Here is a 57,077-nt window from a genome sequence, read left to right on the forward strand (position 1 = left end):
CGGCGTGATCCCGTGTGTGCCGTGCTCCGGTCCGTGTGCTGGGTGGTGTCCGCCGGCCCGTACGGCGCTCCGACGCGAGCGGCGCACCACGCCGAGGGCACCGGACCGGCCCGCGATCGCCGCCCCGTTCCGAGAGCAGTGCTCCGCCCGTGCCGCCCGTACTGCCCGTGCGGTCCGTACTGCCCGCGCTGCCCGTGCGGCCCGTGCGGCCCGCGGGGCCACGGTGCGCGGAGCGGCGCCGCTACTCGGTCAGCGGCGCCGCTACTCGGTCAGCAGCCCCGCTACTCGGTCAGCAGCCCCGAGCAGGCCGCGCCCACCGGCTCCAGCAGCCAGCCGAAGGCGCCCAGACCTGCCGGATCGGTCAGCTCGGCGGCCGCCCCTGCCGAGCTGAGGGCCCGCACGTACGCGGCAGGATCCGCGGAGGCGAGCGCGAGCGGTGGACGGCGGCCGTCCACGCCGAGGGCGTGCAACGCCGCCCGCTGGCTCAGCCGCTCCGCCGAGGGCCCCGCACACGCGTCCAGCGCCACGTGCGCCGTGATGTCACAACTGCCGTCCGGCACGGGCCGCACCTCCCGCCCCTCCCGGAACCCGGTGAGCGTCCCGAAGAGCGGACGGTCCGTCCCCTGGTGCGCGTAGTCGGCGGCGACCGCGAGCCCGCCCCGCAGCGTTCGGACCGCCCGCGCCCAGGCGGCATCCCGCGGCCGCCCGATCTCCGCCCGCATCCCGGGGACCGCCTCCCCGCCCCGCGCCGGCGCCCACCACCGCGCCAGCCACTCCGCGTCCGCCCCGTCCACCGGCGCGCCCAGCCGCTCCACTCCGTCGCCCCCTACGAGCACCCGCCGCGACACCCCCTGCGCGTCCGTCTCGACGACATCGAGCGGCACGTTGTCGAGCCACTCGTTCGCGAACAGCAGTCCCGTGAGCGAGCCCTCGTCCGGCAGTGCGGCACACCACTCGACCCGCGGATCGAGCCCTTCGGGGCGCGCGGCGAGCTCGACCGCGTACGGCCGCACCCGCGCCCCCACCGCGTCCGGCAGCGCGCCCAGCACCCCCGTCAGCAGCTCACCACGGCCCGCCCCCACATCGACCAGCGCCAGCTCCTCCGGGTGCCCCAGCGCCGCGTCCACCCGGCGCAGCAGGATGGCGACGGCACCGGCGTACAGGGAGGAGACGTGCACGGAGGTGCGGAAGTGACCGGCCGGGCCGGGGCCACCGGGACGGGTGTAGAAGCCGTCCGGGCCGTACAGCGCCCGCTCCATCGCCACTCGCCAGCCCTGCCACTCATTCATCACCCACCCCACGTTACGGGCGGGCCGAGAACAGTCACCGGGCCCGGCGCCCACACCGACCGCAGGCGGATGCGATGGCGCATTCGGTCTCCACCTTGGGGAGTACGCCCCGCGCACAGGATCGCTCCAGCGGTTGACCCGTACACCTATTCCGGCTGCCTACGCTGGGTTACGTGCAGCGCCTCTACGACTTCCTCCGCAGACACCCGACGGGAGTGGACACCTTCTGGGCCGTCCTCCTGTTCGGGTTCACCTGTCTGTGGATCGTGTCCGAAACCGGAGACGCCCGGCAGATCATCGCCGCGATCTTCACGATCGGTCTCTGCGCCGTCGTCGCGCTGCGCCGCCGGGCCCCCGTGCAGATGCTGCTGCTGACCGCCGCCATCGGCGTCGGCCAGCTGGTCTTCAAAATCCCGACCAACCCCGGTGACTTCGCGCTGTTCGTGATCACCTACACCGTCGCGTCCGGCACCGTCCGCTGGGCCTCCCGCTGCGCCCTCGCCGGGGCCCTCATCAGCCCCGCACTGTCCGTATGGCGCTTCTCGGACTCCCCCGACTATCAGCCGGTGTGGCAAGGGCTCTTCTTCACGGTGCTGCTCACCGTTCCCTTCGTGCTCGCCTGGGTGCTCGGTGACTCCATGCGGACCCGTCGCGCCTACTGGGCGCAACTGGAGGAGAAGGCCGCCCGCCTCGAAAAGGAACGCGAGGCCCAGTCCCGGATCGCGGTCGCGGCCGAGCGCGCCCGGATCGCCCGCGAGCTGCACGACGTCGTCGCCCACAATGTCTCGGTCATGGTCGTCCAGGCCGACGGCGCCGCCTACGTCCTGGACGCCGCACCCGAGCAGACCCGGCAGGCCCTGGAGACGATCTCCGGCACGGGACGGCAGGCCCTGGCCGAGATGCGCCGCCTGCTGGGCGTCCTGCGCACCGGCGAACAGGCCGAGAGCGGCGAATACGTACCGCAGCCGGGCGTCGAAGAGCTCGCCGACCTCATCGACCAGGTGCGGGGCGCCGGACTGCCCGTCGACTTCCGGATCGAGGGCGAGGCACGCCGGCTGCCCAGCAGCGTCGAGCTGACCGCGTACCGCATCGTTCAGGAAGCACTCACCAACACCCGGAAGCACGGCGGCCCGGACGCCGGCGCCACCGTCCGCCTCGCCTACCGCGACAACGACGTCGACCTGCTGGTCGAGGACGACGGACGGGGCGCGCAGCACGAGCTGTACGAAGAAGGCGGCGCGGACGGCCTCGGCCACGGCCTGATCGGGATGCGCGAACGCGTGGGCATGGTCGGCGGCAGCCTGGACGCGGGGCCGCGACCGGGGGGCGGGTTCCGGATCAGCGCCGTACTGCCGCTGAAACCGGAGCGGTGAGCCCACCGGCTGCGCCCGCCAGGAGCTGCGCCCGCCAGGAGCCGCGCCCGCACTCGTCGTCACCCCGTCGTCACCCCGACCGCACCTCCCGTCGCTCCGATCGCCCGCCCGGCCCGCTCCGTACCCTGTAGCCCCACCGTTGAAGGGACCCCCTCGCCATGTCCATCCGCGTGATGCTCGTCGACGACCAGGCGCTGCTGCGCACCGGCTTCCGGATGGTGCTCGCCGCACAGCCCGACATGGAGGTCGTCGCGGAGGCGGGGGACGGGCTGCAGGCGCTGGAGGTGCTGCGCTCGACGCGGGTCGACGTGATCCTCATGGACGTCCGCATGCCGCATCTGGACGGTGTGGAGGCCACCCGGCGGATCTGCGAGGGCGGCCAGAAGGAGGACGCGCCGAAGGTCCTCATCCTGACCACCTTCGACCTCGACGAGTACGCCTTCTCCGCGCTGAAGGCCGGGGCCAGCGGCTTCATGCTCAAGGACGTGCCGCCGAACGAACTGCTCGCCGCGATCCGGGCGGTGCAGAGCGGCGACGCGGTCGTCGCCCCGTCCACCACCCGCCGTCTCCTCGACCGCTTCACACCGATGCTGCCCGCCACCTCCGCCGCACCCGTGCGCCCCGAGCTGGAACGGCTGACCGACCGCGAACGCGAGGTACTGCTGCTGGTCGCACAGGGTCTGTCGAACGGCGAGATCGCGGCCCAACTGGTGCTGTCGGAGGCCACGGTCAAGACGCATGTGGGCCGGATCCTGACCAAGCTGAGCCTGCGGGACCGGGTCCAGGCCGTGGTGCTGGCGTACGAGACGGGGCTGGTGCGGGCCGGGGGCGGGCCGGGCGCGTAATCCGAGGTCCCCGGGGGCGTGGTCCGGCGGCCCCGGGGCCGGCCCGGAGATCGTCCTGGGACGGGGGCCGAACTGCGGCGGTGCCGCCCTGGCGAAGAAGTTCCTCCAGGGCAACTGGGGCCCTTTGTCCGGATCAGGCAGGGCAACTGGGGACCTTCGTCGGGATCAGGCCGGGCGCGTCGGACGCCTCGGGGAACGTTCGCACGGCCCGGGCGCGCCCGCCGCCCCCGGGCTCACCGCAGTACGCCCTCGAGGAAGTCGCTGCCCAGCCGGGCCACCACCTGGAGGTCCAGCTGGTGCAGCACGTACCGCCCGCGCCGCCGCGTCTGGATCAGCCCCGCCTTCTTCAGCGTCGCGATGTGCCGCGACACCTCCGGCGAGGTGATCCCGAACTGCGTCGCCAACTCCCCCGTCGTGTGCGGCCCCCGGGACAGCGTCCGGCACAGCTGCATCCGCATCGGGTGGCCCAGGGCCTCCAGCCGCTGCTGGACCAGCTCCAGTGCGGCCGGCGCCGGCAACTCGGGCCCGGCGACCGGGTACTGGAGCACCGGACGCCAGCCGGGGGCATGGCTGAAGAGCAGATGCGGCCAGCCGAACGACGTGGGCAGGAAGGTGACGCCGGGGTCCGCGGGGTTCGCGTACGCCGTCGTACGGCCCCTGGCCAGCTTGTCGACCAGGATGCGGGTCCCGGTAGGGGTCTCCTCCAGCGCGAGGGCCGCCGAGGTCGCGGTCAGCGTCTCGGTCGGCCCCTTGCGGCGCAGCAGCTCGGTCTTGTGCCGGGCGTCGGCGGCCAGCTGGATCCCCACCCGACGCCAGATGTCCCCGAAGAACGCCTCCTCACAGTCCTCGAACAGGCGGCGCAGCCACACCCGCAGACCGTCCGGATCGGTGAGCATCCGGTCCGTGAAAGCAGCCTGCCGCGGGCCGCGCGCCGCGGCCATCTCCCTTACCCGGGCCCGCTCGTCGGCATCCACCAACGGCGACGGCGTCACCTGGGAATACGTGGCCGAGCAACTGATCTCGAACGCGGCTGCCACGAACCGCTCGTCGTCGATCCGGTCCAGCTCGTCCAGTTCCTCGGCCAGCGTCGCGCCGGGGCGGGCCGGCAGGAGGATGTCGGAACGCGCCGACCGCCACAGGAAATCCGCCTCGCACAACCGGTCGGCAAGGTCGGGCTTCAGCCCTGCATTGGTCGCGGTGACCCAGCCGTGCAGCCCGGGGTGGTGCCCCGGTTCGGACAGAGCGTGCAGCGCGGCGCCCAGCTCCGCCAAGGGGGAGGGGCAGAAGACGATGCGCTCCGGCGGCAGCCCGGTGATGTCGATGACGTTGGCCATGCGCCCATCATGCGCGAGGTGACGACCTGCACCGTCGTCGTTTGACGGCTCCCGTCAATCGACGCGCCAGGAGAGGCCCGGCCGCTGCACAGTGAGCGGCATGAACGCCAGCCAGCAGCACCTGCTCGATGCCTACCGCGCCGCTCAGCGGGGCGAAGCGGCCCCCGTCGCCCCGGGCGTCGAAACCGTCCGTACGGTCCGCGAGATCCGGCAGTGGCGACGATTTCAGGCCGTGGTGACCGACCCGGCGGACCGCCTTCGGGCTCGGGTGGGGCGGAGGGTGCGGGGGGTGGTGGCCCGGGTCGTGAAGCGCCGCGCGCTCTTGGGGGCCTCCCCCTCCCCCCGCCCCACCCACCCCGCCCCACCCACCACCACCGTTGTCTCCGCCTCCGCCTCCGCCTCCGCCTCCGCCTCCGCCTCTGCCCCCGCCCCCGCGCCCACTTCGCGCCGCATCGCCCCGGCCCCGGCCACGGCCCCGGGCCGCCCCACGGCGGGACGGCCTCCTATGCCCTCATAACCCGCGGCACGACAACCGCGACCGCCCCGCCGCAGCCGGCCCACCCTCACCGGCCGGACGCCCCACACCCCCACAACGCCTGTGCCCGCACCCCCCGCCCCCGCGGCACTCCCCCCGCAGCTGGCCCCGCGGTACCCCCGCACCCCCGCAGCCGGCCCCGCAGCACCCCCGCAGTCCGACGCGCCCCGCAGCCCGGCTCTTGGCCCCGTCCTTCACCCCGCCCTCACCCACCACGGCCTGTCACCCACCACGGCCTGTCACCCACCCACGGCCTGTCACCCACCACGGCCTGTCACCCACCACGGCCTGTCACCCACCACGGCCTGTCACCCACCCACGGCCTGTCACCCACCCACGGCCTGTCACCCACCCACGGCCTGTCACCCACCCACGGCCTGTCACCCACCACGGCCTCTCACCCACCACGGCCTCTCACCCACCCACGGCCTCTCACCCACCCACCACCCCCACCCGCCTGACGAACTCCCCGGCCGCCCTGCGCACGTCCTCGGCCGTCCAGCACATCGCCGACGCCCCCACCGTGACCTCCGTCATCGACACCCCGGGCGGGCCGTCGCCGGCCGGCTCGGACCACTGGCGGAACAGCGTCGTCCGGGTTTCCTCCGCCTGCCGGACGCCGGCGTCGTCCAGGAGTCCGGCCGGATGCGGAAGCCACACCTGGAACTGATGGGTGTGCGGCACCGCCGGATGGATCCGGAACCACGGCACACCCGCCTCGGCCAGGCCGTCGTCCAGCGCTTGCGCGACGACCTTCGCGTGGGCCACGTACTCCGGCAGCCGCGGCAGCTCGCGGTCCAGTCCGGCGAGCGCGGCGAGCGCGGCCGGCCACTGCTGGAAGAGCTGGCCGCCGTAGCGGTGCCGCCAGGCGCGGGTCTCCTCCACGAAGTCGTCCGTGCCCGCCAGGGCGGCACCCGATATGCCGCCCAGCGACTTGTAGTACGAGACATAGACGCTGTCCGCGAGGGCGGCTGTCGCCGGGAGCGAGCGGCCGAAGTGCGGGCCGCACTCCCAAAGTCGGGCGCCGTCGAAGTGGACCACCGCGTCACGGTCCCGCGCCGCCGCCACGGTGGCCGTCAGGTCGGCCCACTGCGGGAGGACGAATCCCGCGTCCCGCAGCGGCAGTTCGAGGGCGAGGGTGCCGAACGGCTCCTGCACATCGGTGATCTCCTCGGCGGTGGGCAGCCGCGGTGCCCGCGTCGGATGGACCATGCGCAGCCCGCTGACCACCGCGTACGCATCGCGTTCGTGTACCTCCAGGTGGGAGAGGGGGTGGCCGGCGACCGTGGTGTTGCCGGTGCGGCCCGCCCAGGTGCGCAGCGCGACCTGCTGCGCCATCGTGCCGGTGGGGAAGAAGGCAGCGGCCTCTGTGCCCAGGGCCTCGGCGGTGCGGCGCTCCAGCTCGCCCACGATGCCGTCGTCGTTGCCGTAGACGTCCGTCCAGTCGCCCAGGTCGTATGCGGCGGGGGCGTCGGCCAGCAGGCGGTCGAGCCGCTCGCGGACCGTCTCGCCCGATGCGCCGCCCGCCAGCACCCGCTCCGAGCCCCGCCGCGCCGCGAGTCGCCGCGCCCGCTCGGCGCAGCGGTCACCGTTCTTCCCGGTCCGCTCCCGCGCACTCTGCTCCACGGCCCCCACCTGCCTTTTCTCTGTGTTCGGTCGTGCTGTTGCAGGGAGCATCGCGCAGAGCGGCGCGCGTCCGCGACCCCTGTGGATAAGGTTGTGGACAAGTCGTGGGGCGGGGTACGGACGAGAGTCGCGTCTCACCTCTGTGCAGCCCTGAAAGGCGCCGGAAACACTCGCGTAGCATGGCGAGGAATCGTCCGGTACCCCCCGCGGACTGGAACGGAAGGCCACCGCCGCGTGAATGCAATCCCACCCTCCCCCGAGTTCTCGGCTCCGCTCGAGCAGGGGGGACCCCCCTCGGCCCAGGACCGCCCCGCCCGGCTCACCGTCGGAGTCGTCGGTGCAGGCCGTGTCGGGCCCGCCCTCGCCGCGTCCTTGCAGCTCGCAGGGCATCGTCCGGTCGCCGTCTCGGGGGTTTCCGACGCCTCCGTGCGACGTGCCGCCGAGTTGCTCCCGGATGTCCCGCTGGTCACCCCGGCCGAGGTGTTCGCCCGCGCCGACCTGGTGTTGCTGACCGTCCCCGACGACGCCCTCGCCGACCTGGTGCGCGGCCTCGCGGAGACCGGCGCCGTACGGCCGGGCCAGCTGTTGGTGCACACCTCGGGGCGTTATGGGACGGCCGTGCTCGACCCGGCCACCCGCGCCGGTGCGCTGCCGCTCGCGCTGCACCCCGCCATGACCTTCACCGGCACGCCCGTGGACGTGCAGCGGCTGGCCGGCTGCTCGTTCGGGGTGACCTCGCCCGTCGAGCTGCGGATGGCCGCCGAGGCGTTGGTCATCGAGATGGGCGGGGAGCCCGAGTGGATCGCGGAATCGGCGCGTCCGCTTTATCACGCCGCGCTCGCGATCGGCGCGAATCACCTGGTCACCCTGGTCGCGCAGTCCATGGAGCTGCTGCGAGCGGCGGGCGTCGAGGCCCCGGACCGGATGCTCGGCCCGCTGCTCGGTGCGGCACTGGACAACGCCCTGCGGTCCGGTGACGCGGCACTGACCGGGCCGGTCGCGCGAGGGGACGCGGGGACGGTCGCCGCGCATGTCGAGGAGCTGCGCCGGCACGCGCCGCAGAGCGTCGCCGGGTATCTCGCCATGGCCCGTACAACCGCGGACCGCGCGCTGGCCCATGGCCTGCTCAAGCCGGAGCTCGCCGAGGACCTGCTGGAGGTGCTCGCCGGGCCCGCCCCGGACCGGCACGGCGACAGCGCCGGTGGCGGCACCGGGCGAGCCGGCCACGGCGACAGCGCCGGTGGCGGCACCGGGCGGGCCGGGCACGACGACCGCTCCGAGAACCCGGACCCGGACCCGGACACCTCCCGCGACGACACTCCCCGCGACGAGACCTCCGACGACGACACTCCCCGTAACGGCGACGGCTCCACCGGAGGCCACGACGGCGACGGCTCCACCGGAGGCGAGCGATGACCGCCGCCTCGGCGCCGGCCGGGCGGACCGCCCGGCATGGCCGGTCCGCCCGCCTCGTCCACACCGCTGCCGCGCTGCGTGACCTGGCGAGCGGCGCGGGCGGTCCGCGCGGCGTCGTCATGACCATGGGGGCCCTGCACGAGGGCCATGCCACCTTGATCCGGGCGGCCCGCGCGCGGGCCGGTGCGCGGGGGCAGGTGGTGGTCACCGTCTTCGTCAATCCGCTGCAGTTCGGCGCGGGCGAGGATCTGGACCGCTATCCCCGCACCCTGGACGCGGATGTGGCGCTGGCCGCGGAGGCGGGCGCGGACGTGGTGTTCGCGCCGTCCGCCGACGAGGTCTACCCGGGCGGTGAGCCGCAGATCCGGATCGCCGCCGGCCCCATGGGCACGCTCCTGGAGGGGGCCAGCAGGCCGGGCCACTTCGACGGCGTGCTGACCGTCGTCGCCAAGCTGCTGCACCTGACCGTGCCCGACATCGCGTTCTTCGGGGAGAAGGACGCCCAGCAGCTCGCGGTGATCACGCGGATGGCGGCCGACCTGAACTTCCCCGTCGAGATCGTGGGTGTGCCGACGGTCCGGGAGGACGACGGCCTCGCCCGCTCCAGCCGCAACCGCTACCTGTCCCGCGCCGAGCGGGGCACCGCCCTCGCGCTGTCCGCCGCGTTGTTCGCGGCGCGTGACCGGCTGGCGGCGGAGGAGGCGCTGCGGGTGCGCGCCGCCTCCGCCGGCCACCTCGTGCAGGACCGTTCCGCGGCGCTGGCCGCCCTCGGTGAGGACCGGGCCGCGGCCGATGCGCGCGCCGTGGCCTGCGCCGCCGCCGGGCCGCCGCACGGCCCCGCCGTGGCCCGCGCCGCGGCCCGCGCGGTCCTGAGGGACGCAGCCGAGCTCGACCCGCCGCTGGAGGTCGACTATCTGGCGCTGGTCGATCCGACCGACTTCACCGAGGTGCCGGACGCGTACGAGGGCGAGGCGGTCCTCGCGGTCGCCGCCCGGGTCGGCACCACCCGCCTCATCGACAACATCCACCTCGTGTTCGGCCCGCCCGCCCCGGGAGCCGCCGGCTCCGGGCCGGAGTGCGCCGCGACGTCCCCCGTACACCCCGTCACCACTCCCCAAGGCCCCCTCGGAGCGCCCCGATGACCACGACCGGCCCCGGCCATGCGATAGCCCCCGGCACCACCGTCAGCCCCGGCATACGCCTGACCGCCCCCGCGCCCGGTTGGTCCATCGAGGCGGACGTCGTCGTGGTGGGCTCCGGGGTGGCCGGGCTGACCGCGGCACTGCGCTGCGCCGCCGCCGGCCGCCGTACGGTCGTCGTCACCAAGGCCCGCCTGGACGACGGCTCCACCCGCTGGGCCCAGGGCGGCATCGCCGCGGCGCTCGGCGACGGCGACACCCCCGAGCAGCATCTGGCCGACACGCTGGTCGCGGGCGCCGGGCTGTGCGACGAGGCGGCCGTACGGGCGCTGGTCACCGAAGGGCCGGCCGCCGTGCACCGGCTGATCGCGGCCGGCGCCCGCTTCGACACCGCGCCCGGCAGCGACGAGATCGCGCTCGGCCGCGAGGGCGGCCACCACCGCCGCCGGATCGCGCACGCCGGCGGCGACGCCACCGGCGCCGAGGTGTCCCGCGCGCTGGTCGAAGCGGTCCGCGCCGCCGGGCTGCGCACCATCGAGAACGCGCTCGTCCTCGACCTGCTCACCGACGCCGACGGCACGACGTCCGGCGTCACCCTGCACGTGATGGGGGAGGGGCAGCACGACGGCGTCGGCGCGGTGCACGCCCCGGCGGTGGTCCTCGCCACCGGGGGCATGGGGCAGGTGTTCTCCGCGACCACCAACCCGGCGGTCTCCACCGGTGACGGTGTGGCGCTGGCGCTGCGCGCCGGTGCCGAGGTCTCCGACCTCGAATTCGTCCAGTTCCACCCCACCTCCCTGTATCTGGGGCCGGACGCGGAGGGCCAGCAGCCGCTGATCTCCGAGGCGGTACGGGGCGAGGGCGCCCACCTCGTCGACGCCGACGGCATCCGCTTCATGGTGGGCCAGCACGAACTCGCCGAGCTGGCGCCGCGTGACATCGTCGCCAAGGCGATCGTGCGGCGGGCGCACGAACAGGGCACCGAGCACATGTACTTGGACGCCCGGCACTTCGGCGCCCGGATGTGGGAGGACCGCTTCCCGACCATCCTCGCCGCCTGCCGCGCCAACGGCATCGACCCGATCACCGAGCCGATCCCCATCGCGCCGGCTGCCCACCACGCCTCCGGCGGCGTGCGCACCGATCTGCGCGGGCGCACCACCGTCCGCGGCCTCTACGCCTGCGGCGAGGTCGCCTGCACCGGTGTGCACGGCGCCAACCGCCTCGCCTCCAACTCCCTCCTGGAGGGGCTGGTGTTCGCGGAGCGGATCGCCGAGGACATCGCCGAGGCCGCCGCCGCGAACACCGTGGCGGACGGCGCCGAGGGCCCGCTCCCCGGTGCCCCCGCCCCGGCGTCCACGGCGCTCCCGCTCCTCGCCCCCGAGGCCCGCTCGGCCGTTCAGCGGATCATGACGGCCGGCGCGGGCGTCCTGCGCAGCGCCGACAGCCTGGCCCGTGCCGCGGCCGGACTCGGCGCGCTCCAGCGCGAAGCGGCCGAGGCGCAGGCGGACGCCGCCGGCTCGACCGTCGCCAAGACGTCCGAGCCCGGTGTGGAGGCGTGGGAGGCGACCAACCTCCTGTGTGTCGCCCGGGTGCTGGTCGCCGCTGCGCAGCGCAGGGCGGAGACCCGCGGCTGCCATTGGCGCGAGGACCACCCCGAGCGCGACGATGCCTCCTGGCGCCGCCACTTCCGCATCACGCTCGACGCGGACCGCGCGTTGAGCGTGCGGACGACACAGACGGCCGGTTTCCCGCCGACCGCCGGCCGCACCCCGTGATCCACCGACCGTCCCCGCCCCTTTCCCGATACGGAGCCACCCCGTGAGCAGCACCCCCGACCTCCCCCTCCTCCAGATCGGCGGGCCCTCCACCGGCGCCCCCAGCGGCGGCGGCTGCGGCGATGCCTGCGGCTGCGGCAGCGACGACGGCTCGTACGAGCTGGACCCGCTGACCTGCGGTCTGGACCCCGATCTGGCGGCGCTCCTGGTGGCCGCCGACCTCGACCCCGTACAGGTCGAGGACATCGCTCACCTCGCCGTCGAGGAGGACCTGGACCAGGGCGTGGACGTCACGACCGTGGCGACCATCCCCGAGGACGCGGTCGCCACCGGGGACTTCACGGCCCGCGAGGCCGGTACGGTCGCCGGGCTGCGGGTCGCCGAGGCGGTGCTGTCGATCGTGTGCACCGACGAGTTCGCGGTCGAGCGGCATGTCGAGGACGGCGACCGGGTCGAGGCGGGCGCCAAGCTGCTGTCCGTCACCACCCGCACCCGCGATCTGCTCACCGCCGAGCGCAGCGCGTTGAACATCCTGTGCCGCCTGTCGGGTATCGCGACCGCCACCCGCGCGTGGGCCGACGCCCTGGAGGGGACGGGGACCAGGGTCCGCGACACCCGTAAGACGACGCCTGGGCTGCGCGCCCTGGAGAAGTTCGCGGTGCGCTGCGGCGGGGGCGTCAACCACCGGATGTCGCTGTCGGACGCGGCGCTGATCAAGGACAACCACGTGGTCGCGGCGGGCGGTGTGGCGGCGGCGTTCCGGGCCGTGCGGGAGGAGTTCCCGGGCCTGGCGATCGAGGTGGAGGTCGACCGGATCGACCAGATCCCGCCGGTCCTGGCCGAGGGCGCCGATCTGCTGCTGCTGGACAACTTCACGCCGGAGCAGACCAAGGAGGCCGTGGAGCTGGTCGCGGGCCGCGCGATGCTGGAGTCCTCGGGCCGTCTGACCCTCGCCAACGCCCGCACCTACGCGCAGACCGGCGTCGACTATCTGGCCGTCGGCGCCCTCACCCACTCCTCCCCGATCCTCGACATCGGCCTCGACCTGCGCGAGGACGAGGGCGCCGGCCGGGACGAGGGCCGCTGACCGCCATGCTGCCGACCATCGACGTAGGCCCACCCGCCGCCCCGCCCGCCACCGCAGGCGAGCCCTTCGTGCACCACGTGAACCCGAGGCGGTGCGGAACGTGCTCCTGACCATCGACGTAGGTAACACCCATACGGTTCTCGGCCTCTTCGACGGCGAGGAGATCGTCGAGCACTGGCGGATCTCCACCGACGCCCGTCGCACCGCAGACGAGCTGGCCGTGCTCCTGCAGGGCCTGATGGGCATGCATCCACTGCTCGGTGACGACCTGGGCGACGGCATCGAGGGCATCGCCATCTGCTCCACCGTCCCCTCGGTCCTGCACGAGCTGCGCGAGGTCACCCGCCGTTACTACGGCGACGTGCCCGCCGTCCTGGTGGAGCCGGGCGTCAAGACCGGGGTGCCCGTCCTGATGGACAACCCCAAGGAGGTCGGCGCCGACCGGATCATCAACGCCCTGGCAGCCGTGGAGCTCTACGGCGGCCCGGCGGTCGTCGTGGACTTCGGTACGGCCACCACCTTCGACGCGGTCAGCGCGCGCGGCGAGTACGTCGGCGGTGTGATCGCGCCGGGCATCGAGATCTCGGTGGACGCGCTGGGCGTCAAGGGCGCCCAGCTGCGCAAGATCGAACTGGCCCGGCCGCGCAGCGTCATCGGCAAGAACACCGTCGAGGCGATGCAGTCCGGCATCCTCTACGGCTTCGCGGGCCAGGTGGACGGCGTGGTGCAGCGGATGGCGCGGGAGCTGGCCGACGACCCGGACGAGGTGACGGTCATCGCCACCGGCGGCCTGGCCCCGATGGTCCTCGGCGAGTCCTCGGTGATCGACGAGCACGAGCCCTGGCTCACCCTCATCGGTCTGCGGCTGGTCTACGAGCGCAACATCGCCCGCTCGTAGCCGCCCGCCTGCGGCGTGACGCGCACCGGGGCCGGCCCACCGCGCCCCGGTAAAGCCTGCCGCGCCACCGGTGGCGAATTAAGTGGCTTTTGTCCGAAACGGTCGTAAAGTCGCCGCATGCCTATGCCATACGGATCTCGCGGCGGCATGACGTTCAGCGCCGATGAGCTGCGAGTGCTCCGTCGCGCTCTCGCCCATGCCCTGCAATCGACGTCCCGCTCCGTCCTCCCGCTCGGCGCCTCCGGCCCCGGGTGGCCGGAGGACATCCAGGAATACTTCCGGCTGGCCGAGGCGGTGGACGAGGCGGTCCGCGAAGGCGGCCGGCTGCGCGCCTTCCTGCTCGCCGACCTCGCCCGCTACCGCGAAACCCTGCCCGGCTCGGCCGCCGGCTACCTCACCCACCTCGAAGAGGCGCTGACGGCCGGCTACGCCCCCGGGCCCGACGACCTCGCCGCCCTGCGCTCACTCGCCGCGCTGCGCACCGGCGCGGCCGAGGGTGAGCGCCGCGGCGCCCTGCTGCGCCGCTGCGAACGGCTGGCCGAACGCTCCGTGCGGGCCCGGCTGCGGGCGCTGCCCGGCGGCCGCGGTACGGCGGGTGAACCGGAGCGCAAGCCGGAGCGCAAGCCCGAGCCCGAGCCGGTGGCCGAACCCAAGCGACCGCAGCCCGATCCGTCGCCCGCACCCAAGGCCCCGCGCCCGGACCGCCCGATCCCCACCCCCGGCGAGGTCTTCCCGCGCCGCCGCAGGCCCGCACCGCCCCCCGAGGCCCGCACCGCCTGAGTGCTGCGTACCCTGGAACCTCACGTGCCAAAGGAGGCCGAACGCCATGGATTACGTCGCCGCGCTCGTACCGCCCGTAGTGATGGCCGTGGCCTTCACGGCCCTGATCGTGACGATCGTCAAGAGCCAGGGTGGCCCGAACAAGGCCAAGGAGGACGCCGCCGCGGACGCCCTGATCGCCCGCGCCGAGTCCCCTCAGGAGCCCACGGCGCAGGGCGCCTGACCGCCCGGCCGCCTATTTCGGTCGATCGCGCACTGTACGGCCCGGGAATGACCATCCCGGGCCGTACATCCTTTTTCCGACCCAAACGCAACGAGATCAACCGGCATTCGCGACATCTCCCACTATTGTTCTTGTGTGCCGAGACGCTTGGGTGATCTGGAAGACGCGGTGATGACGCGGGTCTGGGAGTGGAACCGCCCGGTCACCGTTCGAGAAGTCCTGGAAGATCTCCAGAAGGAACGGTCGATCGCGTACACGACGGTCATGACCGTATTGGACAACCTTCATCAGAAGGGCTGGGTCCGCCGTGAAGCGGAAGGCCGGGCCTATCGATATGAGGCGGTCTCCACCCGCGCCGCGTACTCCGCCGCACTGATGAACGAAGCATGGTCCGCCAGTGACAACCCCGCCGCCGCACTTGTGGCCTTCTTCGACATGATGTCGCCGGAACAGCGCCATGCCCTGCGCGATGCCGTACGGATGGTGCAGATCGACGAGACCGCTCCCGAACAGGCACCGGAAGCGGGATCGGAAGCGGGATCGGAACAGTCCTCTCAGGTCGGGACGCAACAAGGGCCGCAAGAACACGCATCGGGCGAAGCCGACGAACCCGGGGCGGGCACAGCGGAGGCGGGGCGATAGCGTCCCGGCATGCCCGTGCATTCAAAAGGCCTCACCGTCCGCCGTGCCCGGACCGGCGATGTCCCCTCGGTACGCCGCCTCATCGACTCCTACTCACGGGACGGCATCCTGCTCGACAAAGCCACCGTCACCCTTTACGAGGACATCCAGGAGTTCTGGGTCGCCGAGCGCGACGAGGACGCCGAGGTCGTCGGGTGCGGGGCGCTGCACGTGATGTGGGAAGACCTGGCCGAGGTGCGCACCTTGGCCGTGGATCCCCGACTCAAGGGTTCCGGGGTCGGCCACCAGGTGCTCGACAAGCTGTTGCGTACCGCGAGCTGGCTCGGAGTGCGGCGCATTTTCTGTCTCACCTTCGAAGTCGACTTCTTCACCAAGCACGGCTTCGTGGAGATCGGTGAGACTCCGGTAGACGGTGATGTCTACAGCGAGCTGCTGCGTTCCTATGATGAGGGCGTTGCCGAGTTCCTCGGGCTCGAACGAGTGAAGCCCAACACCCTGGGTAACAGTCGGATGCTTCTGCACCTGTGATCAGCGTTCTATGTCCGAATCGCTCCCCTATCTCATGGCTACGGAAGCATGCGTTCCCCGCTCTGCGGGCAAGTGAACCCTACCCAAGGGTTTGTGTTTTTCCCGGAAAAGCGGTTTGCTTTCCGTCGTAATCCACATTCGATGAAAGGGAAACCGGTGGCACAGAAGGTTCAGGTTCTTCTTGTCGACGACCTCGACGGCGGCGAGGCCGACGAGACCGTGACGTTCTCTCTCGACGGCAAGTCCTACGAGATCGATCTCACCGTTGCCAACGCCGACAAGCTTCGCGAGTCGCTGGCCGACTTCGTGAAGGCCGGTCGCCGCACGGGTGGCCGGGCAGCGGGTCGCGGCAAGGCACGCGCCGCTTCCGGTGGCTCCCAGGACACCGCCAAGATCCGCGCCTGGGCGAAGGAGAACGGCTACAACGTCAATGACCGCGGCCGTGTCCCCGCCGACATTCGCGAGGCATTCGAGAAGGCCAACGGCTGATCGCCGTCAGCGCGATCCGATTGGGCATTACGAGCACGCAGCAACCGGGCCCGGTGGCACTCCGTCGCCGCCGCGCTCACCAGCCGAATGAGGTCGGGGGCGCCCCCAACGTCTCCGATTCCTGCCCCGATCCCCGTGGTGGGCAGGGAATTCTCCGCCGCGCGCCCCGGCCGGGGAGGTCGCAACCATCCTGCGGCCTCCCGAGCGCCGAATCCGCACAATGACGGCACTCCTGTGGCGGACGAGTACGTGGGGACGGCCGGTGCGGGCATCCGCTCCCCGGCCCCGCGTGCGCTGAGATCCGTCGCCTGCGCGCCCCACTCGAGCCATTCCAGGATTTCCGGAAGTTCTTCGGCACCGCCGGCCGCGATGAGCATGAGCAATTTCGGCCGATCAATGGCGTGATTACCGTCGCGTCCGGACCGCAGCAGCGCCACCGGGCCCGTGTGCGGCAGCCGCCGCAACACCGCGCGGCCCGCGCCGGCCGGCATCTCCAGGACGTCGAAGCGCCGGCCCACCAGCAGCTCCACCGGCTCCGTGCCGGTGGTCGCCCAGCCCATCTCCTCCTCGTACCACCGGCGGACGGAGGCAAGAGGGCTGCGGGGTCGCGGAAGCGCGCTGGCCATATCCGGTGCAACTCCCCGAACCCCAGGAAGTTACGCTGGGTGGGAACTCGGATACGTAACGTGTCCACGATGGGGCGCGCCGGTGCATTCGGCGGCGGCCGGGTGTTCGCCCGTAGCGGATGGAACGGGCCCGCGCCGCATGGAGTGTCAGTGGCAGCGGGTAAGACAGTCACAGTGGGAAGAGACCGTGTGACCGGCACTCACGGCGCTCTGCTCCGGCGGATGGCGGGATGTGGGCGGCGTGTCGGCCAAGGGCGCGTTCGCCACGGGCGTAGTGGCGAAGAGCGTATATGCCTGGCCTGCGGGAACATCGTCTCGCACCATCGAGTTGGAGCAGATGTCAGCTGTTCGGCAGTAAATTTCCCCGCCGGAGCGGGGGTGATCCGGACGGGTGTCGGCAGTTGGAATGAGCTGTCCCGCCCCGCGGGACTAGCATGCGGAAGGACAGGGAGGGGACCGACCCCTAACTGCCTGACCGCTCTGAGGAGCGATTAACGATGTTCGAGAGGTTCACCGACCGCGCGCGGCGGGTTGTCGTCCTGGCTCAGGAAGAAGCCCGGATGCTCAACCACAACTACATCGGCACCGAGCACATCCTCCTGGGCCTGATCCATGAGGGTGAGGGTGTCGCCGCTAAGGCCCTGGAGAGCCTCGGGATTTCGCTCGAGGCGGTCCGCCAGCAGGTGGAGGAGATCATCGGGCAGGGCCAGCAGGCCCCGTCCGGGCACATCCCCTTCACCCCCCGTGCCAAGAAGGTCCTGGAGCTTTCGCTCCGCGAGGCCCTCCAGCTCGGCCACAATTACATCGGTACGGAGCACATCCTGCTCGGCCTGATCCGCGAGGGCGAGGGCGTCGCAGCCCAGGTCCTGGTGAAGCTGGGCGCCGATCTCAACCGGGTGCGGCAGCAGGTCATCCAGCTGCTCTCCGGCTACCAGGGCAAGGAAGCCGCCACCGCCGGCGGCCCCGCCGAGGGAACGCCCTCGACGTCCCTCGTCCTGGACCAGTTCGGCCGCAACCTGACGCAGGCCGCTCGCGAGACCAAGCTCGACCCGGTCATCGGGCGCGAGAAGGAAATCGAGCGGGTCATGCAGGTGCTGTCCCGCCGTACGAAGAACAACCCGGTTCTCATCGGCGAGCCCGGCGTCGGCAAGACGGCGGTCGTCGAAGGACTGGCGCAGGCCATCGTCAAGGGCGAGGTGCCCGAGACCCTCAAGGACAAGCACCTCTACACCCTCGACCTCGGTGCCCTGGTCGCCGGCTCCCGCTACCGCGGTGACTTCGAGGAGCGCCTGAAGAAGGTGCTCAAGGAGATCCGCACCCGCGGCGACATCATCCTGTTCATCGACGAGCTCCACACCCTGGTGGGTGCGGGCGCCGCCGAGGGCGCGATCGACGCCGCGAGCATCCTCAAGCCCATGCTGGCGCGAGGCGAGCTGCAGACCATCGGTGCCACCACGCTCGACGAGTACCGCAAGCACCTGGAGAAGGACGCGGCCCTCGAGCGCCGCTTCCAGCCGATCCAGGTCGCGGAGCCGTCGCTGCCGCACACCATCGAGATCCTCAAGGGCCTGCGGGACCGCTACGAGGCGCATCACCGCGTCTCCATCACGGACTCCGCCCTTGTCGCGGCCGCCACCCTGGCCGACCGCTACATCTCCGACCGCTTCCTGCCGGACAAGGCGATCGACCTGATCGACGAGGCCGGCTCCCGGATGCGGATCCGCCGCATGACCGCACCGCCGGACCTGCGCGAGTTCGACGAGAAGATCGCCGACGTGCGCCGGGAGAAGGAGTCCGCGATCGACTCGCAGGACTTCGAGATGGCCGCGGGCCTGCGCGACAAGGAGAAGCAGCTCCTGGCCGCCAAGGCGAAGCGGGAGAAGGAGTGGAAGGCCGGCGACATGGACGTCGTCGCCGAGGTGGACGAGGAGCTGATCGCCGAGGTCCTGGCGACGGCCACCGGCATCCCGGTCTTCAAGCTCACCGAGGAGGAGTCCTCGCGGCTGCTGCGGATGGAAGACGAGCTGCACAAGCGCGTCATTGGCCAGAAGGACGCCATCAAGGCGCTCTCCCAGGCCATCCGCCGTACGCGTGCCGGCCTGAAGGACCCCAAGCGTCCCGGTGGCTCGTTCATCTTCGCCGGCCCGTCCGGTGTCGGTAAGACCGAGCTGTCCAAGACGCTCGCGGAGTTCCTGTTCGGCGACGAGGACGCGCTGATCTCCCTCGACATGTCGGAGTTCAGCGAGAAGCACACGGTCTCGCGGCTGTTCGGTTCGCCTCCCGGCTACGTCGGCTACGAAGAGGGCGGCCAGCTCACCGAGAAGGTGCGCCGCAAGCCGTTCTCCGTCGTGCTCTTCGACGAGGTCGAGAAGGCCCACCCGGACATCTTCAACTCGCTGCTGCAGATCCTGGAGGACGGTCGCCTGACCGACTCCCAGGGCCGGGTCGTGGACTTCAAGAACACGGTCATCATCATGACGACCAACCTCGGCACCCGGGACATCTCCAAGGGCTTCAACCTCGGCTTCGCGGCCCAGGGCGACGCCAAGTCCAGCTACGAGCGGATGAAGAACAAGGTCAACGAAGAGCTCAAGCAGCACTTCCGCCCCGAGTTCCTCAACCGTGTCGACGACACCGTCGTCTTCCACCAGCTGACCGAGGAAGACATCATCCAGATCGTCGACCTCATGATCGCCAAGGTGGACGAGCGGCTCAAGGACCGCGACATGGGCATCGAGCTCAGCAGCGAGGCCAAGTCGCTGCTGGCCAAGCGCGGGTACGACCCGGTGCTCGGCGCGCGTCCGCTGCGCCGCACGATCCAGCGCGAGATCGAGGACGCCCTCTCGGAGAAGATCCTCTTCAGCGAGCTGCGTCCGGGCCACATCGTGGTCGTCGATGTCGAGGGCGAGGGTGACACCGCCAAGTTCACCTTCCGCGGCGAGGAGAAGTCGGCCCTGCCCGACGCCCCGCCGATCGAGTCCGCGGCCGGCGGCTCGGGCCCGAACCTGAGCAAGGACGCGTAACCGGCTCCGCAGCGTCACCGCAACTGCCCCGGCACCGTTTCGTACGGTCCGGGGCAGTGCTGTGTGCGGGGGCGGGGCCTCACAGGCGGACGACGCGGATGCCGTCCGGCACGCCGCTCACCTCAGGCAGGCGCCGGCCGACCCGCAGTGTGTCCAGCTTCGGGAACGCCGACAGCCACTCCATCGAAACGCCCAGGTCATAGGCGAGCCACAGCCGGGTCAGGCCCTCCGCCGGGGCGATGCCCCCGATGAGCTGGTCCGGGGTGAAGTGCCCGGAGACCCGCAGATGCGGCCGGCCGCCCAGACCCCGCAGGGTGTGCAGCTCCTCCAGGTCGGCGACCGGGAAGTACAGCTCGACCGGATCCAGGTGGGCGATGATCTCGCGGGCGTAGCGGGCGGTGTCGTAGTGCCGCCAGGCCCCGGCCAGCTGCGCCCGGACGTCGTGGTGCCGGCGGTCGCGCAATCCGGTCAGATAGTCGATCGCCATGTCGTCGGCGATGGAGGTGGCGGTGATGGCGAGGAGGAGGGCCTCGTCGTCGGAGGCCGGGGCGGGGTCGGGGAGCATCTCCAGGACGATCGGCCCGATCCACCCCAGGGCGCGGGCCGCGGACGGGGTGCTGGGGCGCACCATGTCGCGGGTGAAGCGCTGGACGCGGGCACGGACGTCCGGGTCCAGTTCGGTGGCGTGCTCCAGGCAGGCGGCGGCCAGCAGCTTGCGGTGGCGGGCCTCGGCGGCCCGCACGCCCGCGTGCGGGGCCAGCAGCCCGTCCAGGAGGGACGCGCACTCGTCGGGACGGGCCAGGGCCACGGCCATCCGTATGACGTCCTCCCAGTCGTCGTGGTGGGCGTGGTCCAGGAGCAGCCGGAAGTCGTGCCGCTGCACCGTCGCCCGTGCGGAGAGGTAGTCCTGGAAGGTGCGATGGACGAAGTCGACGGTGCCGGGAGTCGGCTCCCTCAGCAGCCCCGTGCGGTTCAGCAGGTGCTGGAAGACGTCCTCCGGGCCGCCCTGCCGGGCCGCGTCCGGAATGGCGGGCAGATGCTCGGCGAGGGTGGCGACGGCCGTGTCCCGGTCCATCTCCGAGCGGCCGTTGAGCAGCATCCAGTGGGCGAGCTTCTGCAGCAGCTGGATCTTGGGCTGCCGGGTCAGCTCGACGCCGTCGGTGGCGACCATCGCCCGCTCCCGGTCCCGGCGCTCCAGCAGCATCGACAGCGCGGCGTCGTAGAGCTCCTTGCGGCCGTTGGGCAGGTAGCCGCGGCGGTCGCGGTGCAGGGCGCACAGCAGCCCGCACATCAGCGGATTGGTGGCCAGCCGGCCCAGGTCCCGGGTGATGCGGACGGCGTTGAGCAGTGTGTGCTCGTAGTGCCCGAGCCGGTCGAGGTCGGCGGGGCGGCGCTGGGCGGCGGCCCGGTGCCAGCGCTGGATGAAGGCGGCGATGTCCTCCCGGCTCATCGGCGCCAGCGACAGCTCGGTGAAGTCCTCGGCGGCGAGCCAGTTGTGCGGTACGGCGGAGGGGCGCGAGGTGACGACGCAGACGGTGCCCGGGTAGCGGGCGGTCCAGTCGCGGAGGCGTTGGCGTACCTCCTCGCGGGTGTCCTCCGGAGCCTCGTCGATCCCGTCGACCAGCAGGAGGGCGCGGCCGTCGCTCAGGACGCGCTCGGCCCAGCCGGGCGGCTGGGTGCCGGCGTCCGGGGAGCCGACGGCGGCGAGGAATCCGTCGGGCTCCGGGAAGCCGTCGCGGGCGAAGCGGCGTACCGGGAGGAGGAACGGGACCCGGCCGCGGAGCCCGGCGAGCGCCTCGGGCAGTTCGTCGCGGGCGGTGGCGACGGTGAGCCACTGGAGGAGGGTCGTCTTGCCGGACCCGGCCACGCCGCGGACGAGGATACGGGGGCGGTTCGCCAGGGCCTGTTCGGCGGGCGCCGGGGGTTCGTCGTCCTCGGTGGCCGGGTCCGGCTCGCAGGTCAGGCCGAGGTAGGCGGCGTCGAGGGGCCAGCTGTCGGGGGAGTGGGTGAGGTCGATGCCGAAGATGGTGAGGTGGTTGTGGGTGGTGGCGGTGGTGTGGGCGTACCGGGCTTCGAAGGTGGCGTCGCGGTCGGTGGTGCGGGTGGGCTCCATGGGGTTCCCCGTAGTGGCTGCGGTCAGGTGCGGGGGCGGGGGTAGAGGGTGAGTTTCACGTGGGGTGGGAGGGAGGCGGGGGGCTCCGGGTGGAGGTAGGAGAGGTAGACCTCCTGGAGATCGGGGGCTGCTTCCAGGGACGAGAGGTCGATGGGGGCGTCGATCATGCCGAACATCCAGAGCGTGCGGATGTTGGGGAAGGCGGGGAGCGCGGCGCGCAGGATGCGGATCAGTTCCGGTACGGGACGCTTGTCCGTGTTGAGGAGGCTGAGCTTCTCGACCTTCGGCAGGCGGAGGCCGGGGGGAATGTGCAGTGGGCCGCCTTCGGTGGCCAGGCCGAAGGAGAACTCCTTCAGCTTGCTGAGGCTCGCGAGAGTCTGCCACTGCTCCTCACGGAAGTCCTCTGCCAGGCGGCGTAGTTGGACGAACTCCAGCTGCGGCCAGGACGAGGCGTTCGCGAATTCGGCACCGACCGGTCCACTGATGACAAGGCTGGCGAGCGGGGCATGCAACGGGAGTGACGCCGTGGGGGCCCGGGACCGGATATGGAGCGCGAGGGAGTCGAGGTGCACCAGGCGGTCCAGTGCGCGTGGGGGGCACGCGCCGCTGACGGACAGCGAACGGAGCGGCACATCCACGAGGGGGGCGATGCTTTCGACCGCAGGACAGTCCTGAAGGGTCAGTGACTCAAGGGCCGGGAAGCCCCGGAGGAACGCAAGGCTGCTGATCTCCGAGTTGTTGCTGAGCTCCAGCCAGGTGAGGCGCTGAGGGTCCAGCTCGTCGCGGAGACCGCGGTCGGTGAAGGGGCCGCGAACGCTGACGCGCGAGCCAGCGCCGAGAGACCTGAGCGCCCGCAGCTCGGCGACACTGTCCACGGGGTAGGAAACGGAGTCGCGGTCCATCCGCCGGATGATCTCGTCGGCGTAGCGTTCGGTGTCGAAGTGCTGCCAGGCCGCGGCCAGCCGGAAGCGTACGCCGAGCCCGGGGTGCGTACGGAAGCCCTTCAGGACCTCCAGGGCCGCGTCCGAACCGATACCTGCGGCGGTGTCGATCACCGCTTGCGCCTCGTCCTCCTCCAGCCCCTCCGGCCCCGGCAACAGCTCCAGCACCATCGGCCCCACCTCGGCGAGCAGGTCCGACTCCTCCTGGCACCGAGGCGGCAGGATCGCCCGCGCCCGCTCCTGGACCTCCTCCCGCACTCGCGGATCCAACTCCGTCGCATGCTCCAGGCAGGCCATCGCCAGCAGATGGACGCGCAGCCGGGTGCGGGTGCTCCGGATGCCGTCGCCGTGTTCGACCAACCCCCGTAAGAGCTCGGCCCGCTCGCGGGGGCGGGCGTGGGCCACGGCCATGCGGATGACGTCCTCGAACTGGTCGTCCACGGCGTTGCGGGCGAGCAGGCCGAAGTCGCCCTCCTCGACGGCGGCCCGGCCGCCGAGGTAGTCGCGGAAGGTGCGGTGGATGAAGTCGACCGAGCCGGGGACGGGCTCGCGGAGCAGGCCGCTGCGCAGGAGCAGATGCCCCAATACGGCCGTGGCGTTGCCCTGGGAGTCCGCTGAGGGGACGGCCGGCAGGGCCTCCGCGATGATCATCTCGGCGCGCTCGCGGTCGAGTTCCATGCGCCCGTTGCGGATCAGCCAGTACGCCAGCCGCTGCAACAGCTGCACCTGCGGCTCGTCGGCCAGCTCGATGCCCGTGGGGGCGCCCATGTCCCGCTCCCGGTCGCGCCGCGACAGCAGCATGCCCAGCGCCGCGTCGTACAGCTCCTTGCGCCCGTGCGGGAGATAGCCGCGCCGGTCCCGGTGCAGCGCGCAGATCAGCCCGCACATCAGGGGATTGGTGGCGAGGCGGCCCAGGTCCTGCTTGGTGCGGACGGCGGTCAGCAGGGACCGCTCATAGGCGTCGAGGCGGTCGGTGTCCTCGGCGTCCTCGCGCGCCGCCGCGTGCCAGCGGCCGATGAACGCGGTCACTTCCTCGCGGCCCATGGGGGCGAGGGTCAGCTCGTCGAAGCCGTCGGCGGCGAGCCAGTCCTCGCGTACGGCGGAGGGGCGGGTGGTGACCAGCCACCGGTTGTCCGGGAAGGCGTCGAGCAGATCGCGCAGCCAGTGGCGGGCCTGCTTGCGCTCGCGGTCGGGGATCTCGTCCAGGCCGTCCACGAGGAGGAGGCCGCGGCCGGCGGCCAGGACGCGTTCGGCCCACCCGTCGGGCCGGGCGCCGGCGACCGGGCAGCCGACGGCGGACAGGAAGCGGTCGGGGGTGGGCAGGGCGGCGCCGGAGCGGGTGAGGGTGCGCAAGGGGAGGACGAAGGGAATGCGGCCGTAGAGGTGGGGGAGAGGAGTGTCGGCCGGGTCCTTGGTGCAGGAGACGGCCAGCCACTGGATGAGGGTGCTCTTGCCGGAGCCGGCGACGCCGCGCAGCAGAACGCGGTCGAAGTCGGAGAGGGCCTGGTCGGCGCGTTGGGGCGGGCGGGGCGGGGGGCCCTCGGTCGGCATCATGCCGGAGATGTTGATCTCCGGCTGACGGCTTGTGGCTCCCAGGCTCAGATACGCGGAGTCCAGCGGCCAGCGGTCCGGGGAGTGGGCCAGGTCGATGCCGTAGATGGTCAGCCGGCTGTGCTTGCGGGCGATGTAGGTGAGGTAGACGCGTTCGAAGGCGGTGTCGGCGGCCTGGGGGGACGGCCGGCCCTCGAGGTAGCTGTCGATCTTGGCGATCACGCCGTCGAGGCTGCGGCTCTGCTGGACGAGGGTGCGGGCCACGAACGTCGACCGCTGGGTGAAGAAGTGCACGATGTGCAGGCAGGCCGTGCTCAGCAGGGTGTGGTGGAGCAGTTCGGCGTCCCGGGAGAGGTCCCGGGTGGCATCCGGGACGGCGGCCGTCAGGCGGTCCGCCAGGACGCTGTGGCCGAGCAGGACGGCCTGTACGTCGTCCATGGCCAGCTCGCCGAGGCTGCCGAGGGTGGTGGCCAGGGCGTCGGCCAGGGCCGTTTCCTCGTCCTCGGGTAACGGGCGTTCGCCGGGGTGGGCGGCGCGGACGGAGCGGGCCACCAGTTCGGCCGCGAGCCGGTGCAGATCCCGGTCGGAGAGGGTGCGCTTCTCTCCTCTGAAGGACACCAGGCCGGAGATCCGTACGGGCCCGTCGACGAGCCCGGCCCCCGGCCCTTCCTTGACGAACAGCTTCTTGACGAGGGGCGCGACCACGCTCGAGGCGAGTCGGATCCCCACTGCTGACGGTTCCATCGGGCGGCGGCCTCCCCCATGGCTGCTGATGTCGTGGTGAGCCAGGTTACGCGCCCGGGGGCGCCGGGGCGGGGAATTCGCTTTTTTCTTGGCCTTTTACGTTACCCACGTCACGTTGCCCAGGTCACAAAGAAAGCGGTGGATCCCATTCGGCGGTGACATGGCGCACACGCCATTTGCGGCCTACTAGCGGCTTTAGGGGTTTGCTGCGGCCGCCGTGCGGGGTTTTCGCCGGGCGCGGCGGCGGGTTGACGGCACAACGGGGACTGTCGGAGAAACGCCAGGTGGGAGGCTACTTGTCGGCCCTGGGTGGCCGTCCATGGGCGCTTCGGGCCGACCCGCAATGGCCTGAATTACACCGGGCCGGATACGGCATCCGGTAGTAGAAAGGCCCCTTGGCCAGCCGTCGAATGCGGGTTACCAAGGAATGGCCAACCCGGTCCGCAGCCGGGAGAAGCCAATCAATTCCTGATTCCAGATCACTGGAGGAAAAACCCGCATGTCGAAGTTCACCGCCATACGTAATTCCAAGAACGCCGCCAAGAAGTCCGTGCTGCGCAATCGCGTCGCCGTCGCGGCCGGTGGCCTCGGTATCGCCGCCGCGCTGGGCGCCGGTGTCGCCAACGCCGCCGACCAGGGTCTGACGAGCCTCACCTCGAACGTCGGCTCGACGGTCAGCGCGCAGGCCGATGCGCAGGCCAAGGCGGCGAAGGACGCGAAGGTGGCCGCGGCGAAGGCCAAGGCGGCCGCCGTGAAGGCCAAGAAGGACGCGGCCAAGAAGGCCGAATCCTGGGTCAAGCCGGTGGAGAAGTACACGCTGGGCTCGACCTTCGGCCTCGCCGGTACCCACTGGTCGCACAACCACAGTGGTCAGGACTTCGTCGTGCCGACCGGCACCCAGGTCCACGCCGTCCACCACGGCACCGTGGTCAAGGCCGGCCCCTGGGGCGGCGGTGACGGCCCGGCGTACGGCAACGCCGTCGTGATCAAGCACGACAACGGCACCTACACGCAGTACGCGCACCTGTCACAGATCCAGGTCCACGTCGGCCAGCAGGTCGCGACCGGTCAGCAGGTCGCACTCTCCGGCAGCACCGGCAACTCCACCGGCCCGCACCTGCACTTCGAGGTCCGCACCGGTCCCGACTACGGGACGGGCGTCGAGCCGACCGGATTCCTGCGGGCTCACGGCGACGCCGTCTGAGCTGAATCCGGCCGGGCTGGCCGGCGGCTCGGCGGGTTTGCCGCCGTGACCAGTTCTGTGGCGACCTCGAGGACGGCCTTGCGCTTGTCCTCGGGGTCGCCTTCCACGCTCTGCATGGCGAACATGCTCGCGTGCATGGAGAACAGTGCCGTGAGGCAGCGCACCTGATCCGTCAGTTCGGCATCGGGCTCCTTGAGGAGGCCGAAGAGGGTCACCATGCGGGCCTTGAAGGTGTCGCCGATGCTCAGGTCGCGCACGGTCGCCTGGTTCTCCTGCATGAAGCGGAAGAGGGGTTCGGCGGCGCGGAGCGAGTCGCTGTAGCGGCGGATCAGCTCCGTCTTGGTCGCGAGGGTGCGGGGCTGCGCCTCCGCCCAGGTGATCAGCTCGTCGATGGGCCTTCGCAGGTCCTCGAACAGGCTGATGACGATGTCTTCCTTGGTCTTGAAGTGGTAGTACAGCGCCGCCTTGGTGACCTCGAGCTCTTCGGCGATCTCGCGCAGCGAGGTCTTCTCGTAGCCCTGTGCGGAGAACAGCTCCAGAGCGACGTCCTGAATCCGCTGACGGGTGTTCCCCCGGCGGGCGTGCGGTGTGCTCATGGTGCTCTCCTGCGTGGTTGCCGCGTCGTCCTGCGTAGTCGGTGCCGGTCGGAGCGCTGCCCGCTGGGGCATCAAGGAAACTTACTTGACGCCCGGCTAGTTAGCCGCCTACCTTCTCGTACTGTACTGAATTAGCCGGGCGGCAAGTAAGTGGGAGTGATGGGGGATGTCGCAGACAGCGGTCCCGACGGGGGACGGACAGATAGCAGCGCAGAGTGAGGGGAAGCAGCCCGCCAGCGTGCGGGTGGTGCTCTTCGCGCTGATGATCGCGATGCTGCTCGCGATGCTGGACAACATGATCGTCGGCACCGCGATGCCGACCATCGTCGGTGAGCTGGGCGGCATGGAGCACCTGTCCTGGGTGGTCACCGCGTACACGCTCGCCACCGCCGCGTCGACCCCGATCTGGGGCAAGCTCGGCGACATGTACGGACGCAAGGGTGTCTTCCTGACGTCCATCGTGATCTTCCTGATCGGCTCCGCGCTGTCCGGCATGGCCCAGGACATGGGGCAGCTGATCGGCTTCCGCGCGGTGCAGGGCCTGGGCGCGGGCGGCCTGATGGTCGGCGTCATGGCCATCATCGGCGATCTGATTCCGCCGCGGGAGCGCGGCAAGTACCAGGGCATGATGGCCGGTGTCATGGCCGTCGCGATGATCGGCGGACCGCTGGTCGGCGGCAGCATCACCGACCACCTCGGCTGGCGCTGGAGCTTCTACATCAACCTGCCGCTCGGTGCGATCGCCCTCGTCATGGTCACCGCGGTGCTGCATCTGCCGAAGAAGCGGTCCCAGACCCGGATCGACTACTTCGGTGCCGTGCTGCTCACCGTCGGCATCACCTCGCTGGTGCTGATCACCACGTGGGGCGGGACCGAGTACGACTGGACCTCGCCGCAGATCCTGGGGCTCGGCGCGCTCGGCGTCGTCGCGCTGGTGCTCTTCGCCCTGGTGGAGCGGAAGGTCGGCGAGCCGGTCGTGCCGCTGCACATCTTCCGCAACGGCAACTTCTCGCTCGTCACACTGATCGGCTTCCTGGTCGGCTTCGTGATGTTCGGGGCGATGACGTTCCTGCCGCTGTTCCAGCAGACCGTGCAGGGCGCCTCGGCGACCAACTCCGGACTGCTGCTGCTGCCGATGCTGCTCGCGATGATGGCCGTCTCGCTGTTCGCGGGCCGGGTGACCACCACGACCGGCAAGTACAAGGTCTTCGTGGTCGTCGGCAGCGGGCTCATCACCGCCGGCCTGGCACTGCTGTCGCTGATGGGCACCGACACCACCCGCTTCACCTCGGGTGTCTACATGGCGGTGCTCGGCGCCGGCATGGGCTTCCTGATGCAGACCACCATGCTGATCGCGCAGAACAGCGTCGAGATGAAGGACATGGGCGTCGGCTCCTCGTCGGCCACCCTCTTCCGGACGATCGGCGGCTCCTTCGGCGTCGCGATCTTCGGCGCGATCTTCACCGACCGGGTGCAGACGGCGATGGTCGAGAAGCTGGGCAAGGCCGCGGGGAACGCGACCGGCGGCGTCGCCCAGATGGACCCGAAGCAGCTGCCCAAGCTGCCGCCGATGGTCAGGGACGCCTACGAACACGCCGTGGCCACCGGCACGCACCATGTCTTCCTGTGGGGCACGGCGATCAGCGTCGTCGGCTTCGCCGCGGCCTGGTTCCTCAAGGAGGTGCCGCTGCGCGGTGGCCCCGCCAAGACCGCCGGGAGCCCGGAGGGTGGGGACGCTCCGGTGGACCGGGTGGCGGTTGCGGAGACCGTCTGATCCGGCCCTCGGTTCCCGGCACTGCGAACGGCCCCGGCGTCTCCGTACGCCGGGGCCGTTCGCCTGCCCGGGGCGCTGCGGCTGCCGTGGCCGCCGCGACGGCCCCGGCGGTCGCGCGGTTCTCGAGAAGCGGGCGGCTGAGCGGCCTGCCTACGGTGACAGGGCAGACAGGCCGCGCCGTGAGGAGCACGCCATGATCAAGGGCATCGCCATCAGCACCATCTGGGTGCTCGACCAGGACCGGGCCAAGGAGTTCTACACCGAGAAGCTCGGCCTGGAGGTCCGCACGGACATGCGGATGGGTGGTGAGAAGGGCATGCGCTGGTTGACCGTCGGGGCCGAGGACCAGCCGGACGTGGAGCTGACGCTGATGGTGCCCAGCCCGCCCGGCATGGACGCGGAGTCCGCCGAGGCGCTCACGATGCTGGTCGGCAAGGGGCTGCTGGGCGCCGGCGTGCTGGCCACCGACGACGTGCACGGCGATCACGCGGCGCTCAAGGCCAAGGGCGTGCAGTTCGTCCAGGAACCGCAGGAGCGGCCGTACGGCATCGAGGCGATCTTCCGGGACGACTCCGGCAACTGGTTCTCGCTGACCCAGCGGCGCGAGCAGCTGGACCTGAGCCGGGAGTGGGGGGAGTGCGTCGACGGGACGTGAGTGGGCGGGCCGGCGCGCGCCGGGGGATCAGCGGTCCGGGAGCTGGATGACGGGGAAGCTGCCGGTGTTCGTCGGGGCGTTCTCCGGCAGCCAGAGCACCGAGACCGCGCCCGTCGACCCGTCCGTCAGCTCGTCGGCGTTGCGGAAGGTGAGGCGGGCGCCCAGGACACGGGCCTGACCCGCCGCGATGGTCAGACCCAGGCCGTGGCCGCGGCCGGCCCGGTCGCTGCTGCCGGTGCGGAAGCGGCTCGGGCCCTCGCGCAGCAGCGCCTCGGGAAAGCCGGGGCCGTGGTCGCGGACCCGCAGCACCCGGCCCTCGACGGTCACCTCGATCGGGGGCCTGCCGTGCCGGGCGGCGTTGGCGATCAGGTTGCCGAGGATGCGTTCCAGACGGCGCGGGTCGGTGGTGACATCCGCGTCCCGCACGACCTCGACGCCGACGTCCTGGCTGAGCGCACGGACGCGGCGGGTGACGAACTCGCCGAGGGCGACGTCCTGGAGCTCGGCGCGCTCGGCGTGCCCGTCGAGCCGGGCCACCTCCAGTACGTCCTCGACGAGGGTGCGCAGCGCCTGCGCCCGGTCCCGTACGAGCTCGGAGGGGCGCCCGGGGGGCAGGAGTTCGGCGGCGGTGAGCAGGCCGGTGACGGGGGTGCGGAGTTCGTGGGCGATGTCGGCGGTGACCCGGCGCTCGGCCTCGATCCGCTGCTGGAGCGCGTCGGACATGGCGTCCACCGCCCAGGCCAGATCGTCGGTCTCGTCCCGGACCCGGCCGCCGACCTCGTCGCGGATACGCACCGAGGTGTCGCCCTCGGCGAGCTTGCCCGCGGCGGCGGCCGCCTTGCGCAGCCGCTTGGAGAGCCGCCCGCCGACCAGTACGCCGAGCGCGCAGCCGCCGACGACCACCGCGGTCGAGCCGATCAGCAGCGCCTGGTCCAGGTCGTCGAGGACGGCGAAGCGGTCGAAGAAGCGGTCGTGCACGGACAGCACCCGGCCGTTGCCGAGCGGGGAGGCGGCCCACACCTCGGGCGCGGTCTGTCCGTTGTCCTGAAGGTAGGTGGCGCGCTCGCCCTCGGCGACCTCCTTGCGCAGGGCGTCGGGCAGCGCGGGGTCGTCGATCTTCGCACCGAACTGCAGCCGGTTGGTGGACTCGAAGATCTTCTGGGTGATGTTGAGCCGCTCGATCTGCACATCGCGGCTGTTGTCGAGCATGGAGTGGCGGGCCGCGTTGTGCACGACAAGGCTCAGCGCGATCGCAACCAGCGCCCCGACGAGCGCGATCGCCGCACTGAGCTTCCATCTCAGCCCCGTCCGCAGGGCCAGTCTGACCACTGCGGGTGTCAGCCCCTCAGCTTGTAACCGAAGCCGCGGACCGTCTCGATGCGGTCCTGGCCGATCTTGCCGCGCAGCCGCTGGACGTGGACGTCCACCACCCGGGTGTCGCCGCCCCAGCCGTAGTCCCAGACCCGCTCCAGCAGCCGGTCGCGCGAGAGGACCGTACCCGGTGCGTGGGAGAACTCCAGCAGCAGCCGCATCTCGGTCGGCGTCAGCGCGACCGTCTCGCCGCCCTTGCGGACCTCCATGCCCTCGGTGTCCACCTCGAGATCGCCGAAGCGCAGTACGGGCTCGGCGTGCGCGGCCGCGTCGCCAGCGTGCGCGCCGTTGCCGTCCGGGCCGCTGGCATGGCCGAAGCGGCGCAGCACGGCGCGGATCCGGGCGACGAGGACGGCGCCGTCGAACGGCTTGGTGACGTAGTCGTCGGCGCCGGCCTCCAGGCCGAGCACCACGTCGATGGAGTCGGCGCGCGCCGACAGCATGATCACCGGGACCGTGGACTCGTCGCGGATGCGGCGGCACAGGCTGACGCCGTCCAGGCCCGGCACCATCACGTCGAGCAGGGCGATGTCCGGGCGGTCGGCGCGGAACGCCTCCAGGCCGGCGAGCCCGTCGGGCATGGCGGTGACCACGAAGCCGTCCCGCTCCAGGGCGAGCTGGGTGGCCTCGCGGATGACGTCGTCGTCCTCGACGAAGAGCACATGGGTGTCGGCCATGCCGTTGTCTCAACCCTCCGGTCCCGTGCCGTCGGCGGACGCGGGCGCGTCGTTGACGGTGGTCCTGCTGTAGTCGGTGTGGGACTTCTTGCCGTACCGGGTGAAGCCGTCGTGCGACCAGCGGTAGGTCAGGACGTCCTCGCCCGAGGGGCAGCACACCTGGTCGTCGGCGTCATAGGTCTGCACGGAGACCTGGAGATCCCGCTTGTCGACCGCGGCGTAGACCGTCGGCTGCTCGTTGGCGTACACGTTTTCATACCCGCCGCTGCCCCGCTTACGGAACACATAGGCGCCGAGGCCGACGGAATCCGCACAGGTCATGACGTTGACGACGACGTCGCGGGACTTGGCGCCGGTCAGCGACGCATACGTCACCTCGACCGGGTACTCGTCCGCCGCGCAGGGCTTGGCCAGGGACTTCTTCACGTCCGGGCCGACCTTGGGGTCGTGCTTGAGCAGCTCGACGGCGTCGACCTTCTTGTGGCCGCCGGTCGAGGTCGGTGAGGGGGAGGCGCTCATCGCGCCCTTGGGCGTGGTGGCCGGCCCTTCGGTGCGTACGCCGTCGGCACCGGGATTGCATCCGGCCAGCAGAAGGCCGACGGCGGCCACCCCCGCCGTGGCCGTGCCGCCTTTGGTCAACCCGCCGGTCAACCTGTTCCTGGACAATCCGCTCCTGCTCACCGTGCCGCTCGCACAGCCGCTCGTCCTGCTGCTGCTCGTGTGGCGATTGTCGCGCGGAAGGCTGTGGGCCGTGCCGCGCGCCGAACGCCGTGGTCCAGGGTGCCCGAGCCGCGGCTCAGGCAGCGCACCGCTCCCGGTCCCGCTCGTCGCGCTCCAGCATCCGCGCGTCGATGTCGCGCATCTCCAGCTCCTGGCGCAGCCGGGCCAGCGCGCGGTGCAGGGTGCTCTTGACCGTACCGGTCGACATGCCGAGCGCGGCGGCGGTCTCCTCGGTGCTCATCTGCTCCCAGTGCCGCAGGACGACGACGCTGCGCTGCTTGGGGGCCAGCACGCCCAGGATGTCCATCAGCAGGGCGCGGTCGGCGCGCTGCTCGGTGCCGTCGTCGACGCTCGCGTCGGGCAGCTGCTCGGTGGGCACCTCCTCCAGCTTCCGGGCGCGCCACCACTCCGTACGAGTGTTGATCATGACGCGGCGGAGGTAGGCGTCGGCCAGCGACTTGTCCGCGATGCCGTCCCAGCGGCCGTACGTGCGGACCAGGGCGGTCTGCAGCAGGTCCTGTGCGTCGACCGGGTCCGGCACCAGGCGCCGGGCGCTGCGCAGCAATGCCTCCTGCCGCGTGCGCACATACTCTTCGAAGTCCAGTACCTTGCCGCCGCTGGTCGCCATCCCGACGCCTCCGATCCGCTTGCGTTCCCCACGTTGACCGCGCTGGTGGTCATCTCCAGCACGAGGAAGACGCTACGGAGGGGGTGTTGCGGCGTAATGTGCGTCGGCCCCACAGCGAATGCACGGAAAACCTGCGGTTGTGTAACAGCCCGCCGGAGGTCATCCCGTGGACGGACGGCGGGCCGGTACGGGTCATCCTTCGGAGGGATGAGACACCCACCGAAAGGCCGATGGCCGCTCGATCGGCGGTGCGGGCGTCGCGCACCCCGCATGATCAGGCCGAAGGGCGGCGAATTTCGGTCGAATTGCTTCGTTGTTCGGCATCCGTCCGCGCGGCCGGCGCGGCCACCCGGTCTCCCGGCCGGCGGCATCGCGACAGGGCCCCGGTCGCGGCGCAGCCGCCCGGGGCCCTGTCACGATGCGGAGCCTCCAGGGGCCTCTAGCCGTGCGGCAGGCGGTAGCGGCCACCGCCCAGCGGCTCCACCAGGCCGTCCGAGACCAGCCCGTCCAGCGCCCGCGCCCGCTGCACCGGCTCTTCCCACACCGCGTCCAGCACCTGCTGCGGGACCGGTGCGACCGCCTCCCGCAGCACGGCCAGCAGCTTGCCGCGGACCTGGCGATCGGTGCCGGCGTACGTCTGGGTGCGCCGCGGCGGCCCCTCGTGCGCCGGGGACCCGGCCAGCCGCCAGGCGCACTGCGAAGCGATCGGGCAGCGGTGGCACTCCGGCCCGCGCGCCGTGCACACCAGTGCGCCCAGCTCCATCGTGGCCGCCGCCCAGCGCGCCGCCAGCTGCTCGTCCTCGGGCAGCAGGGCGCGGGCGAGCTTGCGCTCCGCGGCGGTGGTGGCGTTCGGCGGGTACTGGCGGCCGGTGACCGCACGGGCGAACACGCGGCGCACATTGGTGTCGAGCACGGCGTGTCGCTGCCCGTACGCGAAGGACGCCACCGCCGCGGCGGTGTACTCGCCCACGCCGGGCAGCGCCAGCAACTGGCTGTGCTCGCGCGGTACGTCGCCGCCGTGCCGCTCCTGTATGGCGGACGCGGCGGCGTGCAGCCGCAGCGCGCGCCGCGGATAGCCGAGCCGGCCCCAGGCGCGTACCGCTTCGCCCGGCGCCTCGGCGGCCAGGTTGGCGGGGCGCGGCCAGCGGGTCAGCCACTGCTCGTACACCGGCAGCACTCGGCTGACCGGGGTCTGCTGCAGCATGAACTCGCTGACCATCACGCCCCAGGCGCCCGCCTCGGGGCGGCGCCAGGGCAGGTCGCGGGCGTGCTCGTCGAACCAGTCGGTGACCGGGCCGTGCAGCCCCGTCCCGTCTGCGGCCTCCGCGGCCGAATCGGAAAAGGCGGCGGAAGCATTCTCGGCGGCGGCGGGCATGGCAGTGGGTGTGGCAGGCGTCGAAGTCATGGCACCACCGATCCTGGCACGCCCGTGCCCGCCCGGGAAACGCACCGGCCCGCGTCGCTCCGCGCCCACCCGCACGCGGGACGGGATGGTACGTACGGGTGGCCGCTACCGCCGGTACGCGAGGATGCGGTCATGAAGGAAGAGGACGGGGCCATGAGTGAGCGCGGATGCCCGGCGGCGATCCGGCGGGCACTGACCGGTCATACGACGCTGACCTTGGCGTATGTGGACGACGAGGGGCCGCAGGCGGCCGCGGTGCTGTACGCCGTGGACGACCGGCCGGCGGCCGGGCCGCTGCTGTATTTCGTCACGTCCGCGGAGACCCGGCACGGTCGGGCCCTCGCCGGGGTCGGACCCGGCGGCGCGCCGGTCGCCTGCACGGCCCAGCGCGACGGCCAGGAGTGGAGCGGACTGACGGGACTTCAGGGCAGGGGCGTCTGCCGGCCGCTGGAGGGCGGGGAGCGGGCGGCGGGCTGGCAGGTCTACACCGAGCGGTTCCCCTTCGTCCTGGAGAGCGAGCGGCTGCGCGCGGCCCTGGAGCGCACGGCGCTGTGGGAACTGCGCCCGGACTGGCTGCGACTGATCGACAACGGCCGGGGCTTCGGTCACAAGGAGGAGTGGCGGCGGGCCGGCAGCCGGTAGCCGCCCCGGCCGTTTCCGGTACGCACACGCGCGGAACGTGCGGGGTGCACCACAACGGGCGTGATCGGGCCGGACCGGGGGCAACGGCGCACACCGGGCGCCCGACGGGCCGTCTGCGGGCCGATGATGGGAAAAGTTGCAGCGTCGTGCGGCGGGTACTGGCCGGTCTGCGTGCCGATCTCTCGTAGAGTTTCCGCGTGGGATCACTGCGCAATCCGATCGGGCCGCTTCCGTCCTCCATCTACTGGCGGCGGAGGGCCGTTGCGCTGGCCATCGTCGCACTGCTCGCCCTGGTGGTGGTGTGGGTCCTCAGCCTGGGCTCGGACACCGACGACACCGGCGGCAAGGGCGGCAAGGGCTCGGCGCACGGATCGGGGCCGGCGACGTCCATCACGCCCGGGCCCTCCGGCAGCGGGCCGGCGATCAGTCAAAAGCCGGGTGGACGCGGTGGATCGGGCGGCGGCGAGTCGGGCACGGGCGGCGGATCCGGGTCGGGCGACGGCGACAAGGGATCGGGCGGAGCGGGCGGACCGGGCGGCGACGGTGGCTCCGGTGGCGGCCCCATCGGCGAGGGTTCGGGCGCCGCCCTCGTGCCGGCCGGCTCCTCGCTCCTCAACTGCACCACGGACGGCGCCGAGTTGACGCTGCGCAGCGTCAAGGACACCTACAAGCCGGGCGAGAAGCCGCGGTTCGAGCTGGCGGTCAAGAACTCCGGGGGATCGGCCTGCAAGGTCGACCTGGGCCGGAAGGCCACGGTGCTGACGATCAAGGACGCCGCGGGCGACGACCGGGTGTGGGCCTCCAACGACTGCCCCGCGGGCACCGGCCCGGCTCTGCTGAAGGTCCCCGCGAAGGGCTCCGTGGAGCGCGCCGTCGAATGGGACCGCCGGGCCAGCGCCCCGCAGTGCGCGACCCCGAGCGCGGCTGCGGTGCCGGCCGGGAAGTACGTCGTCGAGGCGAAGGTCCCCGGGCTGGACCCGGTGCGGGCGAAGTTCGCCCTCGCCAAGCACTGACACCCGGGCCGGCGCGGCACCAGGACCCCCGGCTCCCCAACTCCCGTTCGCCACGGGCGATTCCGCTCAGAGCGTGCAGGGCTGCGCCGGCCCGGTGCCGTGCGGCACATTCGGGCTCATGAAGCTCTTGATTCTGGGCGGTACGGAGTTCGTGGGGCGGGCGGTCGCCGAGGCGGCCCTGGCCCGTGACTGGCAGGTGACGGTGTTCCACCGCGGGCACCACGCGCCACCGGAGGGCGTGCGCGCCCTGCACGGCGAGCGCGGCGCCGGGGCGGAGGGACTCGCGGCGCTGGCGGAGGGCGAGTGGGACGCCGTCGTCGACACCTGGAGCGGCGCGCCCTGCGCCGTACGGGACGCGGCGCGGCTGCTGGCGGACCGGGCCGGGACGTACGCGTACGTCTCCAGCCGGTCGGTGCACACCTATCCCGCCGCCTACGGGCTCGACGAACGGGGGCCGGTGGTGGCGGGGTCGCCGGACGCCACCGACGCCGACGACTACGCGACGGCCAAGCGCGGCGGCGAACTGGCCGCCGTCGACGCCTTCGGGGACCGGGCGCTGCTGGTCCGGGCGGGGCTGATCCTCGGGCCGTACGAGAACATCGGACGGCTGCCGTGGTGGCTGGGCCGGATCGCCCGCGGCGGGCCGGTGCTGGCCCCGGGGCCGCGCGACGCGGCACTGCAGTACATCGACGCACGGGACCTCGCCGCGTGGACGCTGGACGCCGTCGAGGCCGGGCTCGGCGGCGCCTACAACCTGGTCGGCGAGGTCGGGCACGCCACCATGGGCGAGCTGCTGGAGAGCTGCGTCGAGGTGACCGGTGCGGCCGCCGAGCTGCGCTGGACCGCGCCCGAGGACGTGCTCGCGGCCGGGATCGAGCCGTGGACCGAGCTGCCGGTGTGGCTGGCGCCGGGCGAGGCGCGGGACACGCTCTACGGCGCCGACGTCTCCAAGGCCCTGGCGACCGGGCTGCGGTGCCGGCCCGTGGGGGAGACCGTCGCCGATACCTGGGCCTGGCTGCGGAGCATCGGCGGGGTGGCACCGCAGCGTCCGGACCGTCCCGCGGTCGGCCTGGCGGCGGAGAAGGAGGCGGCGGCGCTGCGCTGAACGTCGCCGCGCGCGGCGACGGGCCGGGCGACCGGTGGGGTGGCGGCCGTCAACGACGGCGGCCACCCCGAACGGAGGAATCCGCCGTCAGACGTAGCGTTCGAGGATCGACGACTCGGCCAGCCGCGACAGGCCCTCGCGGACCGAGCGGGCGCGGGCCTCGCCGACGCCGTCCACGGCCTGGAGGTCGTCGACGCTGGCGGCGAGCAGCTTCTGCAGGCCGCCGAAGTGGTCGACGAGACGGTCGATGACCGTGCCCGGCAGGCGCGGGACCTTGGCCAGCAGCCGGAAGCCGCGCGGGGAGACCGCGGAGTCCAGGGTCTCGGGGGCGCCGCTGTAGCCCAACGCGCGGGCCACGACGGGGAGTTCGAGGAGCTCGGTGTGGCTGAGCGCGTCCAGCTCGGCGAGCGCCTCGACGACCGTGCGGGAGCGCTTGGCGGTCGGCTCGGGGACGTAGTCGCGCACGACCAGCTCGCGTTCCGGCTCCACCCCGGCGATCAGCTCGTCGAGCTGGAGGGACAGGAGCCGGCCGTCGGTGCCGAGCTCGACGACGTACTCGGCGATCTCGGTGGCGATCCGGCGGACCATCTCCAGGCGCTGGGCGACCGCGGTGACATCGCGGACCGTCACCAAGTCCTCGATCTCCAGGGCGGACAGGGTGCCGGCGACCTCGTCCAGGCGGAGCTTGTAGCGCTCCAGGGTGGCCAGGGCCTGGTTGGCGCGGGAGAGGATCGCGGCCGACTCCTCCAGGACGCGGCGTTCGCCGTCCACGTAGAGGGCGATCAGGCGCATCGACTGGCTGACCGAGACGACCGGGAAACCGGCCTGGATGGAGACGCGCTGGGCCGTGCGGTGGCGGGTGCCGGTCTCCTCTGTCGGGATCGAGGCGTCCGGGACCAGCTGCACGCCGGCCCGCAGGATCTTGCTGATGTCCTTGTCGAGGACCAGGGCGCCGTCGAGCTTGCACAGCTCGCGCAGGCGGGTGGCGGTGAACTCCACGTCCAGCACGAAACCGCCGGTGCACATGGACTCGACGGTCTTGTCGAAGCCGAGGACGATCAGGCCGCCCGTATTGCCGCGCAGGATGCGCTCCAGGCCGTCGCGCAGGGCCGTACCGGGCGCGACGGCGCTCAGCGTGGCACGCATCAGACGGTCGGTGCCGGCGCTCCCGGCCCTGCCGGGAGCCGATGCCCGGTCGTTGGCTGCCACTGCACTCCTCCGTCGCAAGGTCAATCGGTCCGCAGGCCGCCCGGCCATGCTGCGGTGACGTACTCAGCGAGAGTACGCCGGGATCCCAGCCGGCAACACGACTGCGGTGACGGGCGAGACCAGGGCAAAGTCTACCGGCGCTGCTCCTGATCCTGTGGGGCCTCCCGCCGCACCCGCTTGGGCAGCACGCTCAGCGCCTGCCCGACGTCGGCGACCTCCAGTACCCGCATCCCCTCGGGGATCTTGCCCGGGTCGGAGGGGACCAGGGCGTGGGTGAAGCCGAGGCGGGCCGCCTCCGACAGCCGGCGCTGCACGCCCGTGACGCGTCTGACCTCGCCCGCGAGGCCCACTTCGCCGATGGCGACGAGGTTTTTCGGCAGCGGGGTGTCGCTGGCGGCGCTGGCCAGGGCGAGGGCCACGGCGAGGTCCGCGGCGGGCTCGGTGAGCCGCACACCGCCGACCGTCGCGCTGTAGATGTCGCGCTTGCCCAGCGCGCTGATCCGGCCGCGCTGTTCCAGGACGGCGAGCATCATCGAGACCCGCGAGGTCTCCAGGCCCGAGGTCGTACGCCGCGGGGAGGGGATCTGGGAGTCGACGGTCAGCGCCTGGACCTCGGCGACCAAGGGGCGACGGCCCTCCAGGGTGACCGTCAGGCAGGTGCCGGGCACCGGCTCGTCGCGTCGGGTCAGGAACAGGCCGGACGGGTCGGCGAGGCCGGTGATGCCCTCGTCGTGCAGCTCGAAGCAGCCGACCTCGTCGGTGGTGCCGTAGCGGTTCTTGACGCCGCGGACGAGGCGGAGCCGGGCGTGCCGGTCGCCCTCGAAGTGCAGGACGACGTCGACGAGGTGTTCCAGCAGGCGGGGGCCGGCGATGGCGCCGTCCTTGGTGACATGGCCGACCAGGAGGGTGGCCATACCGCGCTCCTTGGACGCCCGGATCAGCGCGCCGGCCACCTCGCGGACCTGCGCCATCCCGCCGGGCGCACCATCGATCTCGGGCGAGGCGACGGTCTGCACGGAGTCGAGGACCAGCAGGGACGGCTTGATGGCGTCCAGGTGGCCCAGCACGGCGGAGAGGTCGGTCTCGGCGGCCAGATAGAGGTGGTCGTCGAGGGCTCCGATGCGGTCGGCGCGCAGTCGGACCTGGCTCGCGGACTCCTCGCCGGTCACATAGAGCGTCGGGTGGCTGGCGGAGGCGGCCTTGGCGGCGACGTCCAACAGGAGGGTGGACTTTCCGACGCCCGGCTCGCCCGCCAGCAGCACGACCGCGCCGGGGACCAGCCCGCCGCCCAGCACCCGGTCCAGCTCGGACACCTGCGTCGAGCGGGCGGTCGCCCGGCTGCCGTCGACCTGGGCGATGGGCACCGCGGCGGTGGTGACCCGGCCCGGCGCGGTCGTGCGCACCGCGGGGGCGCCGCCGAACTCCTCGACCGTGCCCCACGCCTGGCACTCGGGGCAGCGGCCGAGCCACTTCGCGGTGGTCCAGCCGCACTCGGTGCAACGGTAGGAGGGGCGCTCCTTGGCCGACGTTTTACGGGTTGCCATGGGCTCACCGTATCGGCGGGCACTGACAACGCCGTGCCCCGCGCTCGCGAGTGGCACGGGACCGGCGGTTGGGCCGACCGGGTGGTGCGTACGGGGCGGGACGGTGTGCTGGTGTCCTCTTTTGAGGGAGATGGTCACCCGTAAGGGTTAAAACTGTCCAAGGTGAGCGAGTGCGGCTGCATCATCCGCCTACCGTCGCCGGGTGATGAGCAGCAGGCCCGAGCACCCCACACACACCACCGGCGCACACCGGTCGCGCAGCGCGCAGCCCCAGGACCGTTCGGCTCGACGGGACGGCTACGACGCCTATCTGGACGGGCTGTTCACCTACTGCCTGTCCGTCCTGTGTGACCACGACGCGGCCACCGTGGTGCTCGGCGAGACGCTCGCGCTCGCCGAGCGGCACCGCGGCCGCCGTCCGCCCGACCCGGACCTCCACCGCCCCTGGCTCTACGCCCTCGTCCGCTGGGCCTGCCTGCGCCGACTCGCCGAGCTTCCCCAGGCCCCCTCGACGATCCCCCGGTCTCCGCTGCGTACGGCCGGAGGGAGCACGGCGAGGGCGGGGAGCGCCCGCAGGGGACCGGACGGGCCGGACGCCGGGGCCCCCGCCGACGCCCACGCCGAGGCCCGGCAGCGCGAACTCGCCGTGCTGGCCTGGCCGGAGGCCGCCGGGACGACCCCGGAGCAGCGCGAGGCACTGGAGCTGTCGGTGCGCCACCGCCTGCCGGCCGACGAGGTCGCCGCGGTGCTCGGTGCCGAGGCGGCCGCCACCCGCGTGCTGCTGGCCGCCGCCTCCTGCGAGGTCGAGCGGACCCGGGCCGCGCTGGCCGTCGTCGAACGCGGCCGCTGCCGGGAGGTGGCCCAGCTGGCGACCGACACCCGGATGCTGCTGGGGGCGGCGCTCCGCCGGGAGCTGGTGCGCCATGTGGACGACTGCGCCGAGTGCCGGCGGACGGCGGAGCGGGCCACCGCCGTGGGTCCGTGGCCGGGCACCGAGCCCGCGACCCCCGGCTCGCTGCCGCTGGTCGCCGCGCCGCGGGAGGCGGTGTCGGCCGCCATGGCGGCGGCCGGGCGGTCGCGGTCGGGGCGCGCGGAGGGGATGGCCGGTGCGGGCGGCGGGTCGGCGGCCGGCCGCTCGGGCCGCGGCACGGGAGCAAACGGTTCTCCTCGCTACGACCGCAGCGGATTCCCGGTGGGCCCCACGGACCCGGTCGCCCGCCGCCGGCGGCGGCGCAACCGCGCGCTGACCACCACCGTCGTCGCCACCGTGCTCGCGGCGCCGGTGCTGGCCGTCTGGGCCGCCTACCGCCAGGCCCCCGCGACCGGTGAGGTGGACGGCACCCCCGCGGTGACGGCCAACGAGCACGACACCAACGACGGGCGGCTCAACGGCCGCCGCTACGAGAACGCGGGCAACGCCCGGACGACTCCGGGCCCGGGCTTCTCGCCCCGGGGTGGCGACTCCGACGTGTCGGCCCAGGTGATCGGCGCGGACGGCATGCCGCTGCGGCCCACGGCGCCGGGCCGGGGGCGGACCGGGCCGGGCCGGCTGACCGTCGCGGCGCAGCCGAGCGGCGGGACGACGGTCATCACGCTCAGCGCGTCCGGCGGAGCCCCGGTGCGCTGGACGGCGTCGGCCGGTGCGCCCTGGCTCCAGATGAGCCACACGGCCGGGGTGCTGCAGCCGGGGGAGTCCACGACGATCACGGTCTATGTCGACCACGACCGGGAGCCCGAGGGCCACTGGCGCACCCGGATCGCGATCCAGCCGGGCGGCACCGCCGTCACGATGGAGGGCCACGGCGTGACCGACCCGGACCCCGGGCCGTCCGACCCCTCGCCGTCCGACCCGTCGCCGTCGCCGACCCCCGGCACACCGACCCCGACGGAGCCGACGCCGACGCCCAGCCCGACGGCCCCGACGACCACGCCGAGCCCCACCCCGACCCCGTCGAACACCATGAACCCCGCCCGCTGAGCCGGATCGGGCCGGGGTCGGGCCGCGCCGGGCCGGGGGGTTACTTCTTCGGGTCGGCCGGCTTCGGGTCCGCCGGGTGCGGGGCCATCGGCAGCATCGCGGCCAGCCGCTCCTCGCACAGCTCGGCGAGCTTGGCGTAGCCCTTCTTGCCCATCAGCTCGGTCAGCTCCGGCTTGTAGCTGACGTAGACCGGGTCGCCGGCGCCGTGCGCCGACGTCGCCGACGTGCACCACCAGTGCAGGTCATGGCCGCCCGGACCCCAGCCGCGCCGGTCGTACTCGCCGATCGTCACCTGGAGGATCTGGGTGTCGTCGGGCCGGTCGATCCAGTCGTAGGTGCGCCGGACTGGCAGCTGCCAGCAGACGTCCGGCTTCGTCTCCAGGGGCTCGCGGCCCTCGCGCAGCGCGAGGATGTGCAGCGAACAGCCCGCGCCGGCCGGGAATCCCGGGCGGTTCTGGAAGATGCACGAGCCGTCCCAGCGGCGGGTCTGCCGTTCGCCGTCCTCGTCCTCCTCGGTCCAGCCGGTCTCGGTGCCGACGTCGTGGAACTGCCACAGCTCGGGCGTGAGACGCGCCACGTTCCGCGCCACCCGCTCCTCGTCCTCCTCGTCCGAGAAGTGCGCGCCGAGCGTGCAGCAGCCGTCGTCCGCGCGGCCCGCCTGGATGCCCTGGCAGCCGCTGCCGAAGATGCAGGTCCACCGTGAGGTCAGCCATGTCAGGTCGCAGCGGAAGAGCTGCTCGTCGTCGCCCGGGTCGGGGAAGGTGACCCAGGCGCGGGCGAAGTCGAGGCCGACCTCGTCGGGAGACGCTCCCGCCGCCAGGGGTTTATCCTGCTTCGCCTTTTTTGCCTGCTTCGCCTTTTTCGTCTTTGCCACGACTCCAGCCTAAGGCGGCCGACAAGTGATACCTGCCGCGGCAGTAGGTTTCCCCGTATGAGACTCGGTGTCCTCGATGTGGGTTCGAATACGGTCCATCTCCTGGTGGTGGACGCACACCCCGGCGCACGACCGCTGCCCGCCTACTCGCACAAGGCTGAGCTGCGCCTCGCCGAACTCCTCGACGCCGGCGGCGCCATAAGCGACGACGGGGTGGAACGGCTGGTGTCCACTGTCCGTGAGGCGATGGAGGTCGCCGAGGACAAGGGCGTCGAGGACGTGCTGCCGTTCGCCACCTCCGCGGTACGGGAGGCCACCAACGGCGAGGACGTGCTGGCCCGGCTCGCCGCGGAGACCGGCGTGGACCTGCGGGTTCTCTCCGGCCAGGACGAGGCGCGGCTCACCTTCCTCGCCGCCCGCCGGTGGCTGGGCTGGTCCGCCGGACGGCTGCTCGTCCTGGACATCGGCGGCGGCTCGCTGGAGATCGCCTACGGCCTCGACGAGGAGCCGGACGCGGCGGCCTCCCTGCCGCTGGGCGCCGGCCGGCTGACCGCCGGCGACCTGCCCGGCGACCCGCCGCAGCCGGTCGACGTCCGGGCGCTGCGCCGGCGGGTACGGGCCGAGATCGCCCGGGTGGTGAGCGATTTCACCCGCTACGGAACGCCCGACCGTGTCGTCGGCACCTCCAAGACCTTCAAGCAGCTGGCCCGGATCGCGGGTGCGGCACGCTCCGCCGAGGGCCTCTACGTCCAGCGGGACCTGACCCGCAAGAAGCTGGAGGAGTGGGTGCCGCGGCTGGCCGGGATGACGGCGGCGGAGCGGGCGGAGCTGCCCGGGGTGTCCGAGGGGCGTTCGGGCCAGCTGCTCGCCGGGGCGCTGGTCGCGGAGGCGGCGATGGACCTGTTCGGGGTCGAGACACTGGACATCTGCCCGTGGGCGCTGCGCGAGGGCGTCATCCTGCGGCGGCTGGATCATCTGCCGTAGCCGTAGCCGTAGCCGTAGCCGTAGCCGTAGCCGTAGCCGCAGCGCGCCGGACGCGGCCGTTCGGACCTCCTGCCCGGCGCACAGCCACGGCCCGTACCCTGTCCTTCGTGACAGAGCCAGTGGTGCGCATCCCGGATGCGAAGGTCGCCCTGTCCACGGCCTCGGTGTATCCCGAGTCGACGGCGACGGCCTTCGAGATCGCCGCGCGCCTGGGGTACGACGGCGTCGAGGTCATGGTGTGGACCGACCCGGTCAGCCAGGACGTCGACGCGCTGCGCCGGCTGTCGGACTACCACGGGGTGCCGGTGTTGGCCGTGCACGCGCCGTGTCTGCTGATCACCCAACGGGTGTGGTCCACCGACCCCTGGGTCAAGCTCCAGCGGGCGCGGTCCGCCGCGGAGAAGCTGGGCGCCTCGACGGTCGTGGTGCACCCGCCGTTCCGGTGGCAGCGCAACTACGCGCGGGAGTTCGTGCGCGGGGTGTGGCGGATGGAACACGAGACGGACGTGAAGTTCGCCGTGGAGAACATGTACCCGTGGCGCTACCGCGACCGCGAGATGCTGGCGTACGCCCCGGACTGGGACCCCACCAACGACGACTACCGGCACTTCACGGTCGACCTCTCGCACACCGCCACCTCGCGCAGTGCCGCGCTGGAGATGGTGGAGCGGATGGGCGACCGGCTGGCGCACGTCCATCTGGCCGACGGCAACGGCTCCGCCAAGGACGAGCACCTGGTGCCCGGCCGGGGCAGCCAGCCCTGCGGCGAGCTGCTGGAACGGCTGGCCGCCACCGGCTTCGAGGGCCATGTGGTCGTCGAGGTCAACACCCGCCGGGCGATGTCCGCCGCAGAGCGCGAGGCCGACCTCGCCGAGGCGCTGGCCTTCACCCGGCTGCACCTGGCTTCGCCGACCTGGGTGCCGGGGTCGTGAGCGACGGGGAGCCGGCGGGCGCGGAGCCCGCCGACGAGGAGCCCGCCCGCCCCGCCCGCCGCCGTGGCCGACCGGCCCGCGCCGAGTCCGGCGAGGGGCCCGGCGCCCGCGAGCGGATCCTGGCCGCGGCGCGCGCGGAGTTCGCCGAGCGCGGCTACGACAAGACCTCGGTACGTGGCATCGCCAAGGCGGCCGGTGTGGACGCCGCGCTGGTGCACCACTACTTCGGCACCAAGGAGCAGGTCTTCGCGGCCGCCATCGAGCTGTCCTTCGCGCCCGCGCTGACCATGCCGGACGCCCTCGCGGGCGGCGGTGGGGCCGGGGCGGGCGAGCGGATGGCCCGCTTCATGTTCGGGATCTGGGAGAACCCGGTCAGCCGGCCGCCGCTGTTGGCGATCATGCGCTCGGCGCTGACCAACGACACCGCGGCGGCGGTGCTGCGCGGGCTGGTCGAGCGCCGGCTGGTTCAGCGGGTGGCCGGTGAACTGGACGTCCCCGACCCGGAGTTCCGGGTGCAGCTGGCGGCGAGCCATCTGATCGGGATCGCCATGCTGCGCTACGTCGTCAAGATGGAGCCGATGGCCTCCGCGGACCTGGAGGAGATCGTCGCCATGGTGGCGCCGACGCTCCAGCGGTATCTGACCCGGCCGTGAGCGGGCCGCGGGCCGCGGCCCGCTGGTGAGCTGTCCGGAGTCCGGGCAGCTGTCTCACATTCCGGAGAGACTGTCCGGATCTTGGATCAAGAGCGTAATCTCGGAGGCAGCTGATATATGGCGCCACCGGTACGTGGCAAGGTCATGTGCCGCCGTAGGCGGTCGTACGTTCGAATCCCGAGGGAGTGACCATCGTGCCTGATCTGAGGTCCCGCACCGTTACCCATGGCCGCAACATGGCCGGCGCCCGAGCCCTTATGCAGGCCTCCGGCGTAGCGCGCGAGGACTTCGGCAAGCCGATCATCGCGGTGGCCAACAGCTTCACCGAGTTCGTGCCCGGCCACACCCACCTCCAGCCGGTCGGCCGGATCGTCTCCGAGGCGATCCACGCCGCGGGCGGGATCCCGCGCGAGTTCAACACCATCGCGGTCGACGACGGCATCGCCATGGGCCACGGCGGCATGCTCTACAGCCTGCCGTCCCGCGACCTGATCGCCGACTCCGTCGAGTACATGGTCGAGGCGCACTGCGCGGACGCGCTGATCTGCATCTCCAACTGCGACAAGATCACGCCGGGCATGCTGATGGCGGCGATGCGGCTCAACATCCCGACCGTCTTCGTCTCCGGCGGTCCGATGGAGTCCGGCAAGGCCACCCTGGTCGACGGCACCGTCCGCACGCTGGACCTGGTCGACGCCATCTCGGACGCCGTCAACGACAAGATCTCGGACGAGGACATCCTCCGCATCGAGGAGAATGCCTGCCCGACCTGCGGATCCTGTTCCGGCATGTTCACCGCCAACTCGATGAACTGCCTCGCCGAGGCCATCGGCCTCGCCCTCCCCGGCAACGGCTCCGTGCTGGCCACCCACACCGCCCGCAAGGCGCTCTACGAGAACGCCGGCCGTACGGTCGTCGAGATCACCAAGCGGCACTACGACGAGGACGACCACACCGTCCTGCCGCGCAACATCGGCTCCCGCGCCGCCTTCGAGAACGCCATGGCCCTGGACATCGCCATGGGCGGCTCGACGAACACGATCCTGCACCTGCTCGCCGCGGCGCAGGAAGCCGGCCTGAGCTTCGACCTGGACGACATCAACGCCGTCTCCCGCCGGGTGCCCTGCCTGGCGAAGGTCGCACCGAACGTCGCCCCCGGCGGCACGTACTACATGGAGGACGTGCACCGGGCCGGCGGCATTCCCGCCATCCTCGGTGAGCTCTACCGCGGCGGCCTGCTCCACGAGGACGTGCACACCGTGCACAGCGCCTCCATCGAGGAGTGGCTCAAGACCTGGGACGTGCGCGGCGGCTCCCCGTCCGACGAGGCCGTCGAACTGTGGCACGCGGCCCCCGGCTGCAAGCGCTCCGCGACCGCGTTCTCCCAGTCCGAGCGCTGGGACAGCCTCGATGTGGACGCCGAGGGCGGCTGCATCCGCGACATGGCGAACGCCTACTCCGTCGACGGCGGCCTGGCGGTCCTCAAGGGCAACATCGCCGAGGACGGCTGCGTCGTGAAGACCGCCGGCGTCGACGAGTCCATCTGGACCTTCGAGGGCCCGGCCGTGGTCTGCGAGTCGCAGGAAGAGGCCGTCGACAAGATCCTCAAGAAGCAGGTGAAGGAGGGCGACGTCGTCGTCATCCGCTACGAGGGCCCCAAGGGCGGCCCCGGTATGCAGGAGATGCTCTACCCGACGTCCTTCCTCAAGGGCCGCGGTCTGGGCAAGGCATGCGCCCTGGTGACCGACGGCCGCTTCTCCGGCGGCACGTCCGGCCTGTCCATCGGCCACGCCTCGCCCGAGGCGGCGGCCGGCGGCACCATCGCCCTCGTCGAGGACGGCGACCGCATCCGCATCGACATCCCGAACCGCGGTATCGAACTCCTCGTCAGCGACGAGGAGTTGGCGGCCCGCCGCGAGGCCCTGGGCGGCGTCTACGCCCCCAGGAACCGCGAGCGCAAGGTCTCGCAGGCGCTGCGCGCGTACGCGGCCATGGCCACCAGCGCCGACAAGGGCGCGGTGCGGGACGTGAGCAAGCTCGGCTGAGCCGGGCGAAGAGACGCGAGGGAGCCCCATAAAGGCTTCCATGGGCCCTTCATGAATGAGCCCGATGAAACCCCGGTGAAACCCCGATAGAACCTCGATGAAAGCCCCCGCGCGAGCGGGGGCTTTCTGTTCTACTAAGACCTTCTGCCCGCTTGAAGCCGGCCATCCCGAAAGAAAGGCATAACGCGTGACCAGTAAATTCAGAAAATTACCGGGCCTCACCCTGGCCCTGGTGCTCACGGGCTCCGTAGGCGCAGCCACCGCACAGGCCGACACCCGCTCCGGCCAGGCCGAGCAGAGCAAGCGCGTCTACAACGGCATGCAGATCGCGTTCCCCCCGAACTCCCCTGATCTCTTCTGCACCATCGGAGCCGTGGGCACCGACGACCACCAGCGCAAAATAGCCATTTCGGCCGGCCACTGCATCACCGACAAAGCCGGGAAGTACGCGGACCGCGAGATCCCGGAGAACGCCGTCCCCGTCTCCGACCGGAACGACATGAAGTCCGGCCCGATCGGCTATGTGCGGTACTTCAAGGACCCCGAGGGTTCGCAGACGGGCCATGCCACCAAGGACTACATGGTCATCGAGCTGCTTCCGAACGTGACGCTTTCCGCGCAGGGGCCGTATCTGAAGCAGACCGGTGTGTTGACGTACCCGAAGGGCCCGGTCAGCCCGAATGCCCAGCAACCCGCGCTCGACAATGAGCGGCTGCTGACGACCGGCGACAACGAGATCATCACCTCAGGGCAGACGGGCGTGTGGTACGGCACCGTCCTCAGCAACGACAAAGGCATCTATCGGGCCCCGGCCCCGAACAAGGCGGGGGATTCTGGCGGCCCGGTGATCCGGCACGTTCCCGGCACCGACCTGCCGTCCCAGTCCAACAACTTCCAGGCCGCCGGCCCTTGGGCCGGAATCACCAAAGCCATCTCGCTCCAGTGGCCGCCGTACAACTACACCAGCTCGGCGAACATCCTGGCCGATCTGCGTGCCCGCGACGCCGCCGACCCCCAGCACAACGTCTATGGGGCGGGCTTCGAGGTGACCGGCAACCCCTGACGCGCCTGGAGCCCCCACGAGACCGGACGGGGGTGGGGGCTCCTACCTTCAGGCGTAGTGGAGTTGGCCGCCTTTGACGGCAGCGACGAAGGACGTCCAGGCGGCGGCCTCGAAGACGAGCGCGGGGCCGTGGGGGGCCTTGCTGTCGCGGACGGGGACGAGGGCGGGGAGGTCGTCGGAGACCTCGATGCACGCGCCGCCGTCGGGGTTGCTGTAGCTGGACTTGCGCCACGTGGCGGAGGCCAGGAGGCCGTCGGAGACCTCGATGCAGGCGCCGCCGTCCTGGTTGCTGTAGGTGCTCTTGCGCCAGTTGACGGTACTCAGGTCGATGGATCGCACGGCACTTCCTCCAACATCCGCATGACGAACTTCCGCGATTCGGCCGGGCTCAACGCCAGGTCACGAACCGAATCGTACGCGCGTTGCAAACGCTCAACCGGGGCCGTTTCTTCGATGAGTTCGCCTCGGTGGGCGTTTTCGGTATACGCCACGGTGCAGCCATCGGGTAGCCGCAGGAAGATCACATCGGTACTTACGAGGCCGTGGGGACCAGAGCCATGTGGGAGGACATGGAGTGTGAGGTTCGGCTGCTCAGCCGCCTCGGCCAAGTTCTCCAGCTGCTTTCGCCACTGTCCGGCGTCCGTCAGCGACGTACGCAACACTGCCTCGGACAGGATGGTGCGGAACGGCGGTGCGTCATCACCCGTCAACAAGTCGCGACGACCTATGCGCGCTTCGACCTGCCGCGTCAGGTCTTCACCCTTGGTGCCGCCCACCGCGAGCACGGCACGTGCGTACTCCTCTGTTTGCAGGAGCCCATGGACGGTACTGACTCCGAAATGCCACAGGCTCACTGCCTCGGCCTCCAAAGTCATGTACCGCCGATACCGCTCCTTGAACTGCGTAGGATCCCCCGCCGCCAACTCCCACAACGTCAGCAGCAGCCCCGGCGTCCCGTAGTACTGATCCAGCGCCTGCACCACCTCCGGGCTGCCCAGCGTCTGGCCCTTCTCCATCTTTCCGAAGAGCGACCAGTCCCACCCCATCGCCTCACCGAGCTGCCGCAGGCTGACCCCCTTCTGTGCGCGCAGTAATCGCAGCTCCTCCACGAACCGTTGCCGTGGCTCCTGACTGCGGCCCGTGACCGCTCGCCTCGCTGGCATCGCGCTGCCCTCCGTGGAAGGTGTGGAACTAACGGTGCGGGACGGCGAAGTACGGCCCGCAACCGCCTTTCGCGTCCGAATCCGGGTGCATTCTCGTAATGCCCGGAACACGCACGGTAGCCGAGCTCCGGTGCCTCGGACAGGGAAAGCGGACAGGGAATAGCGGACAGGAGCGGCACCATGACGGCAGAGAAGTTGGCAGCGGCCGAGGAGGCGCGCGAGGAGCTGGCGGCCGAGCTGGAGCGGGCGGGGATCGTGCTGCCGTCGCTGGGCGTGGACCCGGTGTCGTACACCTACGAACACCCGCGACCGCTCATCGAGTTGGGGCGCTGCAATCTGGAGACGACGCGCCGCCTCATCGCCGTCCTCAAGAGGGCGGCGGACGGGTGACCCGGCGTCTGGCGCGGCGCCTCCTCGCGCGGCTCGTCCCCGCATGCGGCAGGCATCGCGCGGCCGCCGCGGCGCGTACGTCCCCCGCCCCCGCTCCGCGGCAGCACCGCCGGACGCTGCCACGTCACAAGAGCCCGTACGCCCGCGACGCGGCCCATGGGGGGCCGTTCATGGACACCCCGAGGCTCGTACCGCCCTACGTGCCCACGCCGTACATCTCACCGGCGTGCCACATCGGGACGCACGCGACGTGCGACAAGGGCGTACCCGGGCAAGGGGGCGCGCCGGTCCCCGGTGTCCGGTGGGAGGTCTGCGCCTGTCCCTGTCACGAGGGGGGTGCCGACGCCGCTGCCGACGCCGGCACCCGGTGGGGCGAACTGCCGCTTACAACACGGTGTTGAAGGGCTCCTCCAGCTGCCCGCCGAGCACGTAGGCGGTCTGGGAGAGGAGACCCGCGCTGGGGGGCGGCGCGTTGAAGGTGATGCTGTAGCCCTGGCCGCTCTCGTTCTGCTCGATCTTCGTGGACTTGTAGTGCTGTTCGCTGGAGGCGATGGGGATGCCGAGGAACGACACGTCGACGGAGGAGTGCGTTTCGAGCGTCCGGGCCTGTGCGCTCGCCTCCCCGGCACTGAAGGTGACCTTGATCGTGGGCGGCTGGCTGATCGCCAGGAAGGCGAACCGGGCGAAGCCGGTGTCCTCCGGGAACGGGGTGAGGGCCCATCCGCTGAAGTCGTCCTTCTCCCTGTTGGCGAAGGCTTCCCGGAGCGGTTGCGGGTACCACCAGCCCGACAGGGAGTCCTCCTGGTAGTCGGTGGGCCGGAAGGAGACCCCGGTGACGCCCTTGAAGGTCATCTCCAGCTCGAACGCGCTCCGTTCGGTGTTGAGCTGGTCGAGGCTGTAGTGGATGCTGCCGCCGCCTCCGATGCCGAAGAGGTCGACGATGGGGATGTAGACCATGGCCCGACCGTCGATGGTCAGCTCCACCTTGTCCTCGTTGTAGGACTTGGCCGACGCCTTGAGAACGAAGCCGTTGTCGGAGTTGAGCGCGTTGTTGATGTCGCCCTGGGACGGGCTGACGGTGTACCCGGGGTGGACCTTGCCGTCGGTGGTCGGCAGGCCGCCGTTGTTCGCCGTCGCGGACTCGGTGTTCTGCTGGAGGTTGCTCAGCAGGAAGCTGGCGTTGCCCACGTCGTTCTGCAGGCCCAGCACCGACACCATCTTGTCCAGATAGGCGGTGATGACGGGGACGAGGGTCTGGGCGGACGGGGGGAGATTGGGCAGTTGGCGGGTGAGGTTGCGGATGTTCTGCTGCGTGAGGCTGAGCTTGTTGGGGCTCGCCCACTGGGCCAGCATGTAGGACGTGATGTAGTCGATCTTCGTGCGGGCCTTGGCGCCGGCGAGGTCCGCGGGAGCGATGGCGCCGTACAGCTCCTCGTAGAGGGCGACGACCTGCTGGGCCACTACCAGGGCGTCGTTGCCCGCCTTGATCTTCTTGGCGGTGTCGTCCTTGGAGAGCTGGTAGCTCAGCTTGCCGAGGAGGATGTCGTAGCGCGTCGTCAGCGGCTCCCCGATGCCCACCACCTCGGATGACGTCGGCACGGCCAGCCTGTTGATCCATGTCCATGTCGTCGCGGAGAAGATGTTGTTGACGTCTTTGTAGTTGTACGGGAAGTGTCCGACGCCGCCGACGTCCACCGGGACGAGGTTGTGCGTGCCGCCCAGTGCCTGATTGGCCTTGCCGGTGATGTGCTGCCTGATCTGGTCCTGGGGGGTGGGCTCTGCCACGAGGGTTCTCCTTGTTCGCTCTCGCCATCACGCGATGGCCGCGCACTGGCTACCCTGCGTGTTCCTCGACATGCTTATGGTTACTCAACGTGACCCCAAAGGGTGGCGGAGGTGACCGAAGTGGACGCCGAAAACCCCTTGTGATCAGCGGAAACGTTCCTTCCGAGTGTCTGCCTGGGGTGGGCCGGGCTTCGGTGCCCGGCGGGTCGCGGTGGAGTGGAAGTCGAGGCGGAGAGTCCGGCTCAGTCATTCGCGAGTGGAAATATCAGTCGGTGGGCCGACCGTCACCAGCGCGCAGGATCCTTCGTCCCCACGGCGAAGGCCGTGCCGTCGGGGGCCGCCGCGTAGATCCGGCCGGAGCGGGCGTCCACCACCGGTGCCGGCAGGGCCTCCAGGAAGCCGTTGTGCCGGTCGGCCGCCAGCCGCGGCGGGGTCTGGCCGAGCAGTGTGCCGGACCGGGTGTCGACGGCCAGCAGCCGTCCGTCCGCCGCGGTGAAGTACAGCCGGTCGCCGCTCACCACGGGCGCCGACCCCTGGCTGACCGAGGTCTGCAGGTCCCACTTCCGCTCGCCCAGGGCCTGCAACGAGCCGCCTTCGGCGAGGACGTACACCGTCTCGCCGCGCACCACGGCCGCCACGTTGCCGTCGAGCGGCGCGTCCAGCGGGATGCGCCGGGTGCGTTCGGTGCGCGGGTCGTAGCGGACGACGGCGGTGGTGGTGAAGGGGTGGGCGGGGTCGGCGGCGGTGAGGTAGAGCGCGCCGGAGGAGCCGGGGCCGGCCAGGGTGAGCGAGCCGGTCAGCCGCCGCGACCAGCGCACCGCGCCGTCCCGCGGATCGAACGCGGTGACCGCGGTGTCGGCACCGCCGACGGCGCCGACGGCGTAGGCGGTACGGGCGTCGCCGAAGGGGCGGAGCGTCGCCGCCGTGCTCCCGGGGAAGCGGTGGCGCCAACGCCGCCGGTGGGTGGCGCTGTCGAGGGCGGTGACCGTGCCGTCCCCGCCGACGAGCAGGACACGGTCGCCGAGGACGGTCGCCCCGCCCTCGTAGGCGGACAGGTCCTGGCTCCAGCGCACGGAGCCCTTCCCCTTCACCGACGGGTCGAGGGCCTCCAGCCGCCGGTTGTCGGGTGTCTGGACGTAGAGCAGCCCGCCGGACAGCACCGGCGCCATCGACGGCGAATCGGTGCGGGTGTTGTCCTTTGCGGTGCGGCGCCAGGCCAGTCGGCCGGTGTCCGCGTCGAGCCGGGTGGCCAGGACGCCGGACTGGACGCAGAAGACGGCGCCGGGGTCGGAGCCGGCGCCGGGGTCGGAGCCGGCGCCGGAAGCGGAGCCGGCGCCGGAGCCGGCCGTGCAGAAGGGCATTTCGGAGCGGTGGCCGTCCGGGCGGTCGAGGAGCGTGGCGTGCCAGGGCCGGGCGTCGGCGCGGCTGTGCGGCGGACGGGTCTCCAGCGCGCTGTCGTCGCCCGCCGGTCCGGACGCCAGTGTCCGTACACCCGCGAACACCCCGGCCGCGGCGACGAGTAGCGCCACCGCCGCCCAGAGGGGCCGGCGCCGCGCCTTCGGGGCCGCGGCGGAGTCGGCGGCATCGGCGGGGTCGGCCGTCTCGGACAGCTCGGCCGGATCCGGGCGGGAGCCGGTGGCGGCGGCGTTCGGCGGGCCGGCCGTACGGGCGCGGACATGGGTGGCCTCGGCGCGCGACGGAGCGGAAGCGGCGCCCGCGGCCTGCCGCTGGGCCGGCACCCGGGCGGCCACCGGGAGTCCCGCCACCTGCCGCCTGAGGTCCGCCCCGGCTGCGGGCAGTTCGAAGTTGCCCTCGAGGTCCACCGCGAAGCCGACCTCGGTGTCCAGCTCGGTGTGCAGCAGGGCCATCAGCTCGCCCGGCGTCGGACGGTCCGCCGGATCCTTCGCCAGACAGCTCTCGATCAGCGGCACCAGCTCCTGCGGCACCCCGGCCAGATCCGCCGCGTCGTGCACCACCTGATACGCGACCAGATACGGGCTCTCCGAGTCGAACGGACCGCTCCCGGTCGCCGCGTGCACCAGCACCGACCCGAGCGCGAACACGTCCGCCGCCGGTCCCACCTCGCGCGGCCGCTGGAACTGCTCGGGCGCCATGAACGGCGGCGTGCCGATCAACTTGCCGGTCTCGGTGCGCATTTCACTGTCCGAGGGCCGCGAGATGCCGAAGTCGATCACCTTCGGCCCGTCGGCGGCCAGCAGCACGTTCCCCGGCTTCAGGTCGCGGTGCACGACCCCGGCACGGTGGATGTCGCGCAGCGCCTCGGCGAGGCCGGAGGCCAGCCGGCGCACTTCGGAGGGCGACAGCGGGCCGTTCCGCTTCACGTGGTCGGAGAGCGTCGGTCCGGGGATGTGCAAGGTCGCCATCCAGGGCCGGTCGGCGTCCGGATCGGCGTCCACCACGGGCGCGGTGAAAGCCCCACTGACCCGTCGCGCGGCCGCCACCTCCTGCCGGAACCGCCCCCGGAACTCCGGGTCCTGGGCGAATTCCGCGTGAATGACCTTGACCGCGAGCAGCAGTCCGGACGACGAGCGCGCCACATGCACCACGCCCATTCCGCCCGATCCCAGCCGCGCCTCCAGGCGATATTGCCCGGCGTATTCCGGACGCTCCGCTTCCGGGTCGGCCCCGGAATCACGCAGCGGCGGCATGGCTCCACCCCCGTGTCTGCCCTGTGCAATTCGGTCGCAGGTGCGACGCGCGGAGCCTAGTCGATGACCCGTGCGAGACGAATGAGGCTTGCTAGCGTGCGAGTTGCCCGTCCGAAAACGGCCCTCGCCATGGGCACCCGGGCAACGCGTCATTCACCAACGGGGGAAAACGAAATGAGCACACAGGATCATCAGGACTACCTGGATCTGGACGCGATCGTCGGCAGCCTCGACGACAGCGCGGACGGCAGCGCGGACGGCAGCGCGGGCGCCGGCACGAAGGGCGGCACGAAGGACGGCGCGGGCTTCGGCCCGGACGCGGGCCCGGACGTCGACGGCGAGGGCGGCGCGCCCGCCGTCCTGGCGGCCACCCGCCGTTCCTTCCGACTCGCGCCCGGCTACAAGGTCAAGGTCCGCCGCGGCCCCAGCACCACGGCAGCGGTCGTGCGGCAGCTGGCGGACGGCGCCTGGATCGAGATCCGCTGCCAGCGGCGCGGCCAGCGGGTGAGCGGCCCGTACGGCACCACGGACATCTGGGACAACATCGCACCGGGCCAGTACGTCTCCGACGCCTATGTCCGGACGGGCAGTAGCGGGCCGGTCGCACCGCGCTGCACCAGCTGAGACGCCCGGCCGCCGGGCCGCCGGGGATAATCGAGGCCATGAGCGATGAGCGGACGATGCCCGGTGGCCCGGAGCGCGGGGATCCGGACCGCGGGGACCCGGAGCGCGGAGATCCGGGGCGCGGGGACTCAGGTCCCGGCGGCCCGGAGCCGGAGGGGATCCGGTTCTTCGGCACCACCTGGGTCCAGCACGACGGCGGCTACGCACTGCGCCGGGCCGGCGTCGCGGTGGGTTCGCTCGCGCTCGCCGCGGCCGGCGCGCTCGTCCTGCGCCTCGCCTTCCAGGGCATGGAGTCCGGCGACGTCGGCCCCTTCGTCAGCGTCCTCGTCGTCGCCGGCTTCGCCGTCTGCAGCGCCCTCGCCTTCCGCCGCACCTGGGAGGGGTTCGCCGCCCGCCCCGATCCGTCCTCCGCGAACGCCACCGACAGGTCCGGGCAGGGCCTGCTGCTCATCGGCTTCATCGGCTCGCTGCTGGCCTACTTCTGCCGCAGCCTCGTCGAGGCCCCCGGCGAGAAGCTGCGCCGCACCGAGTACGAAGCGGCCCGCGCGCGCCACGCACGGCGCCGCGAGACCCGCACCGGCAACCCGGCCGCGAAGAAGAACTCCGGCCCGAAGAAGAACTCCGGCCCGCAGAGCCCGAAGAGCAAGAAGCGCCGCTGAGGGCTGTCCGCCGGCCGAGCGCGTGGCCGCGTACCCCGCCTGCCGCCCCCCGCCGACCGGTGGGCGAGGCAAGGGCCCGCCAATGTCCGGGCGCCGCTGCCGCGACGCGGGCAGGATGGACCGTATGCCCCAACTCCCCCCGCAGCAACGACAGCAACGACAGCAACAACAACCCCTGCCGCCCACCCGTGCCGCCCGCGCCCGCTCCTTCGACTCGGTGGCCGCCCAGTACGCGGCATCCCGTCCCGGCTATCCCCCGGGGCTGTTCACCGCGATCGAGGAGCTGGCCGGACGCCCCCTCGAAGGGGCCCGGGTGCTGGACGTCGGCGCCGGCACCGGCATCGCCACCGCGCTGATCGCCGCGCGCGGTGCCCGGGTCACCGCCGTCGAACCGGGCGCGGGGATGGCCGCCCAACTGCGCGCGGACCTCCCCGACATCCCGCTCGTCCGGGCCGACGGGGACGCCCTGCCCTTCGCCGACACCGCGGCCTTCGACGTCGTCTGCTACGCCCAGGCGTGGCACTGGACCGATCCGGCCCGCTCGGTTCCCGAGGCGATGCGGGTGCTGCGGCCCGGCGGCGCCCTCGCCCTGTGGTGGAACATCCCCCGCCGGGAGAGCGGCTGGGCCGCCGACCAGGACACCCGGCTCGCCCGCCGACTGCCCGGCTACGACCGCCACCGGGTGACGGACGACCCCGACACCCTGTTCCGCCGGCACGGCCTGCGGCCCGCGTTCCGGGCGGTGGACTGGACCCGCCCGGTGCCCGTCGACACCCACCTCGCGATGCTCGGCAGCCACTCGCAGCTCGCGGCCGCCGATCCGGCCACCGCCGCCGCCGTCCTGGCCGACGAACGCACCGCCCTCCTGGACGTCTTCCCGGACGGCGTCGTCCAGGAGGAGTACGGGGTCGACCTCACCGTCACCCGCCGCCCCGCCGGACCGTCCTGAGGCCCGCCCACGGGGGCGATGTCACACCGCGCCCACCCCGCCTCGTCCCTCTTGGAGCGCCGCCCGCCCGGGCGCGGCGCACCGGACCCAGGAGGACAGCATGAGGATCGCCCCCAACCGGCGGCTGCGGCAGCGGGTCGTCGTCCTCGGCGGCGGCTACGCGGGCATGATGGCCGCGCTCCGGCTCGCCCCGTACGCGCAGGTCACCCTCGTCGACCCCAGCGACCGCTTCTGTGAACGCGTGCGGATCCACGAACTGGCCGCAGGCCGCCCTGATGTGACCCGCCCCCGCGCCCGGATGCTGCGCGGCACGGGCGTGACGCACCTCCCCGCCCGTGCCACCGCCCTCGACCCCGCCGCCCGCGCCGTCCACACCGCCACCGGCCGCACGCTCGTGTACGACCGCCTCGTCTACGCCCTCGGCAGCCACACCGACCGGCGCGGCACCGGGCCCGGCGAGACCTCCGGTGGCCTTGAGGCGGGCGGGAGGGTCTTCACCGCCGAGAACGCGGCCGCCCTCCACGAGCGGTTGCTGGCCGGGCCGGGCGCGCTGACGGTGGTCGGCGGCGGCCTGACCGGCATCGAGATGGCCGCCGAGGTCGCCGAGTCCCACCCCGGGTGGGAGGTCCGGCTGCTGACCGACGGCGAGGTCGGGGCCGGTCTCTCCGGCCGCGGGCGGGCCCACGTCCGGACCGTCCTGGACCGCATGGGGGTGCGCGTCGAGGAGGGTCGCCGGGTCGCCGGCGCGGACTCCGTCGACGCCGACGCGGTGGTGTGGACGACCGC

50 protein-coding genes (1 of these 50 cut by a window edge) are annotated in these 57,077 nt (G+C 72.1%); 31 read left to right on the plus strand and 19 right to left on the minus strand.

What is annotated here, in order from left to right; translation table 11 throughout:
• Positions 1–281 precede the first annotated feature (281 nt).
• Positions 282–1,289, minus strand: coding sequence for an SAM-dependent methyltransferase (locus ACGFML_RS20200; protein ID WP_393545474.1), 1,008 nt, complete (start codon positions 1,287–1,289; stop codon positions 282–284).
• A 173-nt stretch (positions 1,290–1,462) separates the two neighbouring features.
• On the opposite strand from ACGFML_RS20200, the gene ACGFML_RS20205 reads away from it, so the two are divergent.
• Positions 1,463–2,662, plus strand: coding sequence for a sensor histidine kinase (locus ACGFML_RS20205; RefSeq protein ID WP_393545476.1), 1,200 nt, complete (start codon positions 1,463–1,465; stop codon positions 2,660–2,662).
• 158 nt (positions 2,663–2,820) lie between these two features.
• Complete coding sequence (locus tag ACGFML_RS20210) at positions 2,821–3,507, plus strand: response regulator (RefSeq protein WP_393545477.1); 687 nt, start codon at positions 2,821–2,823, stop codon at positions 3,505–3,507.
• Positions 3,508–3,740: 233 nt separating this feature from the next.
• On the opposite strand, the gene ACGFML_RS20215 is transcribed toward ACGFML_RS20210, so the two are convergent.
• Positions 3,741–4,841 carry a DUF5937 family protein gene (locus ACGFML_RS20215; protein WP_393545479.1) on the minus strand — a complete coding sequence of 367 codons (1,101 nt, stop codon included), beginning with the start codon at positions 4,839–4,841 and terminating at the stop codon, positions 3,741–3,743.
• 100 nt (positions 4,842–4,941) lie between these two features.
• Here ACGFML_RS20215 and ACGFML_RS20220 point away from each other — a divergent pair, with 100 nt between their 5' ends.
• Entirely contained in the window at positions 4,942–5,358 is a 417-nt protein-coding gene (locus ACGFML_RS20220) for a hypothetical protein (protein WP_393545481.1), read from the plus strand.
• A 450-nt stretch (positions 5,359–5,808) separates the two neighbouring features.
• On the opposite strand, the gene ACGFML_RS20225 is transcribed toward ACGFML_RS20220, so the two are convergent.
• A complete protein-coding gene (locus ACGFML_RS20225) occupies positions 5,809–7,053 on the minus strand; it encodes a threonine aldolase family protein (RefSeq protein WP_393545483.1) in 1,245 nt (414 codons plus the stop codon).
• Between the two features lie 192 nt (positions 7,054–7,245).
• On the opposite strand from ACGFML_RS20225, the gene ACGFML_RS20230 reads away from it, so the two are divergent.
• The 10 genes from ACGFML_RS20230 to ACGFML_RS20275 all read left to right on the plus strand — a co-directional run bounded on the left by ACGFML_RS20230 (position 7,246) and on the right by ACGFML_RS20275 (position 15,982).
• Positions 7,246–8,418: a Rossmann-like and DUF2520 domain-containing protein gene (locus ACGFML_RS20230; RefSeq protein ID WP_393545607.1), complete on the plus strand. Its 1,173-nt coding sequence runs from the start codon at positions 7,246–7,248 to the stop codon at positions 8,416–8,418.
• A complete protein-coding gene (gene panC / locus ACGFML_RS20235) occupies positions 8,415–9,560 on the plus strand; it encodes a pantoate--beta-alanine ligase (protein ID WP_393545484.1) in 1,146 nt (381 codons plus the stop codon). Before ACGFML_RS20230 ends, panC begins: the two co-directional genes overlap by 4 nt.
• The gene (locus tag ACGFML_RS20240) at positions 9,557–11,335 is read left to right on the plus strand and encodes an L-aspartate oxidase (RefSeq protein WP_393545486.1); all 1,779 of its coding nucleotides are present in this window, start codon (positions 9,557–9,559) and stop codon (positions 11,333–11,335) included. The genes panC and ACGFML_RS20240 overlap by 4 nt, the downstream gene beginning before the upstream one ends.
• A 43-nt stretch (positions 11,336–11,378) precedes the next feature.
• The gene (nadC, locus tag ACGFML_RS20245) at positions 11,379–12,422 is read left to right on the plus strand and encodes a carboxylating nicotinate-nucleotide diphosphorylase (protein ID WP_393545488.1); all 1,044 of its coding nucleotides are present in this window, start codon (positions 11,379–11,381) and stop codon (positions 12,420–12,422) included.
• Positions 12,423–12,522: 100 nt separating this feature from the next.
• On the plus strand, positions 12,523–13,320 hold the full coding sequence (locus tag ACGFML_RS20250) for a type III pantothenate kinase (protein WP_393545490.1): 798 nt from the start codon (positions 12,523–12,525) through the stop codon (positions 13,318–13,320).
• Between the two features lie 117 nt (positions 13,321–13,437).
• Positions 13,438–14,100, plus strand: a complete 663-nt coding sequence (locus ACGFML_RS20255) for a hypothetical protein (RefSeq protein ID WP_393545492.1) — start codon at positions 13,438–13,440, stop codon at positions 14,098–14,100.
• 46 nt (positions 14,101–14,146) lie between these two features.
• Positions 14,147–14,323 (plus strand): hypothetical protein, encoded by a 177-nt coding sequence (locus ACGFML_RS20260; RefSeq protein ID WP_393545494.1) that lies wholly within the window; start codon positions 14,147–14,149, stop codon positions 14,321–14,323.
• A 171-nt stretch (positions 14,324–14,494) separates the two neighbouring features.
• On the plus strand, positions 14,495–14,965 hold the full coding sequence (locus tag ACGFML_RS20265; RefSeq protein ID WP_393545609.1) for a BlaI/MecI/CopY family transcriptional regulator: 471 nt from the start codon (positions 14,495–14,497) through the stop codon (positions 14,963–14,965).
• A gap of 9 nt (positions 14,966–14,974) precedes the next feature.
• A complete protein-coding gene (locus tag ACGFML_RS20270) occupies positions 14,975–15,493 on the plus strand; it encodes an amino-acid N-acetyltransferase (RefSeq protein ID WP_393545496.1) in 519 nt (172 codons plus the stop codon).
• 156 nt (positions 15,494–15,649) lie between these two features.
• Positions 15,650–15,982: an Lsr2 family protein gene (locus tag ACGFML_RS20275; protein ID WP_393545610.1), complete on the plus strand. Its 333-nt coding sequence runs from the start codon at positions 15,650–15,652 to the stop codon at positions 15,980–15,982.
• On the opposite strand, the gene ACGFML_RS20280 is transcribed toward ACGFML_RS20275, so the two are convergent.
• Entirely contained in the window at positions 15,913–16,608 is a 696-nt protein-coding gene (locus ACGFML_RS20280) for an SCO3374 family protein (RefSeq protein WP_393545497.1), read from the minus strand. The two genes, ACGFML_RS20275 and ACGFML_RS20280, sit on opposite strands and share 70 nt — an antisense overlap.
• Before the next feature lie 497 nt (positions 16,609–17,105).
• On the opposite strand from ACGFML_RS20280, the gene ACGFML_RS20285 reads away from it, so the two are divergent.
• Entirely contained in the window at positions 17,106–19,631 is a 2,526-nt protein-coding gene (locus ACGFML_RS20285; protein WP_393545499.1) for an ATP-dependent Clp protease ATP-binding subunit, read from the plus strand.
• A 79-nt stretch (positions 19,632–19,710) separates the two neighbouring features.
• Here ACGFML_RS20285 and ACGFML_RS20290 read toward each other — a convergent pair whose 3' ends face one another.
• Positions 19,711–21,744: an NACHT domain-containing protein gene (locus ACGFML_RS20290; RefSeq protein ID WP_393545501.1), complete on the minus strand. Its 2,034-nt coding sequence runs from the start codon at positions 21,742–21,744 to the stop codon at positions 19,711–19,713.
• Between the two features lie 23 nt (positions 21,745–21,767).
• Positions 21,768–24,980 (minus strand): NACHT domain-containing protein, encoded by a 3,213-nt coding sequence (locus ACGFML_RS20295; protein WP_393545503.1) that lies wholly within the window; start codon positions 24,978–24,980, stop codon positions 21,768–21,770.
• Positions 24,981–25,479: 499 nt separating this feature from the next.
• On the opposite strand from ACGFML_RS20295, the gene ACGFML_RS20300 reads away from it, so the two are divergent.
• Positions 25,480–26,184, plus strand: coding sequence for a M23 family metallopeptidase (locus tag ACGFML_RS20300; protein WP_393545505.1), 705 nt, complete (start codon positions 25,480–25,482; stop codon positions 26,182–26,184).
• Here the strand turns inward: ACGFML_RS20300 and ACGFML_RS20305 are convergent.
• Positions 26,166–26,780: a TetR/AcrR family transcriptional regulator gene (locus ACGFML_RS20305; protein WP_393545507.1), complete on the minus strand. Its 615-nt coding sequence runs from the start codon at positions 26,778–26,780 to the stop codon at positions 26,166–26,168. The genes ACGFML_RS20300 and ACGFML_RS20305 overlap by 19 nt on opposite strands.
• Before the next feature lie 166 nt (positions 26,781–26,946).
• Here ACGFML_RS20305 and ACGFML_RS20310 point away from each other — a divergent pair, with 166 nt between their 5' ends.
• Complete coding sequence (locus tag ACGFML_RS20310) at positions 26,947–28,554, plus strand: MDR family MFS transporter (protein WP_393545509.1); 1,608 nt, start codon at positions 26,947–26,949, stop codon at positions 28,552–28,554.
• Positions 28,555–28,747: 193 nt separating this feature from the next.
• On the plus strand, positions 28,748–29,209 hold the full coding sequence (locus ACGFML_RS20315; protein WP_393545510.1) for a VOC family protein: 462 nt from the start codon (positions 28,748–28,750) through the stop codon (positions 29,207–29,209).
• 27 nt (positions 29,210–29,236) lie between these two features.
• On the opposite strand, the gene cseC is transcribed toward ACGFML_RS20315, so the two are convergent.
• The 5 genes from cseC to ACGFML_RS20340 form a co-directional block, all read right to left on the minus strand.
• On the minus strand, positions 29,237–30,538 hold the full coding sequence (gene cseC, locus ACGFML_RS20320) for a two-component system sensor histidine kinase CseC (RefSeq protein WP_393545512.1): 1,302 nt from the start codon (positions 30,536–30,538) through the stop codon (positions 29,237–29,239).
• 8 nt (positions 30,539–30,546) lie between these two features.
• Positions 30,547–31,257, minus strand: coding sequence for a two-component system response regulator CseB (gene cseB / locus ACGFML_RS20325; RefSeq protein WP_393545514.1), 711 nt, complete (start codon positions 31,255–31,257; stop codon positions 30,547–30,549).
• A gap of 9 nt (positions 31,258–31,266) precedes the next feature.
• Entirely contained in the window at positions 31,267–31,923 is a 657-nt protein-coding gene (locus ACGFML_RS20330; RefSeq protein ID WP_393545516.1) for a hypothetical protein, read from the minus strand.
• Between the two features lie 130 nt (positions 31,924–32,053).
• Positions 32,054–32,605, minus strand: a complete 552-nt coding sequence (locus tag ACGFML_RS20335) for a SigE family RNA polymerase sigma factor (protein WP_393545518.1) — start codon at positions 32,603–32,605, stop codon at positions 32,054–32,056.
• Between the two features lie 439 nt (positions 32,606–33,044).
• Positions 33,045–33,980, minus strand: a complete 936-nt coding sequence (locus tag ACGFML_RS20340; protein WP_393545611.1) for an A/G-specific adenine glycosylase — start codon at positions 33,978–33,980, stop codon at positions 33,045–33,047.
• 183 nt (positions 33,981–34,163) lie between these two features.
• Between ACGFML_RS20340 and ACGFML_RS20345 the strand changes: the two genes are divergently transcribed.
• From ACGFML_RS20345 to ACGFML_RS20355, 3 genes are all read left to right on the plus strand, one after another.
• Positions 34,164–34,652, plus strand: a complete 489-nt coding sequence (locus ACGFML_RS20345; protein ID WP_393545520.1) for a pyridoxamine 5'-phosphate oxidase family protein — start codon at positions 34,164–34,166, stop codon at positions 34,650–34,652.
• A gap of 197 nt (positions 34,653–34,849) precedes the next feature.
• Complete coding sequence (locus ACGFML_RS20350; RefSeq protein ID WP_393545522.1) at positions 34,850–35,665, plus strand: hypothetical protein; 816 nt, start codon at positions 34,850–34,852, stop codon at positions 35,663–35,665.
• A 118-nt stretch (positions 35,666–35,783) separates the two neighbouring features.
• Positions 35,784–36,770, plus strand: a complete 987-nt coding sequence (locus tag ACGFML_RS20355; protein ID WP_393545523.1) for an NAD-dependent epimerase/dehydratase family protein — start codon at positions 35,784–35,786, stop codon at positions 36,768–36,770.
• An 87-nt stretch (positions 36,771–36,857) separates the two neighbouring features.
• On the opposite strand, the gene disA is transcribed toward ACGFML_RS20355, so the two are convergent.
• Together disA and radA are read right to left on the minus strand one after the other, a co-directional pair.
• The gene (gene disA, locus ACGFML_RS20360) at positions 36,858–37,979 is read right to left on the minus strand and encodes a DNA integrity scanning diadenylate cyclase DisA (RefSeq protein WP_393545524.1); all 1,122 of its coding nucleotides are present in this window, start codon (positions 37,977–37,979) and stop codon (positions 36,858–36,860) included.
• A gap of 131 nt (positions 37,980–38,110) precedes the next feature.
• Positions 38,111–39,523: a DNA repair protein RadA gene (gene radA, locus ACGFML_RS20365; protein WP_393545526.1), complete on the minus strand. Its 1,413-nt coding sequence runs from the start codon at positions 39,521–39,523 to the stop codon at positions 38,111–38,113.
• A gap of 205 nt (positions 39,524–39,728) precedes the next feature.
• On the opposite strand from radA, the gene ACGFML_RS20370 reads away from it, so the two are divergent.
• A complete protein-coding gene (locus ACGFML_RS20370) occupies positions 39,729–41,501 on the plus strand; it encodes a sigma-70 family RNA polymerase sigma factor (protein WP_393545528.1) in 1,773 nt (590 codons plus the stop codon).
• A 40-nt stretch (positions 41,502–41,541) separates the two neighbouring features.
• Here the strand turns inward: ACGFML_RS20370 and ACGFML_RS20375 are convergent, their stop codons facing one another.
• Positions 41,542–42,375 (minus strand): hypothetical protein, encoded by an 834-nt coding sequence (locus ACGFML_RS20375; protein WP_393545530.1) that lies wholly within the window; start codon positions 42,373–42,375, stop codon positions 41,542–41,544.
• A 57-nt stretch (positions 42,376–42,432) separates the two neighbouring features.
• Between ACGFML_RS20375 and ACGFML_RS20380 the strand changes: the two genes are divergently transcribed.
• The 5 genes from ACGFML_RS20380 to ACGFML_RS20400 all read left to right on the plus strand — a co-directional run bounded on the left by ACGFML_RS20380 (position 42,433) and on the right by ACGFML_RS20400 (position 48,052).
• On the plus strand, positions 42,433–43,359 hold the full coding sequence (locus ACGFML_RS20380; protein WP_393545532.1) for a Ppx/GppA family phosphatase: 927 nt from the start codon (positions 42,433–42,435) through the stop codon (positions 43,357–43,359).
• Between the two features lie 119 nt (positions 43,360–43,478).
• The gene (locus ACGFML_RS20385) at positions 43,479–44,291 is read left to right on the plus strand and encodes a sugar phosphate isomerase/epimerase family protein (protein ID WP_393545613.1); all 813 of its coding nucleotides are present in this window, start codon (positions 43,479–43,481) and stop codon (positions 44,289–44,291) included.
• Positions 44,288–44,944 (plus strand): TetR family transcriptional regulator, encoded by a 657-nt coding sequence (locus tag ACGFML_RS20390; protein WP_393545534.1) that lies wholly within the window; start codon positions 44,288–44,290, stop codon positions 44,942–44,944. The genes ACGFML_RS20385 and ACGFML_RS20390 overlap by 4 nt, the downstream gene beginning before the upstream one ends.
• 194 nt (positions 44,945–45,138) lie before the next feature.
• Entirely contained in the window at positions 45,139–46,989 is a 1,851-nt protein-coding gene (gene ilvD, locus ACGFML_RS20395) for a dihydroxy-acid dehydratase (RefSeq protein WP_393545536.1), read from the plus strand.
• Between the two features lie 187 nt (positions 46,990–47,176).
• Entirely contained in the window at positions 47,177–48,052 is an 876-nt protein-coding gene (locus tag ACGFML_RS20400; RefSeq protein WP_393545538.1) for a hypothetical protein, read from the plus strand.
• 48 nt (positions 48,053–48,100) lie between these two features.
• Here the strand turns inward: ACGFML_RS20400 and ACGFML_RS20405 are convergent, their stop codons facing one another.
• Together ACGFML_RS20405 and ACGFML_RS20410 are read right to left on the minus strand one after the other, a co-directional pair.
• Positions 48,101–48,391 carry a DUF397 domain-containing protein gene (locus tag ACGFML_RS20405; RefSeq protein ID WP_393545540.1) on the minus strand — a complete coding sequence of 97 codons (291 nt, stop codon included), beginning with the start codon at positions 48,389–48,391 and terminating at the stop codon, positions 48,101–48,103.
• Positions 48,373–49,215: a helix-turn-helix domain-containing protein gene (locus tag ACGFML_RS20410; RefSeq protein ID WP_393545542.1), complete on the minus strand. Its 843-nt coding sequence runs from the start codon at positions 49,213–49,215 to the stop codon at positions 48,373–48,375. Before ACGFML_RS20410 ends, ACGFML_RS20405 begins: the two co-directional genes overlap by 19 nt.
• Before the next feature lie 180 nt (positions 49,216–49,395).
• On the opposite strand from ACGFML_RS20410, the gene ACGFML_RS20415 reads away from it, so the two are divergent.
• Entirely contained in the window at positions 49,396–49,605 is a 210-nt protein-coding gene (locus tag ACGFML_RS20415) for a hypothetical protein (protein ID WP_393545544.1), read from the plus strand.
• A gap of 384 nt (positions 49,606–49,989) precedes the next feature.
• Here the strand turns inward: ACGFML_RS20415 and ACGFML_RS20420 are convergent, their stop codons facing one another.
• Positions 49,990–51,390 (minus strand): hypothetical protein, encoded by a 1,401-nt coding sequence (locus ACGFML_RS20420; protein WP_393545545.1) that lies wholly within the window; start codon positions 51,388–51,390, stop codon positions 49,990–49,992.
• A 284-nt stretch (positions 51,391–51,674) separates the two neighbouring features.
• The gene (locus tag ACGFML_RS20425; protein WP_393545547.1) at positions 51,675–54,059 is read right to left on the minus strand and encodes a serine/threonine-protein kinase; all 2,385 of its coding nucleotides are present in this window, start codon (positions 54,057–54,059) and stop codon (positions 51,675–51,677) included.
• Between the two features lie 174 nt (positions 54,060–54,233).
• Here ACGFML_RS20425 and ACGFML_RS20430 point away from each other — a divergent pair, with 174 nt between their 5' ends.
• The 4 genes from ACGFML_RS20430 to ACGFML_RS20445 all read left to right on the plus strand — a co-directional run.
• Positions 54,234–54,683, plus strand: a complete 450-nt coding sequence (locus ACGFML_RS20430) for an SH3 domain-containing protein (RefSeq protein WP_393545549.1) — start codon at positions 54,234–54,236, stop codon at positions 54,681–54,683.
• A 38-nt stretch (positions 54,684–54,721) separates the two neighbouring features.
• A complete protein-coding gene (locus ACGFML_RS20435) occupies positions 54,722–55,342 on the plus strand; it encodes a hypothetical protein (RefSeq protein ID WP_393545550.1) in 621 nt (206 codons plus the stop codon).
• A gap of 124 nt (positions 55,343–55,466) precedes the next feature.
• Positions 55,467–56,291 (plus strand): class I SAM-dependent methyltransferase, encoded by an 825-nt coding sequence (locus ACGFML_RS20440; protein ID WP_393545552.1) that lies wholly within the window; start codon positions 55,467–55,469, stop codon positions 56,289–56,291.
• A gap of 100 nt (positions 56,292–56,391) precedes the next feature.
• A protein-coding gene (locus ACGFML_RS20445; RefSeq protein ID WP_393545553.1) for an NAD(P)/FAD-dependent oxidoreductase crosses the window boundary here: on the plus strand, positions 56,392–57,077 show its 5' portion. The gene runs 460 nt beyond the window's last position; only the first 686 of its 1,146 coding nucleotides appear in the window; the start codon lies at positions 56,392–56,394; the stop codon falls past the right edge of the window.

Origin of the sequence: Streptomyces sp. NPDC048650 (assembly GCF_043199095.1) — a bacterium.
Classification (GTDB): domain Bacteria; phylum Actinomycetota; class Actinomycetes; order Streptomycetales; family Streptomycetaceae; genus Streptomyces.

Coding starts and splice junctions, on each gene's coding strand:
- ACGFML_RS20200 (WP_393545474.1), bottom strand. CDS start 1,289: ATGAATGAGTGGCAGGGCTGGCGAGTGGCGATGGAGCGGGCGCTGTAC.
- ACGFML_RS20210 (WP_393545477.1), top strand. CDS start 2,821: ATGTCCATCCGCGTGATGCTCGTCGACGACCAGGCGCTGCTGCGCACC.
- ACGFML_RS20215 (WP_393545479.1), bottom strand. CDS start 4,841: ATGGCCAACGTCATCGACATCACCGGGCTGCCGCCGGAGCGCATCGTC.
- ACGFML_RS20220 (WP_393545481.1), top strand. CDS start 4,942: ATGAACGCCAGCCAGCAGCACCTGCTCGATGCCTACCGCGCCGCTCAG.
- ACGFML_RS20225 (WP_393545483.1), bottom strand. CDS start 7,053: ATGCTCCCTGCAACAGCACGACCGAACACAGAGAAAAGGCAGGTGGGG.
- panC (WP_393545484.1), top strand. CDS start 8,415: ATGACCGCCGCCTCGGCGCCGGCCGGGCGGACCGCCCGGCATGGCCGG.
- ACGFML_RS20240 (WP_393545486.1), top strand. CDS start 9,557: ATGACCACGACCGGCCCCGGCCATGCGATAGCCCCCGGCACCACCGTC.
- ACGFML_RS20255 (WP_393545492.1), top strand. CDS start 13,438: ATGCCTATGCCATACGGATCTCGCGGCGGCATGACGTTCAGCGCCGAT.
- ACGFML_RS20260 (WP_393545494.1), top strand. CDS start 14,147: ATGGATTACGTCGCCGCGCTCGTACCGCCCGTAGTGATGGCCGTGGCC.
- ACGFML_RS20265 (WP_393545609.1), top strand. CDS start 14,495: ATGACGCGGGTCTGGGAGTGGAACCGCCCGGTCACCGTTCGAGAAGTC.
- ACGFML_RS20270 (WP_393545496.1), top strand. CDS start 14,975: ATGCCCGTGCATTCAAAAGGCCTCACCGTCCGCCGTGCCCGGACCGGC.
- ACGFML_RS20280 (WP_393545497.1), bottom strand. CDS start 16,608: ATGGCCAGCGCGCTTCCGCGACCCCGCAGCCCTCTTGCCTCCGTCCGC.
- ACGFML_RS20285 (WP_393545499.1), top strand. CDS start 17,106: ATGTTCGAGAGGTTCACCGACCGCGCGCGGCGGGTTGTCGTCCTGGCT.
- ACGFML_RS20290 (WP_393545501.1), bottom strand. CDS start 21,744: ATGGAGCCCACCCGCACCACCGACCGCGACGCCACCTTCGAAGCCCGG.
- ACGFML_RS20295 (WP_393545503.1), bottom strand. CDS start 24,980: ATGGAACCGTCAGCAGTGGGGATCCGACTCGCCTCGAGCGTGGTCGCG.
- ACGFML_RS20300 (WP_393545505.1), top strand. CDS start 25,480: ATGTCGAAGTTCACCGCCATACGTAATTCCAAGAACGCCGCCAAGAAG.
- ACGFML_RS20305 (WP_393545507.1), bottom strand. CDS start 26,780: ATGAGCACACCGCACGCCCGCCGGGGGAACACCCGTCAGCGGATTCAG.
- ACGFML_RS20310 (WP_393545509.1), top strand. CDS start 26,947: ATGTCGCAGACAGCGGTCCCGACGGGGGACGGACAGATAGCAGCGCAG.
- ACGFML_RS20315 (WP_393545510.1), top strand. CDS start 28,748: ATGATCAAGGGCATCGCCATCAGCACCATCTGGGTGCTCGACCAGGAC.
- cseB (WP_393545514.1), bottom strand. CDS start 31,257: ATGGCCGACACCCATGTGCTCTTCGTCGAGGACGACGACGTCATCCGC.
- ACGFML_RS20335 (WP_393545518.1), bottom strand. CDS start 32,605: ATGGCGACCAGCGGCGGCAAGGTACTGGACTTCGAAGAGTATGTGCGC.
- ACGFML_RS20340 (WP_393545611.1), bottom strand. CDS start 33,980: ATGCCCGCCGCCGCCGAGAATGCTTCCGCCGCCTTTTCCGATTCGGCC.
- ACGFML_RS20345 (WP_393545520.1), top strand. CDS start 34,164: ATGAGTGAGCGCGGATGCCCGGCGGCGATCCGGCGGGCACTGACCGGT.
- ACGFML_RS20355 (WP_393545523.1), top strand. CDS start 35,784: ATGAAGCTCTTGATTCTGGGCGGTACGGAGTTCGTGGGGCGGGCGGTC.
- radA (WP_393545526.1), bottom strand. CDS start 39,523: ATGGCAACCCGTAAAACGTCGGCCAAGGAGCGCCCCTCCTACCGTTGC.
- ACGFML_RS20370 (WP_393545528.1), top strand. CDS start 39,729: ATGAGCAGCAGGCCCGAGCACCCCACACACACCACCGGCGCACACCGG.
- ACGFML_RS20380 (WP_393545532.1), top strand. CDS start 42,433: ATGAGACTCGGTGTCCTCGATGTGGGTTCGAATACGGTCCATCTCCTG.
- ACGFML_RS20410 (WP_393545542.1), bottom strand. CDS start 49,215: ATGCCAGCGAGGCGAGCGGTCACGGGCCGCAGTCAGGAGCCACGGCAA.
- ACGFML_RS20415 (WP_393545544.1), top strand. CDS start 49,396: ATGACGGCAGAGAAGTTGGCAGCGGCCGAGGAGGCGCGCGAGGAGCTG.
- ACGFML_RS20425 (WP_393545547.1), bottom strand. CDS start 54,059: ATGCCGCCGCTGCGTGATTCCGGGGCCGACCCGGAAGCGGAGCGTCCG.
- ACGFML_RS20430 (WP_393545549.1), top strand. CDS start 54,234: ATGAGCACACAGGATCATCAGGACTACCTGGATCTGGACGCGATCGTC.
- ACGFML_RS20435 (WP_393545550.1), top strand. CDS start 54,722: ATGAGCGATGAGCGGACGATGCCCGGTGGCCCGGAGCGCGGGGATCCG.
- ACGFML_RS20440 (WP_393545552.1), top strand. CDS start 55,467: ATGCCCCAACTCCCCCCGCAGCAACGACAGCAACGACAGCAACAACAA.